The following is a 57,671-nucleotide window of genomic DNA, read 5'->3' on the forward strand; positions in this document are numbered from 1 at the left end:
AGAAGGCCAACAATCTGGCTATGCAGCAGGATTTAATCAAGGACGAATTGAAGGGCAATTAAAGGGTAAAGAAGCGATTGATGAGCAACTTAATAACTTAATTACGCCATTGTCAGCAATGAAATCTTTGCTCGAAGAGGGTCATACTCAGCAGGTGATGCAACAACAGGAGCTGATTTTAGATTTGGTTCGTCGAGTATCAATTCAAGTTATCCGATGTGAACTGACCTTACAGCCTCAACAAATTCTTGCCTTAGTTGAAGAAACACTAGCCGCGATTCCTGATGCTCCCACTGACGTGAAAATTCATCTTGAGCCATCAGCTGTCACGCAATTAAAAGACATCGCAGCTGATAAAGTGCAAGACTGGACTTTAGTCCCTGACAACACTATCAGTGCGGGCGGTTGTCGTATTGTGGGCGATAAATCCGATGCCGATGCCTCAATGGAAACCCGTCTCAATGCCTGTTTAGATCAAGTAGAGAATCACTTAAAGCGCACAGATATCGAGCAACAACTGTCATCAGATACAAGTGTCAATCAGGCAACAACAGATACTACAGACGAAACTCGAGGCGCCAGTGAGCACTAGTTCGGCTCAAACAAGCGCCGAGATCATTGACTGGCCGTCTGTGCCAGTGGCACAAGTGTATGGCAAGCTCACTCGAGTCAATGGCTTACTGCTTGAGGCTGTCGGCTGCCAACTAGGTACAGGCGATCGCTGTCATATTGAGTGTCGCAATGGTGGAGTCGTCGAAGCTGAGGTTGTCGGGTTTTACAAAGACACCGTCTGTTTAATGCCAATTGAACACACCACAGGACTGATGCCTGGCGCAAGAGTAATCCCTATCGCAGAGCGCTGCCAAATACCTGTTGGTAAAGGCTTACTTGGCCGTGTACTTAATGGCTTAGGTAAGCCACTTGATGACCTTGGCCCTCTTAGCCAGATACAAACCATTCCTATGGTGCAAATGAGCACGAACCCGCTACAGCGTAAGCCAATTACCGAACCTTTAGATGTCGGGATCCGAGCTATCAATGCTTTATTGCCCGTAGGCCGTGGTCAACGCTTAGGGTTATTTGCTGGCTCTGGTGTCGGTAAAAGTGTGCTGTTAGGCATGATGACCCGCTTTACTGAGGCTGACATTGTCATCGTTGGGCTAATTGGTGAACGTGGCCGTGAAGTGCGTGAATTTATCGAGCAATCATTGGGCGAAGAAGGCCGACAACGTTCAGTTGTCATCGCCGCTCCAGCAGATACTACCCCATTGATGCGTATGCGTGCCATGCGACTGTGCCATCACATTGCTTGCGCTTACCGAGATCAAGGAAAGCGAGTTCTGCTATTAGTTGACTCTTTAACCCGCTATGCACAAGCGCAGCGAGAAATTGCCTTAAGCTTAGGTGAACCACCTGCAACCAAAGGTTATCCGCCATCAGCGTTTGCCCAGCTTCCTAGCTTGGTCGAAATGGCAGGAAACGGCCAACACCCTACAGGCACCTTAACTGCATTTTATACCGTATTAACGGAAGGTGATGATCAACAAGATCCTATTGCCGATGCAGCTCGAGCCATCCTTGATGGCCACATAGTGCTAGATAGAAAACTGGCTGAACAAGGCCATTACCCTGCCATTGATATTGGCGCTTCGGTAAGCCGACTTGCAGCTCAAGTTGCCAGCGCTGACAGCTTGTCTCACGGACAAGTTTTTAGGCATTTAAATAGTAAATATCAGCAGGTGAAAGAATTATTGCCTTTAGGTGGTTATCAGCCAGGGCAAGATAAAGAGCTGGATATTGCAGTACAAGCGTACCCACAAATGGCCGCTTTTTTACAGCAAGCGACCCATAGTCAAGCAGACCATCAACATAGCATCAGCCAATTACAGCAGTTAGTTGAAGGTCTGGGTTACCAAGCACCTCCTTCGACTGAATAAGGCAGATGCAGCAGTACGTCATCAACCAAAGCGCATTGTAGAGAACGTAAAATGAAACAGCTTTTACAGTTATGCCAACAAGAAGAAAAGAAACTGCATCAGCTCAGCCAGCAAAAGAATGCCAGCCAACAGCGTTTGCTTGAAATCGCCCAGCAGCAGCAACAACTATCAAGCATGGTCAGCCAATATCACGCTTACCCAAAACAATGCGCCAACCCGCTATTAATGCAAAATAGCGTACAAATGATTAACGCAATTCAGCCCCTACAAAAGAAGCTCACACGTCAAAAAATATTATTAGAACAAGAACATCAAAGAGTGGATAAAATCTGGCGTAGCCAGTTAGGGCGCCAACAAGGCATTAATTGGTTCTATCAAGATCGTCTCAAACAACGACAAGCTCATATTAATAAACAAGAACAAAAACAAATGGATGATTTGGCCTGTCGGTATCAGCTTAAGTAAACATACTTAAATGATGTTTTTTATTGCCAAACTTCGTTTAGGTTTCCCCTCCCCCTTACTTTATTAGTGCACAGAGGTTAATTTGAAAATAAATAAGAGTGTCATTTTGGGCAACCTTCATAAATGGTCGGCAATCACCTGCATAGGAACAACTTTGTTATATCTTTTCCTTGTGATGAACTTAACTTACGTTGGAGTAAAGGTAACGTACTACTCAATCCCCATTATAGTGATGAGCTTTGCGCTAGCTTACTTATCAAGAAAGCACAGAACTTATTTTAGAAGCAAAAATTGCTAACTTTCAAGGTGAAAGATTCTTTGTATTTCCAAACTTCGTTTGGATTAGATCAAAGCCCTGGTGCTTCGCCCACACCCAATTCTAACATTCGTGATTTCTCCCATATTTCCAAACTCCGTTTGGATTAACGTCGTGGCGCTTCGCCCACACCCGACCAAAAGGGTATCAACAGCAATACCCTCTTGGAACACCCCGCTGCCCCTACGAAATTTTCTGAGAAGCGAAAGATTTCAATGGGGATTTTCATATCGTTTAACTTTATCTGTAGCCTGCTTCGGTAAGCTGTGAAAATCACTAACGCTTACGATGGGGCGTCCCTTCCCCTCGAAAGCTAGCCAGACATCCATGTCTGGACTCACGCTATTTTCTTACTTACCTCAATTCAAATGGAACATTCAAAGGAGGTCAAAAAGCATCTTTTATGCAAACTGAATTAATTAAGTTAAAACTAGCAATATCTTTAAAGCTCAATATTATTTCGCTTTTAGAGGGCTTAGCATTGATATTAACTAAGATAGAAAAAGAATCTAACCCATTGAAATTTAATTATGAGCTATTTGAGCTATATGTATGTTGGCTTAAAATCGTCCGAGATAAGCAGTTACTAATTAGATCTAACCGGAAACTGCTTGCCCAAGGAGTATTTAGCGCTGCTTTCAGCAACTTTATATCTGGATTATAGCCGAAAGTTTACCTAGCATACCCATAGTCGTTTTGACTTTCTGGTTGCTTGTTCAATAACGAGTTAATCACTTCTTGTTGGCTGACCAACAACTTGCCATTTTCTTCGTTAAACTGTTGGCTTTCTTTTACTAAATCAACCAAGTTGCGCCACAATATCAGTACTTGTTTTTGGCTGGCTTGAGGCAGTCTGGCGATGAGATCTTCCATGCCTTTACTGTTGCCAGTAAAACCTAAAGCAACTAAGGTTCTTGAACGGTTTTTAGCGCGCTCCATTAGCTTTTCACATAATTGTGTTTGCGCTTCATTATGCAACGCTAAACCAGCATTATCACGGCGTTTCATTAATTCACGTTGGCGGATTAATAAGCCATGAAGCTGTTTGTAGCCATCAATATCCACTCTTATTCCACGCAATAACCCTTGCACTTGCTCCCGCTTAGATACTGGTGCAGCCGAACCTTGATGTGATTGTTCCACTTGATTACCCATGATTTTGCTTCATCGCCTCTGCTATTTTTTTCACATCTAAACTGAATGTGCCGTTTTGCAATGCTTGACGTAATTCAGCCACTTTTGCGGCGTCAAAGTCGTCCATATCGGCTAGGTTAGGCTGGTTTTTTTCAATCAGTTTCCAATCATCACTCACGGTACTTTGCACAGGCATTTTCCGTGTTTTAAGCTCGGCAACTTCATGCTGTTGCGAGGTATTGGATTTGCTTTTCGTTGTGCCCATGTCAGCGGTGACTGCGCTAGAAATTTTGTTGATATCCATAATGGTTCACCATATATGTCGTCGATATCTATTAAAGGCGGCTAATAAACAAGAAAACTAAAATGTCATCATCATAAAATCAGCCTGATAACTTAAGCGGAATGATGCACAATTTAGCCTATGGACGTTGACAAGCTTTGAGCTGTAATACTGAACTTGAAATTTGATAGCTTAGACTGAAAAGTTCGCCGGTCAGTGAGTCTATTTGACCTGCTTAAAATAAGGTCTTCACTCTGCCTTTCGCAGTGGGGTAAACATGAATAATTTTACCAGAACTTAAATTGCGGACTCGAATAGTCGCTCCTTCTCCGCCAGACTCTAATGCTTCTCCTGGCATATTGGCATAAAAGCCATTCATTTTAGCTTCTATAATCACCCGGTCACCAATATTAATCCATTGAGGATTAGTCACTTGGCTGGTTTTTATCGCTCTGAACCGACGCAGTTTGTGGCTGACTTGATGACCGATTAATTGCGATTTTTGAGTAATAAGATCTCGGTCTGCTGGAGTCAATTTAAGCCATTGCAGCTCAATATCACTGGCAGAAATATGCTCGCCTCTTGCCAACGGTCTATTTGCCACAGGGACATTGGCAGTGACATCAACACGAGCACGAATAAATAAACTCCACCCTAATGATTCACATGTCACTCGACGTTGAACATTGCCAAAAGGCAATCTAGCACCGCTGCTAATCACCAGCGCGTTTGGGCATTGCTGCAAGTTAGCGGCCCCTGAAGGTAAATGCACATCAATCGTGTGTTTGATGGCATCAAGCCCTGCTTGTCGCTGCCAGTTGGCTAGTTCCTTTTCTACCATTTGCGTAAAAGACTGCTTTAGTTGCCCTGTGGCATTGCTGTGATCTTGCGCATGTATTGTCAGCGGAAGCAAACAGGATGCCGCCAGTGCCACACAGGAAACAAGCGTTCCGATCTTATCTTTAAAATAGTCACAAACCATTGATAAAACTCGCTTTAAACTTTTGGCACACTAATTGGATAGACAAGGCAAATATTGAAATCGTCCATACCATACTAGGAGTTTTAATGGCTATCAACCTCGACACCGCCTTAGGCATTCACGCACAAACATTAGATTTTCGAGTCGAGCGAAGCAAGATGTTGGCGGGTAACTTAGCCAATGCTGAAACTCCTGGTTATAAAGCGAAGGATTTAGATTTCAAAGCTGTCATGACGCAAATCAATGCGGGAATGGATGTCGGTCGAGACTACCAAACAGCCTACCGTGTGCCTTACCAAAGCTCTGCGGATCACAATACCGTTGAGCTGGGTAAAGAACAGGCGAGGTATTCGCAAAATGCCATGGATTATCAAACGAGTCTCACCTTCTTGAACATGAAAATTTCCGGCTTACGCTCGGCTATCGAAGGACAATAGGAACTGATATGTCATTTGGAGAAATATACCAAATTGCGGGTGCAGGTATGCACGCACAAACCATTCGTTTAAACACCGTGGCCAGTAACTTGGCTAATTCAGGTGCTGCGGCAGAAAATCCTGATGATGCATATCGTGCATTGAAGCCGGTTTTCTCAACGATCTACAACCAAACCCAAGAAGGCAAAGCCGCTGGTGCACAAGTTGAAATCGCCGCCATTGTCGAAACCGATGCTCCGTTAGATATGCGATACGAGCCTGATCATCCCTTTGCTGACGAACTCGGTTATGTCGCCTATTCAAACGTCAACACAGTTGAAGAAATGGCTGACATGATGGCAGCAAGTCGTTCATTTGAAACCAATGTGGAAGTGATGAACCGTGCTCGTTCTATGCAACAAGGGCTATTGCAGCTAGGAAACAAATAATGAATGTTACCCCAAGTACAACCAGTAATGACCCTGCTGCAACTGCCACAGAAGTTATGAATTCACCAGGCAATGATGCTTCATCTATCCGCAATGAATTTCTAACCCTGATGATTGCGCAAATTCAAAATCAAGATCCTACCAACCCTATTGATGGCACTGAGTACGTCACTCAACTGGCACAGTTCTCACAAGTAGAAAGTCTTGAGCACATGCGCGCAAATCAAGCCACCAGCATGGTGATGATGGAAAATTTAGCCATTGTGCAATCAGCGCAACTTGTGGGCAAAACGGCCATGGTGCCTGCATCAGAGCTTGAAATAGACGGCTTACCTGTTGATGGCAAAGTCTATCTAGGTAATGCGGTTGAAGAACTCAGTATCGATATCATCGACGAAAATGGTGATGTGGTACATACCTTAGAGTTAGGTTCTCAAGAGCCTGGTGATGTGGCCTTTACCATTGATCCAGAAGCCCTAGATTTGCCTGCTGGCGAATACAGTATCGAAGCCAATATCACTGCTGATGATGTGACAGAAACCGCAGATACCTTCATCGCTGCAACCATTGAAAAAGTGCACTTTGTCAGTGCCTCCGGCGTCATGATGGCCGAATTAGGTAACGGGCTTGGCACCGTTTCTGTTCTCGAAATCTCTGAAGTCTCATAACAAAAATTAATAGGATTACACCATGTCGTTCAATATCGCATTAAGTGGTTTACAAGCAACAACACAAGACTTAAACACCATCAGTAACAACATTGCTAACGGTTCTACTGTTGGTTTCCGTAGTGGCCGTAGCGAATTTGCAGCCGTTTACAATGGTGGCCAACCTGGCGGTGTAAATACCATGTCGACTAGCCAAAACTTCTCGATGGCAGGCAGCCTTGCTTACACAGGTCGTCAACTTGATATGGGAATTCAAGGTGATGGATTCTTTGTTCTTAGCGGTCAAGATGGCAGCACCATGTACTCACGTGCAGGTATGTTCAATCAAGATGCCAATGGCTATGTAACCGATCCAGCGGGTAACCGTTTACAAGGTTACAGTGTCGGGCCTGGCGGGCAATTACAAAACGGTAATGTGACTGACTTACAAATACAAGCTGGCTCGCTTCCCGCGTCTGCAACTGACACCATTAACCTAGTGTCAAACCTTGATTCTCGCGTTGACGCTATCGACCAAACTGACACACCGTTTGATAAAGATGATGCATCGACGTATCACTCTTCAAGTACTGTGACGACCTATGACTCACAAGGTAATGAGCACGCACTGACGCAATATTTTGTAAAAACAGCTGACAATGAATGGTCGGTACATTATGTGATGGGCGATGAAGATATTACGCCAGCTGCGGGTCATCAACTGTCATTTGATGAAAACGGTTTGCTGACTGCTGGCGCTGATTTTGAATTAGACATCCCACGAGATATTACTGGCGGTGCAGCCGCAATGGTATTAGCACTCAGCTTTGATAAAAGCACCCAATACGCTTCTGACTATAACAACTCAAGCCTAAGCCAAAACGGTTACACATCAGGTGAGCTTAACGGTATTCGCCTTGACGATGGCGGTAACTTGTACGGCACTTACACCAATGGTGAAGAGCAACTTCAAGGGCAAGTGGTGTTAGCCGATTTCAACAACCCAAATGGTTTAAGCCCTGTAGGTCAAAATGCGTGGATTGCCACTAACTCAGCGGGTCAACCAATGATTGGCACGCCAACAACTGGCACCTTAGGGTCAATTAATGCAGGTTACCTAGAAAGCTCAAATGTCGATAACACCGCTGAAATGGTTAACTTAATGACAGCCCAGCGAAACTACCAGTCAAATGCCAAAGTGTTAGATGCCAACTCGACTATGCAGCAAGCATTACTAAACGTTATTTAAGGCTGAACCATGGATAAGATGCTGTATACCGCTGCAACAGGCGCGACCAGAGTCATGGAAGCCCAAGCTATCAGAGCCAACAACCTAGCAAATGCTGATACCACTGGCTTTAAGGCAGATCTTGAGCGTGTGAATGCCAAAGTGGTCACCCCCACAGGTAATAGCTTACACACTCGAGTCTTAGCGCAAACTGAAAGTAGCGGCTTTAGCCAACAGGCAGGTGTGCTCAACCCAACAGGCAGAACATTGGATTTAGCCATCAATGATGGCGGTCTATTTAGCGTGATGACACCTGATGGAGAAGCTTATACCCGCTCTGGTGTCGTCGTGCCTGATGCTGCGGGGCAATTAACCATAGATGGTCGCCCTGTCGCAGGCCTTGATGGTCCAATCGTGCTACCCGAATACCGAGAGCTATTCATTGGTGATGATGGTCGCATCAGTATCGTTGCCGACACAGGCAACATTACCGAAGAAGTCGGTCAGCTCAAACTGGTTAACCCAGACTTACAGCAAATTCAAAAAGGCCAAGATGGACTGTTTTACAGTAACGATGGAATGCCATTAGCCGCAGACGATGAAGTGCTAGTGCGTAGCGGCTTTCTTGAGGCCAGTAATGTTAAAGCGGTAAGCGAACTCATCGCATCAATGGACTTAAGCCGCCAATTTGAAGTGCAAGTGAAACTGATGCAAAGCGCCGAGAAACTGGCTGAATCAGGCAATCGTTTAATGCGTGATGCATAACAAAACACGCACGACAGAATAAAATAAAAGGAATCACATCATGCAATCTGCATTATGGGTAAGTAAAACGGGCCTTAGTGCTCAAGACACTAAAATGACCACCATTGCCAACAACTTGGCTAACGTTAACACCACAGGTTTTAAGCGTGACCGTGTGGCATTTAACGATTTGTTTTATCAAGTACAACGCCAGCCTGGCGGCCAAGTTGATGAGCAAAATGAATTACCTTCTGGATTACAGCTAGGTACAGGTACCCGTGTCGCTGGTACCCAAAAAGTATTTACCACAGGCGATATTCTCACTACAGGCCAGCAGCTAGACATGGCGATTCAAGGCCAAGGTTTCTTCCAAATTGAAGAAGCCAATGGTGACTTAGGTTATACCCGTGATGGCCAGTTTTTCCGTAGTAGCGACGGCTTAATGGTGACATCACAAGGCCTACCATTAGTACCCAATATCGAAATTCCGGAAGATGCGTTAACCGTAACGATTGCATCAGACGGCCAAGTGTCTGCACAAATGGCGGGCCAAGCCGAAGCACAAGAATTAGGCCAAATCACCTTAGTTAACTTCACCAACCCTGCTGGTTTAGAGGCGCGCGGAGACAACTTATACCGTGAAACAGGCGCATCAGGTGCTGCGATTGAAGGGGTTGCAGGCGATCAAGCTATTGGCCAAATTCGCCAAGGTTCTCTTGAAGGTGCCAACGTTAATGTTGTTGAAGAGATGGTTGAAATGATCTCGACTCAACGTGCTTATGAAATGAATGCCAAAGTCGTGTCCTCATCAGATGACATGCTTAAATTCTTAAACCAAGCACTGTAAACACTCACGACAGGTATTGAGCAAAGCATAACCTTGCTCAATACCCGTGTAATACTTTGACTCATGGTCAGGTTAACTTCGTCTCGACAAGGAATATTATGCGACATAGCTGGATTGCGATAGTACTACTGCTATCGGGTTGTGCATCTCACCTTCCTGAGCCAGAAACGGCACCGGGTAAGCCAGAGTGGGCTCCCCCAGAAATTGATTACAGCTTGCCAGAAGCCAGTAATGGTAGTGTTTATCGACAAGGTTATATGTTGACACTTTTTAAAGATAAACGGGCATTTCGTGAAGGCGATATCCTCACTGTGTCACTGGATGAAAAAACTTATTCGAGCAAAAAAGCTGATACCAAAACCAATAAAGAAAGCTCGATGTCTATTGGCGCACAAGGCTCGTCAGGCAACAGCAGTTTTGCTGGCAGCGGTGGCGCAGATACGGGGCGTTCATTTAACGGCACAGGTTCAAGCACTCAACAAAACCAATTAACCGGTTCCATTACTGTCACGGTCGCCAAAGTGTTACCTAACGGCGCCTTGCTCATTCGAGGCGAGAAATGGCTCAGGCTGAACCAAGGTGATGAGTACCTTAGATTACTCGGACTGATCCGCACCGATGACATAGGCAACGACAATACTATTTCATCTCAACGTATTGCTGATGCCAGAATTATCTATGGCGGTCAGGGTGCAATTTCAGACAGTAACCAAATGGGTTGGGCGTCTCGATACTTTAATAGCCCTTGGTTTCCGCTGTAATGACACGACTTGCACAGCGTCATCTCATCCCGTTTACTTTTGTTAGTGCCTGCCAATTCGTGCAGGCATGGAGCGTTAAATGAAACAAGCTATCGCATTTTTTGCGAGCGTGTTAATGACTATTTTGTCATTTCAAACCACTGCTGCACCGCAAACAGAACAAGCCATTCAAAATCGTTATTTGATGGATATTGTTGATGTGCAAGGTATCCGTGATAATCAACTCGTAGGATACGGTTTAGTTGTGGGGCTCGATGGCACCGGTGACCGTAACCAAGTGCGCTTTACCAGCCAATCTATCGTTAATATGCTCAAGCAGTTTGGCGTGCAAATTGATGATAGAACCGACCCTAAATTGAAAAATGTCGCAGCAGTCGCTGTACATGCCACTATTCCACCACTGGCAAGTGCGGGCCAAACCATTGATGTGACCGTATCATCTTTGGGTGATGCAAAAAGTTTACGTGGCGGCAGCTTACTGATGACCCCGCTACGTGCTGTCGATGGCGAAGTCTATGCCGTGGCACAAGGTAACTTGGTCGTTGGCGGCATTTCAGCTCAAGGTCGTAACGGTACGTCTTTGACGATTAATACTCCGACCGTAGGGGCAATTCCTAACGGTGCGCTGCTAGAGGCAGAGATCCACAGTAACTTTAACGAAAGCGAGCACATTGTCCTTAACTTGCGCGATCCCAGTTTTAAAACTGCCCGCAATATTGAGCGAGCTGTGAATGAGTTATTTGGCCCTGATGTCGCAGAAGCCGATAGCAGCGCTAAGGTTTTAGTTCGTGCGCCTGAATCAAATCGTGAGCGTGTGACCTTTATGTCTATCCTTGAAGAGCTGCAAATTGAACAAGGGCGAAAATCCCCCCGCGTAGTGTTTAACAGCCGTACAGGCACAGTAGTGATGGGTGGCAATGTCGTTGTTAGAAAAGCAGCAGTCAGCCACGGTAACTTAGTCGTCTCCATCGTTGAACAAGAATTTGTCAGCCAGCCCAATGCGCCGTTTATAGGCCAAGGGCAAGGACAAACTGTGGTTGGTAGTGACAGTGAAATCGATATTGATACGGGCGATGGGCATATGTTTGTGTGGCCAGAAGGCATTGCACTCAATGATGTTGTAAGAGCAGTCAATAGCTTAGGCGCCTCACCAATGGACTTAATGGCAATCCTGCAAGCGCTTAATGAAGCTGGCGCATTAGAAGCTGAATTAGTGGTGATTTAATGAAATTAGATAATAACCACGGTTATCTGAATAACCTCAATGCAAAAGACTTAATCGAAGCTAATGGTGAGCATGGTGCTTTAGAGCTGGTGAGCCAGCAATTTGAAGCCCAATTTTTACAGACAGTGCTCAAACAAATGCGCTCAGCATCGGATGTCATGGCCGATAAAGACAGTCCATTATCATCTCAAAACGATGGCATGTACCGAGACTGGCACGATGCAGAACTTGCAGGCAGATTAAGTCAGCTACAAAGCACTGGCCTTGCTAGCGTAATGACAAAACAATTGTCCGCTGGGCTTAAGTCGGCTCCTGATAGTGTCGCTTCTAATAACCATACTGAACACGTCACTCAAGTTGAGAATACCAGCGCGCAAATACCTGCAAAAACTGAACAAAGTTCAGTGATGACTGTGAACACAACAGCGATGCAGCCAGCGTTAAATATTCCACTAATGGCCAAACCGAACAAATAACAGCGGCGAACAATTCGCAATACCGACTGGATTCGACGCTGTGACATGAGGATTAGATATGAGCATGCTCAATATTGGGATGTCAGGCATTAATGCCAGTATGGCAGCACTCAATGCCACATCAAATAACATTGCCAATGCAATGGTACCAGGCTATTCACGCCAATCTGTATTGATGAGTTCTGTAGGCAGCAGTGCTTACGGTAGCGGTATGGGGGTCATGGTTGACGGTGTTCGTCGTATTTCAGATCAGTATGAAGTGGCGCAACTGTGGAAAACCACCAGTGATGTCGGCTTTACCAGTGTTCAAGCCAGTTATTACACTCAAGCCGAGCAAATATTTGGTTCTGAGGGCAATAACATTTCCGCGGGTTTAGATTTATTGTTCGCTTCGCTCAACTCAGCGATGGAGCAACCCAATGAAATTGCCCATCGTCAGAGTGTATTAAATGAATCTCGTGCCTTGACCCAAAGATTCAATTCTATCAGTGACGGTATCGACTCACAGCTTAAGCAGGTCGAAGGACAAATTAACGCCTCAACTAAAGAAATCAATGCTTTGCTTGAGACAATTGCCAGCTTTAATGCAGAAATCCAATCATCAGGAAGTAATCCACCGCTGTCGTTACTTGATGCGCGCGATGCTGCGATTGATGACTTAGCCGTGATTGTTGATATCCGCGTCGTTGAAGATTCTCAAGGGATGAAGAACATCTCATTGGCTCAAGGACAGCCGTTGGTTTCTGGCACCCAGTCTTCAACGCTATCAACTCAGCCAGATCCTGATAACCCACAATTATCTAAGGTCAGTATCCAGTTTGGTAACTCCAGCTTTCCGATTGATGAAACCGCCGGAGGTAGCTTTGGAGCATTACTCGATTACCGTGATACCAGCTTAGCTGAGTCAATGGCGTTTATTAACGAGCTAGCACAAACCGTCGCTGACGAGTTTAATGCAGTATTGCGCGAAGGTACGGACCTTAACGGCGAAAAGCCGACCCTGGATTTATTCACTTACGACCCGAGTAACCCTGCGGGCACCATCAAAATCAGTGACGGCTTTACCGCTGAAATGCTGGCATTTGGTAAGGATGGTACACCCGGTGATAACGACAACTTAAAAGACATATTAGAACTCGCCAATACCGAGTTTACGTTCGAGTCTATGGGTGTCACGACCACTATGGGTGATGTTTATGCCAGTAAAGTCGGTCAACTCGGCTCAGCCTCTCGCCAAGCACAAATGGCCCAGGACACGGCATTAAAACTGCAAATGGAAGCGCAATCACAATGGGCGAGTACCAGTGGCGTCAGCATGGATGAAGAAGGGGTGAATCTGATTATTTATCAACAATCTTATCAAGCCAATGCCAAGGTCATCTCTACCGCTGATCAATTGTTCCAAACGCTTTTAATGTCTATCTAACTGAAGGAATTCTGTAATGCGCGTTAGCATGATGAATATGTACAGCCAAAACCTACAAAGCATGCAAAACCTCACCAGTGATGTGGCTAGAGTGAATCAGCAAATGGCCACAGGTAAGTCCATTTTGCGTCCTTCAGATGATCCTATTGGCATGGCTAAGGTCATCACAACACAGCGAGATTTAGCTTCTACATCGCAATACTTACAAAACACTGAATCACTTAGTACCAGTTTAGATCGCTCTGAAACCTACCTTTCAAGCATGACTAACCTGCAAATGCGGATGCGCGAAATCACCATCGGTGCCAATAACGGTGCACTCTCACCAGAAGATAGAGCAGCGTATGCGGCGGAGTTAAGTGAGTTACTCGAGTCATTTGTGGATGTGGTTAATGCAAAAGATGACGGCGGAAACTACCTGTTTTCAGGTAACGAGACAGGGACAGCTCCTATCGGTATTGATGCTGATGGTAACTACTTTTATCAGGGCGATGATGGCCACCGAGAAGTACAGATATCCGGCTCAGCTTGGATGACGGGTAACGTGACTGCTCAAGAGTTTTTATTCTCATCAGGCGGCACAGATATCCTGAATCAAACCAAGCAATTCATCGACGTACTGAATGACCCAGATTTAAGTCCTGGCGATGATATTTTTACCCAAGCAGCTGAAGATATGTTAGCGACATTAGATGATTCTTTAGCAAGCATTAGCGGCGCTATTACTGATATTGGTGGTAAACAAAATGCCCTTAGTTTGATGCAAACAACTCATACAGAGCGCATTTTATTCAGCGAAGAAGTCATCGGTGAAACCGAAGGCTTAGATTATGCTCAAGCCACAGCTGAGTTTAATTTGAAGTTGACCACATTACAGGTGACGCAACAGTCTTTTGTGCAGGTAAGTCAGTTATCATTGTTCAACCACATGTAAGTTAGTTAACTAAATCCATGCTTAAAGGTATTTCCGAGAGTCTCAATGTATTGCAGCGCAACCAAACGGTTGCGCCCGCACCTACCGCAGTGCCAAGCTCACAGCCAGCGACAGCCAAACCAGCGCCTTCGATTCCAACCCACAGATTAGCAAGCTACCAAAAGTGGGCGAAAGTCACTCAAGGCCAGCATGCTATTTCAGCTAATCAAGTGGCTGAACAAGGCTTACTAAAGGTGTCGCAATTACTCAAAAAACTGCAAGTTCCTCTCAGTAATGCCTCTTTGCAGCATGGCCTGTCAGAACAACAATCTGATACCGCAAAGCAACTCCAACAACAACTAGCAGCGCTCGATATCAGTTATCAACAGCAACCGTTAGTTGATCACCAACTGAACTTAATCAATAGCCAACGCCCAGCAGCTAAGCATTTCTTTCAACTCAAGTCGGTTGATTTAATTGGGGTAAAAACCCGTGATGAACGCATTACTGTGCAATATGGGAATCAAGCTGCAAGTGCGTTATTACCCGCGCATCAAAATAGCCAGTACTTAGCCAAGCAACTGACTCATGCTTTAAAAGACATTGGGATAACGGTACAAGCACCTGCACGAGATTCAGCTATGCTCAGCAGTGAACATAGTGAATGGCAACAGATACAAGCGGGTTTACTGATGTCAGGCCAAGGACAACGCCTGCCAGCTGGCGAAGCTCGCACAGTAAAAGTGGTAGAGATATTATCGTGGCAAGATCCAAAAGAGTGGCGTTTCGATAAGCCCGAAGACATTAAACAAACACAGGCTAAAATTGCTAAAACTCAGCAAAAAGTGAATCAACAGTTGATGGAGTTACGCAGCAGCAAACAAAAAGTGCAGCAGCAATTAAAGCGAACTAACTACCAAGAACAACTTCATGGCAACCTTGATAACAACATGGCTAAACTCAAAGAACTGATGCAGCCTACACCTTTTTCTGCCCAGGTGACGTCCTTAATGGCGCAAGCTAATGTCAGCCGTGACCATGTGTCATCGCTATTAAAAAGTAAGCCATAAATATATTGTTTCTCACGATAATGAGGTTTTATTCGTGAAAAGTCCCTTGTTGTAATTCATTTCGCCCCTCACCACACATCCCTCATGCCCTATATTTGATGGGCTTTGGGGTTTATACCAAGCTACAAGATTCTGTTTTACTCCCTCATTTGAACAAAATTTTAGTATTTTTTTTATCACTCCGATTCAGTTTCGTTTTCCTGTGTCGTTTTAATTAATTGTGAGACCAAAACTTTAAACTATAGGAAAACATTATGTTATCTGTTCATACTAATACTGCTTCGAACATTGCTCAAAACTCAGTGACTAAAAGTAACGATCTAATGACCAACGCTATGGAGCGTTTATCAACAGGTCTTCGTATCAACAGCTCTGCTGATGATGCTGCTGGTCTACAAATTGCGACTCGCTTAAATGCAAACGTAACAGGCATGGAGCAAGCTAGCCGTAACGTGAATGATGCGACATCTATGCTACAAACTGCTGATGGTGCACTTGAAGAGCTAACAACTATCGCAATGCGTCAAAAAGAGCTTGCTACACAAGCAGCTAACGGCGTGAACTCAGCTGAAGACTTAACTGCTCTAAACGACGAATTTGCTGAATTAAGTGCTGAAGTTGACCGTATTATCGGTGACACTGAATACTCAGGTAACAACCTATTCACTGCTTTAGACGATATTGATTTCCAAATCGGTGCTGGTTCAAACGAAGTATTAAACGTAACTTTAGGTGCATCTGCATTAGCTGGTCTAACTGATGATCTAGAAACTGCAGCTAACGCAGCAATCGATAACGTTGATGACTTCATCGATGCTATTGGTGTTGAGCGTTCAACACTTGGTGCTAACATCAACCGTTTAGGCCACACAGCGTCTAACCTAACTAACGTTACTGAAAACACTAAAGCTGCAGCTGGCCGCATCATGGATGCAGATTTCGCCGTTGAATCAGCTAACATGACTAAAAACCAGTTATTAGTTCAAGCAGGTACTACTGTACTTTCTAACGCTAACCAAAACACTGGCTTAGTTATGGGTCTATTACGCTAATATCGCGTTAATAACCTTGATAAAAAGGGCCGCTTGGCCCTTTTTCTGTTTTTATTCAGTACGTCTTTCATTGTTATCAACTCAAGCCTGAATAGTCACTGCAAGCATCTAATTTTATTGATAATAAATGTTTATTGCACTTCAGCCACTCATTATCCCTGTCGCCTTTAATCACTGTTACAAACCCTTTTTCGACACTCGGTAGATCAAACGGAAGCTCAGCTTCCATTGTGCTGCACAAAACGGAAGTTGCTTAACCGACAAAAAAATCGAAAAACCAATAAATAACTATTAAACAATAACTTAACCATTGGCATAAAGATTGCCATTCAAGTCAGTTAGCCAATAGGAGTTGCCATGATTTCAGGTATGAGTGCCGCCTCATTTGCCGAGCAATTAGTTGCTGCAGAACGAATGAGTAAAGATGCTTTATTTAAAAACAACTTAGATAACAGCAAAGCACAAATTGATGCTTATAAAATTTTAGAACGCACCTTAAACAAGATGACCAGTAATCTGGACAACTTAAACGGTGATGCCTTCGAAGGTAAAACGTCTGAAATTAGCGATGACAGTGCCACCATCACAGTAGACAGTGATGCACCTGCTGGCGTTTACGATTTATATGTTAAGCAGCTGGCTCAAGCGCATCAAATCACTAAATCCTTCACAAGTGAAGATGAAATTCTACCAACCACTGGTGTGGTCAGCATCGATGTCGGTGGCAATAGCATCGACATTGATATGGCTGAGCTTAACGCTTCAGGTAACGCAACGGTAAGTGACTTACGTGATGCAATCAACAAGCATCCTGACAACCCTGGTGTCACAGCTTCTTTAGTCAGAACAGGTGGTCAAGTTGAATTGATGCTGACATCTGATGAGACCGGAAAAGACAGCACAGTCACCATGGAGATGAATGGCACAGACTGGGGCACTCAAGAAAGAATTAAAGCCCAAGATGCCGAGTTTACCCTTAATGGCATTGATATCACCAGTAGCAGCAATTACCTCGATAACGTCATTGATGGCGTCAATATCGAGCTGAAAAAAGCCCATAACGTCGGTGAAAGCGCCACGATTACCATTGGTAACGATACCGAAGGCACCGAAAAAGCCGTTAATGATTTTGTTGATTCTTTCAATGAATTAATGACGCAACTAAACCAACTCACCCGCTCAATGGGGAGCTCGGTTTTAGATGATATTAATGGCGACAAAGACAAAGATGATGACGATGAAGACGATGATGATGATGAAAACTCATCAGTCGGCGAAGATCAGATTGGTATTTTAAAAGGCGATTCAAGCCTGCGTATGCTGCAAAACAGTGTTCGTAATGCCATTTTCGATGAAGCCCCCAATGGCATGCGCCTCTCTGATATCGGCATTGAAATGGGTCGTGATGGCAAGCTGTCTGTCGACGATGAAAAGCTCTCTCAAGCCATTAGCAGTGACTCAGAGGCGATCAAGGAAATGTTTACCGCTGACGGTGGTTACATTGATCGTATCGATTCAATCATCGACCCATTCACTAAAAACAATGGCTACATCGATTTAAAGCAGAAAAACCTTGATTCTCAAGTGGAACAAATCGAAGACAACATGTCTCGTCATGACAACCACATGAGTCAACGCTACCAAATTTTACTCACTCAGTTTACTGCAATGGAAAACACCATTAACAAGTTAAATACGGCTAGTGGCCTATTTTAATTAGGAAAAATGAACAATGTTGAACGAATACGATCCTTTTAATGCTTACAAGCAAACCACACTAGACGCCAGAGTCGCCTCAGCTAATCCCCATGAAATGGTGCGTATGTTGTTGGACGGTTTACTGGAAGAAATTGAGCGTACCAGTGGATACATGGAGCGACAAAGCTATGAAGATAAAGGGAAAAGTGTCAACAAGTGTCTCAATATTGTTCATGGTTTGGATTCGATGTTGGATTTAGAAAATGGTGGTGAAGTCGCCATCACACTAAACCGCCTCTACGACTACTGCAGTCGTCAATTAGTGACCGCGAGTGTTGAAAACAGCGTCACTGAGCTTACCCCCGTCATTAAGGTAATTACAGATGTCAGAGCCGGCTGGGCCAACCTCAACTAATCAGTGGCAGCAATTTGAAGCTGCACTGATTAAATATGCCAAAGCAAAAGACTGGAAGAAGGTAGAAAAAGTTAATGAGCTAATGATGATGGCGCTTACCGTTCAGGGTAAGCCCAAAACTCAGCAGCAATTATTGGCTCGCCAATCCCTTTCGAAAACCCATCAATTGGTGATTGCTCAGGCTACAGCAGAAAAAGACTTGCTGAATAAAGAGATGAAGCAGTTCCAAGCAACAAAAGACGGTATCTCAGCTTATAAGCTAACCAGTCTTTGCGGTGAAATTTATGATAACTAATGTGTCCAATTTATCTGCGATGGCGAGTCATTCATCATCGCAACCTTTTAGCATTGCAAGTGAGACACAATCAGATTTTGAGCATGAATCTCAAGGCGATATGGGATTTATTATGCCCTTGCCATCATCCCTTGTCTCACCAGATAAAAACGTCGTCACATTGCCTCAAGAAAATGTGACTGTACAAAATAGTGCGATAAGCCACATCCCTGCCCACCTTATCAGTGAGATAAAGCAAAACCCCTATCTTGCAGGGGCGTTATCGGCATTAACAAATGAGTTTGATAGTAAAAATCCAGCGGCATTATCTCTGGCTTCAGAGCAAGTTAAGTCAGTTTTAAGCGAACTTTCGTTAATGCAAAATAGCGCGAATTCTCCATCATCAATTAGCCCTGAATTACGTGACTTTTTAGCTTTACTAAACCAGCAAGTTAGCCAGTCGTCAGCGCCATCACAAGCCCAGGTTAATCAATTTACCTCTGGTTTGCCCAATGGTCAGCAGCCGACATCGGTAACAACCTCCTTGGCACCACAAAGCATGCAGCCTGCGATGGAAATGCACCTCAATATGGCTCCAGCAGCGGCAATAACGCCGCCAACGACTGATGGGGTAAGCACAGAGTTAGATAATATTAACCAAGTCATTAACCAACTCAGTCAAACCGCAGCTAAAACGCAAGCAACGAGCCAGTGGGGCCCTGTTTCAGTGTCTCAATCTGCGCCCATGTTACAGCAGTCAAACGAGCTGCTTTCTCCGCTTCGAGATCAGCTCAGGTTTCAAATTGATCAGCAAATTAAATCTGCTGAATTACGTTTAGACCCACCAGAACTTGGCAAAGTAGAGCTCAATATTCGCCTTGATGGTGATCGCCTACATATTCAAATGCACGCAGCCAACAATAGCGTACGTGATGCCCTACAAATGGGGTTAGAGAGACTGCGTCATGATTTAGAAATGGAACATGGTGGTCAAATTGATTTTGAAATGTCGGACACCTCATCAGAGCAGCAACACACATCGCGTGACGCAATAGCGCAGCAATTCATTTCAGAAGAAGCGAATCAACAACATGAGCAACAAGACATTAGCTCACTCACTCAATCAGACTCATTAAAGCCTGAACAAGTTGATTTACTCGCTTAACAAAGGAAAAACACAATGGCTATAGGTAGCAAAAAAATCGGGAAATTAAGCGGATTAACTATGGTATTTCTTGCCTGGTCTGCAGGGATATTCTGGGTAGGTTGGAAGTCACCAGAGTTGTTCGGCGAGCCTTTCACCGCCTTTGAACCCGCGCCTAAGGTGGCGCAATTTTACCCGCTCGAAAAATTCATATTCTCGGTGCCGGGTAAAGACACCTCGCACTATTTGTTATTAGAGATGGCATTAAAAAGCCGATCTGATGATGCTGCCAACATCATTCGAGATGCTGATCCACTGATCAAAAATGCATTGATGAAAATGTTTTCCCAAAAAGAATATGAAGAACTTCATGCCAGCCACCAACTGGAATTACTGCAAACCGAAGCGCAAGTGTTATTGGCAACGGTGTTAAATGAAAACAATTTTTCCATTGAATTAGACGACGTTTTATTTACCAGAATGGTTATTCAATAAAAGGGGCTGTCATATGCAATCCGGTCAACTCGCTTATCAAGAAGCTTTTGAAGAGAAGCATGTCCACCGCTTATCTGAAGCGCAGGTTATGCAGCAATACTTGCCGTTAGTTAAGAAGTCAGTGTCTCACCTTAGAACCCATTGCGGTGCAGCTTTGGCCATAGAGGACATGGAACAAATAGGCATGATGGCTTTACTTGAGTCAGCAAGACGTTATCCGGGCGAATATGACAATGGGTTTATTTCTTTTGCTGGGCAACGGATCCGCGGCGCTATTTTAGATGAATTGCGCCGCCAAGACTGGCGCCCTCGTCCAGTAAGACAACAAGCACATGAACTCAATGACACGGTCAGAAAGCTCATCAGAGAACTTGGCCGTGAACCAACTGATGTCGAAGTGGCTAAGTCCTTAGGGCTCAATAAAGAACAGTACCGTGATCGCTTATTTGCGACTCAATCAGAGTCAATGAAGAGTCTTGATGAGTTATTAACCGAAGGGGTTAACTTTAAGGATAAGAGTTGCTTTATTGAGCAAATAACCAATAAAGACACATTATTTAAAGCAATTTCGAAATTAAACAAAAGAGAGCAAGTAATCCTGTCGCTTTACTATCAACATGAACTTAATTTAAAAGAAATCGCTGCGACTCTTGGTTTAACTGAAACACGAATATGCCAACTACATAAACAGGCTATTGTGAATCTTCAGCAAATATATCAACAGTGGGAGCGATAATACCAGGCAGGAAATATGAGCAAGTTAATTGGGATATCGATCATTATTTTTTCAGTATTTGGTGGATATGTATGGGCAGGGGGCAGCCTAACCTCATTATGGCAACCTGCTGAAATCCTGATTATCTTTGGCGCTGGTTTAGGCGCATTAGTTATCGCCTCTCCCCGCGCCGTTCTCGATGAAATGGTTGAGCAAGTCAAATCTGTTTTCTCAACCGAAAAAGAAGATCCAGAGCTATACCCGCAGTTGTTTGGTTTAATGGGTATGCTAATGAGCCAAATCCAATCTCAAGGGCTAAAAGTTCTTGATGAACATATCGATAAGCCCAACGAAAGTTCCCTTTTCTTAATGTACCCAGCAGTGCTAGAACACCCTCAAGTACTGCAATTCCTCATCGACAACTTGCGCTTACAGTCGATTGGTAAGCTGTCACCTCACGATCTAGAACATATGCTAGCTGAAGAGATTGAACGGATTGAAGACGACAGTCTTAGGCCTTCTCATGCTTTAGCCAAAATAGCTGAAGCCATGCCAGGGTTTGGTATCTTAGCCGCGGTAATGGGCATTATCATTACCATGTCTAATATTGACGGTCCAATTACCATGATTGGCGTCAAAGTCGCTGCCGCGCTAGTCGGTACCTTTATTGGTATTTTCGCCTGTTATTGCTTTTTTGACCCATTATCGAAATCTCTTGAACATTTAGTCGATCGTAAAAGTGCACAACTGCGTTGTGTTGCGGCGGCGCTCACCGCCTTTGCTAAAGGCAAACCTCCGATGCTCGCACTTGATGCCGGTCGCAAACAGATTCAATCAGAAAACCGTCCTTCATTTATTGAGCTTGAACGCTGGATTGAGGAGCAACGTGGCTAATGGCAATTCAACCCGAACCGGTGATCATTAGCCGGAAAAAGCGTAAGAAAAAACATGCCGCTCATGGCGGCGCTTGGAAGGTGGCCTTTGCCGACTTTACCTTGGCCATGATGGCATTGTTTATGGTGTTGTGGATCATGCAAGTGGCCGATCAACGAGAACGCACCTTAATCGTGCAATACCTCAAAGGCGACATGTTCTCATCGGGCCCAATAAACCCGTTTGATTTAAGCAACTCATCGTCCATTATCGATTTAGAAGGCGGCATGAGTATCGAAACCTCTATCGTGCCGTCAGCAGGACAAGGTAAGAATGATATCGCTATCGATAAGCGTCACGCTCTAGGTGAACAAAGCTCTCCGTCAGGCAAAGGTAATGAGTTGAACTCAATCTTACCTGGTGAGTTTGAAACCCAAGCACAATTAGAGTTGTTGGCGCGCGAAATAGACAAGATTATTGCCAATGTCGATATGAGCGCCAATGTGAACTTACAAATAGTGCCTCAAGGGATTCGAATTCTTGTTCATGACAATGTTGAGCAATTCATGTTTACCCGTGGTAGTGCCACTATCCAACCTTACTTTGAAGATTTACTACTGGCTTTGGGTGAACTGCTAGGGCAAATCAATAACGGTTTGAGTATTTCTGGCCATACCGACTCATTGCCATTTGCCGGTAGTACATTCACCAATTGGGAACTGTCGAGCCAACGTGCATTACTTGCTAGACGCATTCTTGAGGCCGGTGGTGTTGACTATAAGCAAGTCGTACAAGTTACAGGTATGGCAGATCAGTCGCCTTATGTTCCAGACGAGCCTGCAGCGGCGGCAAACAGGCGGATTGAGCTACTGGTATTAACCCAAGAGGCCGAAGACAGCCTGAGGATGATGACTGGGCTACAAAGCCGCCACAGTAAAGATAATCAAGATATTAATCTTAAAGTTGATTCAGCAATCAAAGCTGCCGAACAAAACATGCCAAGAACACGGTATCCAAACTAATGAATACAGATCAAGAGCAGGTGACGGAATTTATTGAGCGAGAGCAACGCGATGAGACCACAGCACCTGTTGTCACAGATAACCGAGATCATATTAGACACAGTCTAAGAGAGTCCAATGAAGAGCTCGCACAAGCTTGCGATGGGATCAGCGTAAAGTTACATCAAAAAATCTGGTTTATCACTCAAGAGTTAGGGATTGCCAATATCAAGGATATTAGCTTAGGCGGAATAGGATTAATCACTCCTCTTCAGCTTGAGCTAAATCAATCGATTTGGCTCGAAGTGGAGCAATCCTTATTTGAATTTACCATTATGCGACAGTATCCAATTAACCAAAGATTAAACTTTATTGGCGGCAAGTGGAAATCAAAGCCAGACGACATCAACAAACTCTTGGTGTATATCAATAACGCCAAAGCGTAACGACCGTAAACCACTGAATCATTTATGTTTCTGTCGTAAACGATAGGGAGAGAATTATGCGCGCCAGAGATAGAAGAAAAGGACCTGATGGCTTACAAAAGCTCTTTCTTTATCTAATATTGTTGGAATGGTTTTTACTGATTTATACGACCTCAACAATCAGTAAAATGACTTTTCGCCAAGGGCTGTTAACCTTAGCATTGCTTTTGGGTTTTAATTTAATTCTCGGTAAGCTTTGTACCAAAAGAGCTAAACGCACCACGGACGGTTATATTATTTATCCGGTGATTTGTGGCGGCTTACTGTCATTTTTATTGTTGTTATTCTTTATTTTTTAAATCGTTCGTTATTGATTACAAGGTCGAGAGTCTGCTTTACAGGCTGATAAATTAACCTTAATACCTGTGGCAGTATCTTGCTGTAAAACCTGTAAACTCAATTGCGCTGCTTTTTGTTTCATCGCAATAAAGTCTGCATCATCGACAGAGCGAAAGGACCACAAGTCACCATCATCTAATGGCTCAGCCTGCGTGGCATCTAGGTGGTTAGCATGCCTATCATTTAAATAGGTAAACTCAACATTAAGTATATTATCAACACCTAAGCGGGTAACCTCAGCAGCGGTAATTGCAGCTTCATCACCCCCTGTCGCATTTATCGCCTGTGTATCAATAATCGCATCAAACCGAGATTGATCAGCAAAATGAAACACCAAATTGGGTGACAGATGCTTAAAGGTAAACCCCATTTGATTCGTCATGAATTTACCGGCCTGCCAGCGCTGATAAAGTGACGTAAATGAGGCATCTTGCTGCCACATTTTAACGACCTGTGCTTGGTTTTTATCTTGTAACAAGGTCCAAGCTGAAGCGACTAAGTTTGGATCAACCTGAATATTAAACGGGCTAAAGAAATCGTGTTGTAGTAGATATTCCGTCAATACAATGTATTGCTCACGCACAATGTGTGGCAATGTCAGGCGCTTTATCGTGGAGTAATCGGAGAGCTCACAATACCCCTTTGTTGCCGAGCGGCGGTAATCACTACATACTTCCACTTCAAGCTTTTTGACATCAAAACGTCGCACCTCAAAGTGACTAAAGTTGACAACATCAATCTGTTTTTGCTCTCTATCTTGTAAAGCATTAAGCGCCGCATGATGAAAATCGGCATCTGTACCACAATGATTACATTGGATACTAATTTGAGAATTAAATACATTAGCCTGAATAGATCCACTCATAAGCAATAATGCGATTAAAATAAGCCAAGCAAAGTTAACGCTTTTCATTCAAAGTCCATTTCCAACAACGTCTATCATTTGCAACCACCTAGTAAATGATATTGAGTGTTCACTAAAAAACCAGAGGCAATATTGCACCTAGCCTATCGTATAAACTAACAGTATTACATCAACTTAAGACTGCAATCTCTTAATTTCACCCTATGTTTTACAGCCTTTTCAAAAGTTAGATGGGTAACACAGTACGACTGAAGTTTTGTTTAAGCACCACAGTCGATTCAATCCCAGCAACACAATCAATGCTCCCTAAAGCTGACTTCACAAATTGCTCATAACTCAATAAATCGGCTGCCACAATTTTTAATAGGTAATCATGTGCTCCTGTCACCACAGAACACGCCATAACTTGTGGCAATTGAGCAACAGTAGACTCAAACAAGCGCGCCGAATTATCAGAATTTTCTTTTAATCGAATAAAAGCGTATACCACGACATTTAAATCCAACTTTTTAGGTTCTAAGTGGGCACCATACCCAATAATGACGCCCTGCTGTTCGAGTTTTTTCACTCGCCGTAAACAGGGAGTGTCTGACATATTTAGTTGGTTAGCTAACTCAGATATCGCAATACGACCTTGATGCTGTAGCACATTGAGTAATTGTCGATCCTTTTTGTCCATCGTGAGTAACCCAGCTTAAAAATGAGTGAATTTCACTCAAATTATCACATTTTTGAGTTAATTCCTGCGCAAAGATGAATTTTTAGCCACTAAATTTGGTGAATTTCCCCCACGGCATAATGCTAGCCTAGATCCCATTGCATTAAACCTATACCAGCATAAGAGTGTCATCGATGAAAACACCGACCCGCCATACCCAAGCTTTTGATGAATGGATCCGTCATCGATTTGTGGCGTTAAATGATCAGCTTGAGCAGGCCTATTTTGAGCAAGCTGATAAAAACAATGTCGAAGGTATTGGCGATGACATAAAACAAGTGTTACTCACTCAAGGTAATGACTTAATCAGTCATTTATTGGAGGAAGGCAATACCGATCAAGGATTTGACAGTGCCTTCGATTTGCTCGGTAATGTGGGATTATTTATGGCAGCGTGTCGTCGCCATGAAATTACAGAGCCTGCCAGAGAAACCCACTCGCCTCTGAAACAAGCATCGGCATTAGCGATGCATATTGGCGCCTCTATTGGTGTCACGCCCAGATTCGCAACCGCACATTTAACCACCCACAACCGCGCACTTAATGGCACATATAAACGCTTTACCAGCCTCGAAGACGAGCAGATATTTGTCGACTACAACACCAAAGGGATTTTGGCATATAAACGGGCAGCTGATGCCCTACTAAAAATCCAACCTTTAGGTATTTCCCACCCGATTTGCTTCGACCTATTAACCGTCGCAGAACAGGCATTATCTGAAGTTATAGATTCAAATAGCCGCTTATTCAATAAATTAGATGCAGACCGATTTTTCTATTGTGTTAGACCTTATTACAAACCCTATCGAGTAGGTTCACAGGTTTATCGTGGCGCCAATGCGGGTGACTTTGCGGGTATCAATGTGATTGATTTACAGCTAGGGCTATGTGCTGCCAACGACCAATCTTACTCTCAACTTTTAGTCGATAAATTTTTATACATGATGCCTGAGGATCAGCGGATTTTACGTGACTGTATGCGCCGTCAAAGCATCATGGATGACTTTTTACTTCAACGTTCAGCAAGTCAACAAGCTTGGTATCAAAAAAATCTGCAACAATTTCTTGTGGTGTGCCAACGCCATGGTCAAGGCGCCATTCAGCATCACGACCAACTTGTAAATAAGTATATTAGCCAGCCATCTACCGACATGGCACAACAACATATGGCAAAAGTCACCGCCAGTGGTCCGCCATTGCCAGTATTGATTGCAGCGCTAGAGAAGCTTCGAGACCGCCGTGCAGCAAACAAACGTGATGATATTCACACTCGTTTTGACGATATAAAAACATTACAGGCCAGCTTAAAATGAATCAATCACAAAGCATGAGCGACACGTTGAAACAGGACTTTTGTTTAGCCGATGGCACATATTTGCTCAGCCATTCAGTGGGCAGGCCGCTTATTAGTGCCCAACAAGCCTTCGGGGAAGCGTTCTGGGTGCCGTGGCAACAAAGCAATATTGAGCCTTGGCAGCAATGGCTTGCAATAATAACCGATTTTCAACACGCCCTAGCTAGACTATTTCATCACCAAGCCGATGCGTTTTGCCCCCAGGTAAACTTGTCAAGTGGACTCACTAAGTTAGTGATGTCCATTCCTCGATTGCAACGTCGTAATAGCGTCATTTTAATGAGTGAAATTGACTTTCCGAGTATGGGATTTGCAATAAAAAAAGCATTACCAGACTGTGAAATTCGTTTTATTCCTAAACAGCTAGATATCACCAATGAAGCCGTGTGGCAGTCGCATATCAACGAGGATGTAGACTTAGTTTTTATTAGCCATGTTTATTCCAATACCGGTCAACAGGCACCAATTCGCCATATAATTAACCACGCAAAGCTGCAAGGTTGCCTGAGTTTAATTGACGTCGCTCAGTCAGCTGGGATTATTCCCATTAACCTAAGCGAACTGAACCCAGATTTTATGATTGGCTCTAGTGTTAAGTGGTTATGCTCAGGCCCGGGCGCTGCTTACTTATGGATTAACCCGTGGCAATTAGAAAATTGTCGCCCGCAAGATGTCGGCTGGTTTTCCCATGAAAACCCTTTCGAGTTTGATATCCATCACTTTAGCTATCACCCGAGTGCACTGAGGTTTTGGGGAGGAACGCCTTCGATTGCGCCATACGCTATTGCGACAAATAGTCTGCAATATTTCCACCGTATCGGCATTGAGCATTTGCGCCAGCACAATCAACAAATGATCCAAAAACTCACTAAGGCCCTTGCTGACTTTACGGTATCGCCGCGAGATGCTTCACGCCAAAGCGCAACAGTCATTTTAGATTTTGGAGCGCGACAACAACATATTATGACAATGCTTAAAAACCATAATATCAGTGTTGATGCACGTAATATGGGAATACGAGTGTCACCACATATTTATACTGATGCTGATGACATCCACACTTTTATTGATCGAATCCAAGCAGAGTACTAAACAAAACCAGCAAACTAACAGCCAGCAAGATCCCTCTCAATTAGTGGGGTTTCGATGGCAGTTTGAGGCTCTGAGTAACGAATTTCACAGTCATTCACAGAGTAATCTGCAGCAGGCCTGATACGTAAGCCACTTCGGCCACCAATATTGTAACGGGTCAGTTCAAAGTCATCTCCATCAACAATATTTATTGCTCGCGCTATACCCGCTTCAGTATTTCTTGGATAACCATAAGCTAAACTTATTCGTTCACCTTCAACAACAATAGTATTGCTTCCGCTTGCTGGCGCAGTTGAGTCACAATCTCGACTGATAACACACGCTGAGTGAACGAGCTCTTTAGCACTACCAATGGCACCTGACACGCCTTGCATTTGACCTGCGTAAGCATCTTGTTTTAAGTCAATGAATTTCGGCGCTGCAATGACAGATAAAATGCCCAAAACAATAATCACGACGACAAGCTCAATTAAACTAAACCCTTGCTCACGTTTAGAAAAACAAGCCATCTGCTGAGGCTTATAAGGTATATAGAGACTACGCATATCCCCTCCAAAAATAACAACAAAGCATCATCAACTTGCCACCACAACTTGGTTTTTACCTTGATGTTTTGCACGATACATTGCGGTATCTGCACGATGAATTAAGCTATCCGTGTCTTTATCTTTCCCTATTGATAGCGCAAGCCCAATACAGGCGCTAATTGCTATCACTTTATCCTCAATAATCAATGGTTCACTGAATAATTGTAGTAGTTTTTCAGCGGCACATTCAGCTGCCACGATAGAATCCATATTTGGCATCAGTACAATAAACTCATCGCCACCGTATCGAGCTAATACATCATCAATGAACAAATGTTTATTGACCTTGTCAGCCAAGGTTTTCAATAAGATGTCACCGACTTTGTGGCCGTATTGATCATTGACGGCTTTGAAACCGTCGAGATCTATAAACAATAAAGAAAAGTGTTTACTCTCGTGCAATAACGACGCTATTTGCTCCCTGATTGCCACACGGTTGGCAAGCCCAGTCACTGTGTCATGGTTAGCTAAATGAAGCGCTTTAGCCTGCGCTTGAGCCAAATCAGCGGTTCTGCGTGCGACTCTAATTTCTAGCTCTTCTCGACCATTACGAATTTCTAATGACATTTGTCTAAAACTATCGAATAACTTGGCAAATTCAGCAGTATGAAAACCACGATAACGTCGAGAAACAGTATCGTTAGCCTCTTCAGTAATAAGGCGTGTTTTAGCCGTTAAAATATCAATTGGGCGAGTGATTAAACCAACAATCCACCAGCTAATAGCACAGCACACCAGTAACGAAACAAACGCAATCAATAAGGTCACTTTAATCACATCAAATGCACGTTGATCTAACTCAGTCAATGGCTGCGGTATCATCACGCCCCAACCTGTTGCTGGCACAACATCAAATCCCGCGATCATATCTGCTTTCACTGCAGGAGAATAAAACTGGCTTACGCCAGACTCTCCCGCCATCATTTGCTGAACGATACTGATCTTGCTGATGTTTTTAGCTTCAGACTGCCATTGCTTATTCGGGTGCGCCAATACATTTCCTAACTGATCGACAATAGCAGCATGCCCTTTCTCACCAAAAATGACCGCATTTTGCACTTGTTCAATATAAGTCGCTTTTAAGGTAGCTAACCAAATATTCCCATCAGCGGTTTGACGGATCATGTACAAAGTGGGCACATCGACACCTTGTTTATGTACAGGAGTAAATCGTGCTTGCGCTAGCCCTGTTAATTCAAAAGGATTGAGCTCGCTGGTTAAGTCTTCAGGTTGAGCTTGCTCTGAGCCCAAAAGCACCCTTTTACGCTGACCATTTGGCTGATACATGGCAATAGATGCGACATCAATAGAGTTCAATAGCAGCTGCATATCATTGTCTAATTCAGCTTTGTTGGCGCTGGTATTGGTCACCGCAGTAAATATGGCTAAGGCATCCACAGCATATCGATTTAATGCCGTGGTGATGTTATTGGCAAGCAATAAGTGCTTGTCATAGACCATCTTATATTCGTTTTCGAGGGCAGAATTTGCAGACCAAAATGAAATTGCTGTAATGGGGATTATTGACATAAAAGTCATCACCAGAAACAGTAAATGACGAAAAGGTAATTTCATTGAGATTCCATGCTCAGGTTACTTCGCTAATTTACAATAATAAAACCGTGTATAGAAACGCGGCTCAGTCATATCATCACTCATTAGCATCTGTTATACGCCTTAAAATGACGTTTATTTTTCTCATACTTAGTCAATTAATCTACATAATGTTGCATGAGCTAAGTGTAAAATAATGTTACAAAATTTGATGCGCATTGTTACATATGCTCAAAGACTGTTCAACCATTAGCGTCGAAAACTGAATAGTTACTCTAGTTGCAATGAATGGCCTATAGCAATAAGCAGTAAAAGCCATTCTCACAATCATCAAACCTCGTTATTTAGATAATAAAACACGCTGATTGATAAACGATTTAACCGACTGATTCGGCCTGATATTGTTTACCATTAATTCGCTCAATAATCTGCGTTGCGGTTAAATCATGCACTACGTTAATCACGGTTGATGCCGCATCTGTAATTGCTCCCAGAATCACCAAGATAGGGATCACCTCAAGGGGCAGTCCCAAGGTGGTGACAATAAAGATTTCTCCAAGAAAAGCGCCTCCCGGCACTCCACCTATCACAAACGCAGACAATACCGAAATTAAAATGGTGAGCATGAATACCTCAGAGGTAAACTCCATCCCCAGTAACGAGTATATAAACACAATTTTAAGGGCCGTGATCATTGCTGCACCGCCTTTATTTAAGTTCACCAATAACGGCAAACTTATCTCAGCAATCTGCTCATTCAAGCCCATTTTGCTGGCACTGCGAATATTGACCGGTAAGGTCGCAAGTGATGAACTGGTGCCCAATGCTGTTACTGCTGGTGCCAGCATATGTTGCCAAAAGCGCTTTACGCCCTGAATACCGCCACCAAGCCATGCGTATACTGTTGACCCTAAGGTGAGGTAGACCAGAGTCGCCACCAAGAATAATCCCACGGCACGGGCAAAGGTGCCCATTAACTCTGCATCTTGGCTGGCCATAGTGGCAGCAAAATAGGCGCCCAAGCCAATGGGCGCAAGATACATTAATATGGCAATGATTTTCATGATGACAGTATTTAAGCTATCCAGTAACGCAGAAACTTTACGCCCATCTTCGCCTGATTGACCAATGGCAATGCCACTAATCACTGACATAATAATTAATGCCAAAATATTCGATTTAGACAATAACCCCACAAAATCATTCGCTGTCAATAAACTTACAAAATCCATACTCCCTGCGGTTTCCACAGTCTCTTTTAGCTCAAGCGTCACCCCTTGAGCAGGATCATATGCCAGTGCTAACAACACAATGCCCATTGCGGGGATCATAGCCATCATCACCGATACCGCCATGATCGAGGCGAGAATCGCTCCTAATGCTTTTAAGTCAGTCATTTTGGCAATCGATGACATAACGCTAACTGCAACTAATGGCACGATAATCATGAACAATAAATTTAGAAAAATTTGCCCGATAGGTTTAAGTTTTATTGCCATTTCTGGCAGTAAAAAACCAAATATCCCACCCAGCATTAACGCCACAAGTAGAATTATCGATGAGCGATAAGCTTTAAGTGTGTTCCACATAAATCCATTCCATTATTAACATCTGATTTCAATCTTTATTTCAATGATGCAGAAGTGAATAAAGCCTGTAAAAACAGGCTTTATTCATCTGAACTAGCGACGTCCCCTAGCATGACCTTCTCTTGCCATACCGGATTGACGAGCTTGTCGTGAACGATTCAAACTTTGATGATCAAAGCCGCCAGTAGGACGGCTACGGTTAATTGAATTATTCATATTTGAAGGCCGTGTTGTCGGCCTACTTGACGGCATAGTAGAAGGCCTAGACGTGGGCTGAGTCGATGGACGACTAGACGGCAAAGTTGAAGGCTTGCTTACACTGCTAGGTTTACTCAAATCACGAGTAGACGGAGCAGTATTCCATTTACCATCACTGCGATTTTCCCACTTACCTTGATTATCACGAGCCACGTTGCCGTGCTTATCGGCAAACACATCATTTGTACGATTCTTGTTGTGCGTCGCTTTTTTAAGGTTTTGATTAGCAATTGCAGGGCTGGCTAACCGATCTCGGGTCGCAGGGCGTTGATATAAGTTATCTCGACCGACTCGATTACCATTAATATTAGCTTTATTCATTCTATTGGAAATTTTAGTACGATTACCGACATTGATACTGTTCCCAATGTTGATGTCACCAGTATTGATCACTACAGGACGGCGATACCCGCCACCATAGTAACCACCACAACAACGATAAGGTCGATGATAACCATAACCTCCGCCCCACACGACGCCTGCACGGAAAAAACCATTACTCCATGTCACACCCACATTCCAGCCTGTCCAAGGGTTATAGCCAACATGCAAGCCCCAGGTGGGTGGACGAGGATAATAATAGCGGCCCCAATAAGGTGGGTAATACCAGCCCGTACCGTAAATTGGTACGCCATAGTATGGATACGACCACATATAACCTGGGGTATATCCAACATACACCACCTCTGGGGTTGAATCATAAACTTGCACATAGGTCGTGTTATAAACAGGTGAGCTAGCCGGTATTTGCGCGATTTCTTCATTCGGGATCTCATCAGCAACAATCCACGGACCTTTAGCCGTTTTTGATGTAAACCACACACCATTATCAACGGCGTAATACACCTTATTAATCAACAAGACTTGGGTAGAGGTATTCACAGCATAAGAAACGGCTGTGCCAGTTACAGCTTCAAACTTAGGTTCGCCGTCATATTCGACTTCTAGCTTGGCTTCATCACGTTTAATGGCTGCAGTTTGTGGAATTTGCGCATCGAGCATCGCTTGATTAGCTTCATCAGTGCCAGCAACTGATACTCTCAAGCCACCAATATCAGACTCAGGTGGAATATCATTAAAGCTTTCAGGTAACTTATCACCTCTCACAAAGGCCCAAGGACCAGCTTGTTTTTTCGACTTAAACCAGCGTCCAGAAAGCAAAACATACATGTCGCCTGAACTGGTTTCTCTAATCCACGGTGTTTCGGTATTACTAACGTACAATAACTTACCATCAATCAGACTCAGCCATTTAGGGGCACCATCTGTCGAAACTAACTCAGTTGGTTCATCAGAAGTAATAATGTGCGGCGCATTAGCCGTACTTTTAGCTGGCTCGTCATCTTCGGTATTAACCATACTGACCAAGTCTTCAGGTGGATAAAGAGTGACTTGCCAAGGCCCCATTAGATCGTCCGCAACGTACCAATAAGTCCCACTGCTCAAGTACAGTTTTTTAGACTTTTTATCTCTAGCCACTGCGAATGGCGTATTCAGTATTCGCTCGTAATCACTATTGTCGATATCACGGAATTGAGGTTCGCCATCATAAGACAGCAACACACTCAGCCTTGAGCTGAAAATAATTTCTGGCGCGTCATTTTTAATATTATCTAAACTGCGTTTAACTTGGTCTGCAGTTTCTAAACTGGCAGAAAGGCGTGCCATTGAGATTTCAAAGCTGGTGCTCGCTAATGCTTCAGATACCGTATCGGTAAAGGTTTGCTGATCTTCTTCAGTTGATGACGGCCAGCGGACTTCAGTCACCTGAATATTACGCACAGTGGTGACATCGTCATTAGTATCGATTCTGGCACTAAACCAAAAAGCGCCAAATACTGGGTCTGCTTGATCTTTCACTTCAAACGACATAGCAGCACGACTTTGCAATACATTGCCATTAAGAGACTCTGGTTGTGGCTGATATACCACTAACGTACCTAGCTTAGTTTCGACTTCTTGAGGCCATTCGAGAGCCATTGCAGAAAAGGATGAAAGACAACACACTAAAATACACATTAATTTGATAAACACTCTTGGTAGTTTTTCTTTCATAACAATTCCTTGGCGATGCTTCTATACCTTTAACGCTAGCATAATTGAAGAAATTTTAAACAATCTTTATCTTTTTTTTACGTTAGAGATTGAAATAATAAAGCTGTAACAAAAAAGCCCTTGATGATTATCATCAAGGGCTTCGAATTTAGCCGATGGCCAATTTACATGAGCGTTAAGCTAAGGCTTATAAGCTGTAGTAAAGTTGGAATTCCATTGGGTGAGTAGTACGAGATACTTGCTCACATTCTTCAGACTTAAGTGCAATGTAAGACTCGATAAAGTCTTTACTGAATACATCACCTTTAGTTAAGAATTCGTGGTCAGCTGCTAAGTTTTCAAGAGCATTCTCTAGAGACGTTGCAACTTGTGGGATCTCAGCCGCTTCTTCAGCAGGTAGGTCATATAGATCTTTATCCATTGCTTCACCTGGGTGAATCTTGTTTTGGATACCGTCAAGACCAGCCATTAGCAATGCAGAGAATGCTAAGTATGGGTTAGCGGTTGGATCTGGGAAACGTGTTTCAATACGACGAGCTTTCGGGCTTGGTACCACTGGGATACGGATTGAAGCACTACGGTTACGAGCAGAATATGCAAGCATTACAGGCGCTTCGAAATGTGGAACAAGACGCTTGTATGAGTTAGTACTTGGGTTAGTGAATGCATTCAATGCACGAGCGTGCTTGATGATACCACCAATGTAGTAAAGTGCAGTTTCACTTAAACCTGCATATTTATCGCCAGAGAATAAGTTAACGCCATCTTTAGCTAAAGATTGGTGAACGTGCATACCACTACCGTTATCACCAACAATTGGCTTAGGCATGAATGTCGCAGTTTTACCGTATGCATGAGCAGTGTTATGAACAACATACTTCATAATTTGGATTTCATCAGCTTTGTTTGAAAGCGTGTTGAAACGTGTCGCAATTTCGTTTTGACCCGCTGTAGCAACTTCGTGGTGATGCGCTTCAACTACTTGACCTAATTCTTCAAGAATTAGACACATTGCACTACGAATGTCTTGTGATGAATCAACTGGTGCAACTGGGAAGTAACCACCTTTAACGAATGGACGGTGACCCGTGTTACCATCTTCGTAGCTAGTACCTGAGTTCCATGCCGCTTCTTTCGCGTCAACTTTTACGAAAGTACCTGACATGTCAGTACCAAACTTAACGTCGTCAAATAAGAAGAACTCTGGCTCTGGACCAATTAAAACTGTGTCAGCAATACCGGTAGATTTTAAGTACTCTTCTGCTTTCTTAGCGATTGAACGTGGGTCACGCTCATAACCTGTCATAGTAGAAGGTTCTAAAATGTCACAACGAATAAGACCAGTCACTTCTTCAGTAAACGGATCAAGTAAGAAAGAAGAAGGATCTGGCATCAATACCATGTCAGATTCGTTAATACCTTTCCAACCGTTGATAGATGAACCATCGAACATTTTGCCATCTTCAAAGAAATCTTCGTTTACTTGATGAGAAGGAATAGAGACGTGCTGCTCTTTACCTTTAGTGTCTGTAAAACGTAAATCTACGAACTTAACTTCTAGTTCTTCAATTTGTTTTAATATTGATTCAACTGACATTCTTAAGCCTCCGGTAGGGTAAAGGGTTGTCCCTTAATATAATCTTGTTATTCGTCAGACAAACTATCTGCTTTGCGAATTTGTTCAATTAAAAGCTATTTCCATGCCAGAAAGGTAAGTGATTGATTTAAAGCTTAATAAAAAAATCACTAACCATAGAAAAAGCCATATTGCACAAATACGGTGCACCACTATGATCACAATTGGTGCAAAAGTCCATTTCGGTGCAGGGTTTTTAGCGCATGAATTGATCTAGTTCATTAAAGCGTCATTTTATTGCGGCAGTATGATCCTTTTTCGTTTTTATCTTCTATCTTTAGTGTTTAATTTTTTATTAAAAACGACCTGTTCAAAAATAATCCTATCTACTCGGCGCTCGGTGGAGTAGAATGGCACGCTTTTTTATAGTGGCTATACTTATCAGCCCTATAAACTCCTATTTTTTATTTGATGGTATAGAGGTTTTATCCGTGTTAGAGAATTTACGTAACATCGCCATTATTGCTCACGTTGACCATGGCAAAACGACCTTGGTAGACAAGCTATTGGCTCAGTCAGGCACCCTTGAAAGTCGAGGCGAAGCCGCAGAACGTGTAATGGATTCTAACGATCTTGAAAAAGAACGTGGTATCACCATTCTGGCAAAAAACACTGCCATCAAATGGAACGACTACCGTATTAACATCGTAGACACTCCTGGTCACGCCGATTTCGGTGGTGAAGTAGAACGTGTTCTATCTATGGTAGATTCAGTTTTATTATTAGTAGACGCAGTTGACGGCCCAATGCCTCAAACTCGCTTTGTTACTAAAAAGGCATTCGCACAAGGCCTTAAGCCAATCGTTGTTATCAACAAGATTGACCGCCCAGGTGCACGTCCTGATTGGGTTATCGACCAAGTATTCGACTTATTCGACAACTTAGGTGCAACTGACGAACAGTTAGATTTCCCTATCGTTTATGCTTCTGCATTAAACGGTTTCGCGACGCTTGATCCTGAAGAAACAAGCGAAGACATGACACCGCTTTTCCAAGCGATTGTTGAGAAGGTTTCTTCTCCTGATGCGGATGCTGAAGGTGAGTTCCAAATGCAAATCTCTCAACTTGATTACAACTCATACGTAGGTGTTATCGGTGTTGGTCGTATTAAGCGTGGTAGTGTTAAAACTAACCAGCAAGTCACAATCGTTGATGCTGAAGGTAAAACTCGTAACGGTAAAATGGGCCAAGTATTAGGTTACATGGGTCTAGACCGTCACGAAGTTGCTGAAGCCAACGCCGGCGATATCGTTGCGATTACCGGTTTAGGTAACTTACAGATTTCTGACACTGTTTGTGGTGTTAACCAAGTTGAAGCATTACCTGCATTATCAGTTGATGAGCCAACGTTAACAATGACTTTCCAAGTGAACACTTCTCCGTTCGCAGGTAAAGAAGGTAAGTACGTTACTTCACGTAATATCCTTGAGCGTCTAGAACAAGAACTCGTCCACAACGTTGCACTACGTGTTGAAGAAACTGATTCTCCAGATCGTTTCCGTGTTTCTGGTCGTGGTGAGCTTCACCTTTCGATCTTAATTGAAAACATGCGTCGTGAAGGTTACGAATTAGCAGTATCTCGTCCAGAAGTTATCACCAAAGAAATCGACGGTGAGATGTGCGAGCCATTCGAAACATTAACTGTTGACGTTGAAGAAGAGCACCAAGGCACCGTAATTGAAAAATTAGGTATGCGTAAAGGTGACATGAAAGATCTACAACTAGATGGTAAAGGTCGTGTACGTATCGACTTCATCATTCCTAGCCGTGGCTTAATCGGTTTCCAAACTGAGTTCATGACTGCAACTTCTGGTACAGGTCTTATCTACCATTCATTCGACCATTACGGTCCAGTGAAAGGCGGTGATATCGGTCAACGTGCTAACGGTGTATTGATTTCTAATGCAACAGGTAAAGCCCTAACATTCGCATTATTCGGTTTACAAGACCGTGGTCGTCTATTAATCGGTCACGCTGCAGAAGTTTACGAAGGTCAAGTAATTGGTATTCATTCACGTTCTAACGACTTAACTGTTAACTGTCTGAAAGGTAAGCAGCTAACCAACATGCGTGCATCAGGTACAGATGAAGCACAAGTGTTAACTCCGCACATCCAAATGACACTTGAGCAAGCACTTGAGTTCATCGATGATGATGAGTTAGTTGAAGTAACACCAGAAAATATTCGTGTTCGTAAGCGTCATTTAACAGAAAATGACCGTAAGCGTGCTAGCCGCTCTGGTAGCTAAATTTAGCTAACGTAATTTGAATATGAAAACCCGCTCAGGCGGGTTTTTTATTGCCTGTTATTCTAATAAGTACCAGTACAGCAAATAAAAAACTGATTTCATCTAACCTATAACCTAACAGTCTTTATATTCACTTTAAACGAATATATATTCACCTCTACTTATTATCTCTTAGGTTGGAATATCGCAAAATGTCTGTGATTCAGAATGTTAACGTGGCTAATCAAGCCAATATTTACTTTGATGGTAAAGTCATCAGCCGCACAATTCATTTTACTGATGGTAGTCATCAAACCCTTGGGGTTGTGCTACCTGGTGAATATAACTTTGATACCAGCCAAGCTGAAATCATGAACATCACTTCTGGTAAATTTGAGGTGTTATTACCTCATGCCACAGATTGGACAACCGTCAAAGCAGGCGAATTATTTGAATTAGATGCCAATGTTAACTTTAAAATTCGCACTAACGAAATCAGTGAATATCGCTGCCAGTACAAGTAATTAGCGTCAGCAGTTCATCAGTAATTGCTGATTTTATGTTAAAAAGAAGCTAGTATTAATGTGTTGAACGCCAAAGGTGAAGGAATCCCACATGCGCTTAGTCTTAATCATTAGTCTCATTTTAACCAGTATTGTCCTCTCAAGCAGCCATGCAACGGTTTATCGCTGGGTAGATGAGAATGGTAAAGTCCACTACAGCGACGAGCCAAGGGAAAATGCCGAAACAGTAGAGCTCAATCAAAATACGCAAAATAGCATTTCTGTTCGTGTTCCTGCCGAAGTGGATTCCAATACAAAACCAGCTGAAGCGGTTACCTACAGGGTGAGAATCGTTAATCCCACTCAAGAAGAAACCATCAGAAGTAACCAAGGAAACTTCACTGTTGTCGCCAGTGCGGCGCCAGAACTACCCAATGGTTATTTACTTGCACTGTATATTGACGACATTCTTTATGGTCAGCCTCAATCCAGTGCAATCTTCAATGTCACTGAAGTAAATCGCGGTGAACATAATCTTGTCGTTAAGATTTTGACCCAAAACGGCAAAGTCCTTGCATCAAGTTCTGCTAGAAAGATATTTCTACATCAGGCTTCCATTCTTAATAAACCTAGACCAACACCTAGGACTGAATAAAAATATTGTTTTTCATATAGATAGAGAAACAATATTAAAAGATTATTAAATTGATTGTCGATGTAGAATAAGTTGCTTAGTGCACCATACTGGTGCAACATGGTGGTGCAACTTCAATATGCAGGACAATTGATGGATACAAATAATCTGCTGAATCATTTAGTTACCGCTGTTCTTGTTATCGATAGCAAGCTGATGCCTCATTATGCCAATGCGGCAGCTGAGCAGCTGTTAGGGATCAGTGTAAATAAATTGCGAGAACAGCGTTTGCCTGAACTCTATCAGTTTATGGGAGTAGAGTCTGAACTCTTAATTGATTCGGTAAAAGCCAGCCAAGGGATTACAGTTAATACTGCTGCGTTAATAACCCTTGACGGTGTGCACCACATTATTGATATCACCTTGATCCCCATGGAGCATGAAGATGATTTAAGTCTGCTCGAGCTAAGACAAGTCGATCAGCAACATCGCATCCACCAGCAACTGAACTTAGATGCCCAACAACAAGCTGCGCAATTCTTAGTGCGCAACCTTGCCCATGAAATTAAAAACCCATTAGGCGGCCTCAGAGGTGCAGCCCAGTTACTCTCACGTGAGTTAGCTGAGCCGCAATTAAAAGAGTTCACCGATCTAATTATTGAGCAAGCCGATAGGCTAAGAAACTTGGTTGATAAGTTATTAGGACCACAACGTCCTACCCAGCATACCGAACACAATATCCACCAAGTAGTGCAAAAAGTCTTAAAACTGATTGAGTTAACCCTACCGGATAATGTCACGTTAGCGCGAGATTACGATCCATCCATTCCCGATATGAATATGGATCCTGATCAACTGCAACAAGCCGTGCTTAACATAGTACAAAATGCCACTCAGGCGCTTGAGAAAACCGGTGGCGAAATACTCATTAGAAGCAGAACCCAGCACCAAGTCACTATTGGCACTCAAAGGTTCAAATTAGTATTGGCGCTATCGATTATTGATAACGGACCAGGGATCCCGGCAGAACTACTGGATACATTGTTTTATCCAATGGTAACAGGCAGAGAGGACGGCTCAGGTTTAGGCTTATCGATTGCGCATAATATTGCACGATTACATGGAGGTCGCATTGATTGCGTATCGGCACCAGGGCACACAGAATTCACCATTATCCTGCCATTACAATAACATGCCATTGATGGCTATTGAGGAAGTAACATGAGTATAAGCGAACAAGTTTGGATCCTCGACGATGATAGTTCTATTCGCTGGGTATTAGAAAGAGCCCTACTGGGTGCCAAGATTTCTACTGCCAGCTTCGCTGCGGCCGAATCATTATGGCAAGCATTAGAAATCTCACAGCCTATTGTGATTGTGTCAGATATCCGCATGCCTGGAACTGATGGCTTAACCTTGCTTGATCGCTTACAAATGCACTACCCGCATATTCCAGTCATTATCATGACGGCGCACTCTGATTTAGACAGTGCCGTCAGCGCTTACCAAGCGGGTGCCTTTGAGTATTTACCAAAGCCATTTGATATTGATGAAGCCATTGCGTTAGTGGAACGCGCACTGACCCATGCAACAGAACAAGTCCCTCCGCCAGCTGAAGAACCCGAAGTGGTGAAAACCCCTGAGATTATTGGTGAAGCACCTTCAATGCAGGAGGTATTCCGTGCGATTGGTCGCCTATCTCGTTCATCCATTAGTGTATTAATTAATGGTCAATCTGGTACTGGTAAAGAACTGGTTGCTGGCGCACTGCATAAACACAGCCCTCGTAAAGATAGCCCTTTTATCGCATTGAACATGGCTGCTATTCCAAAAGACCTAATAGAGTCTGAACTATTTGGTCATGAAAAAGGCGCCTTTACTGGTGCAGCCAATGTCCGCCAAGGTCGCTTTGAACAAGCCAATGGCGGAACTCTGTTTTTAGATGAAATTGGCGACATGCCACTTGATGTGCAAACCCGCCTTTTACGTGTTCTTGCCGATGGGCAGTTCTATCGCGTCGGCGGCCATGTGGCAGTACAAGTCGATGTGCGGATTATTGCCGCAACACACCAAGACTTAGAATTATTGGTGCAAAAAGGCGATTTTCGTGAAGATTTATTTCACCGCTTAAACGTGATTCGAGTTCACCTACCACCACTGTCGCAGCGTCGTGAAGATATTGCTCAATTGGCCACCCATTTTTTGATTTCTGCAGCAAAAGAAATCGGTGTAGAGCCAAAAGTACTGACAAAAGAAACAGCAACCAAATTAGAGCAATTACCTTGGCCCGGTAATGTTAGACAACTTGAAAATACTTGTCGCTGGTTAACGGTGATGGCCTCAGGCCAAGAGATTTTGCCTCAGGATTTACCCGCTGAGTTACTTAAAGACCCAGTCGCTTCAGGTGAAAGAACTGACGGCGTTTCAGATTGGCAAGTGGCATTAACCCAATGGATTGATGAAAAGCTAACAGCGGGTGAAAGTGATTTGCTCACAGAAGTGCAACCAGCCTTTGAGCGGATATTATTAAAAACAGCGCTCAAGCATACTCAAGGTCATAAGCAAGAAGCGGCAAAACGTTTAGGCTGGGGGCGAAACACCCTCACGCGTAAACTCAAAGAATTAGAAATGGATTAATTTACGACAAGAGTTAAAACAAAAAGGATAGCGAAAGCTATCCTTCTTTATTTACACTCGCTTTATCTTTTTATACTAAAGACCACTCAGTTTAAAACTGGTAATGCAGCCCTAATGCTAACTGCGAAGTATCTGCATCAATATCTAGCATTTCAGAACGATCGGCATCTAAGTCACCGGTGGCATACTCATAACTTAAACGTAAGCGCAGTGATTCGGAAACAGCAGCTGTTATGCCAACACCGTAAAGCACATTAACACCACTCCAATCGGCAGTATCAAAGCCTTCGTCATAATCGTAATCTGGGTCAACTTCGAGTGCACGAATCGCTAAGCCCACTTTACCAAAAACAGAAAAGGTATCATTGATAGCCCAAGTAAATTTCGGCGCAGCCGAAAAAACAGCTAAACCAAGATCAACACGACCATCTTGAAGATCATTGGTCAGCATCCATTTTCCTTCAATGCCAAACCAATGATTGAAGTTATAACCACCATAAGCACCGAAACCTGCACCAGAATCGTCAAAACTGCCGACTTCCAGTTGTACATTACTCAGTTCACCACCCACATACCAACCCGTATCGCGGGCTTTATGTTCTTCGGCTGTGACATTAAAAGATAAACCGACCATTAATATTGCACTTGCTACTACAGATAAGCGTTTCATTATCATTCCTTAATAATTCTATCAGCGCAGGCAGCATAGCAGAAAGCACTCACTCATCAATCATTTCAAATGTAGGTATTTGTTCGAAAATGTGTCAATAACGATAAGCTAATAAAAAGGAGCATTGCTGCTCCTTCTTATCATTAACTAATAGGTTAATACTGGCTTAACTTATTAAAAACCTGAATTCAGGCTAAATAATCATGCTCAATACGCCCACAATAATAAAGGCGATAGTTCCGAGTAATGTTTCCATCACAGTCCAGGTCTTTAAAGTGGTTTTCTCATCCATTTCCATTAAACGACCCACAAGCCAGAAACCTGAATCGTTAAAGTGAGACAAGACGGTCGAACCACCTGCAATGGCAATGACAATAAAGCAAAGATCAAACTGTGTCAGACCCGAAGTCACAGCGACCATAGGGGCTATTAACGCTGCAGTTGTGGTTAATGCAACCGTTGCAGAGCCTTGAGCAACCCGTAAACAAGTTGCGATAACAAAAGCAGCCACAATGATTGGCATACCAGTATCGTTCAATACACCTGCTAAGGCCTCCCCGATACCACTGGCACGTAATACACCACCAAACATACCACCAGCACCTGTCACTAAAATTGCACCACAAATGGGGGCGAGAGAATCACCACACAATTTCTCAAGCTGCTTCATACCGTAATCTTTAGCAAACACAGCAAGACAAACGAGTAAGGTTATTAATAATGCAATAGGAGTTTTACCTAGCATTCGCAGGCTCTCAACCCAAGTGGCACTGCCATCTATCACACCTGCTACACTCAAGGTGTTCAAGCCTGTATCTAGAAAAATTAGCAATACTGGTAGCAGTAAGATCATTAATACAGTAATGAATCTAGGCTGTTTAGCAGGGTCAATCACGGTCTCAGAACTTAAGAAAACCTTAGATAAAGGAATATCAAACTTCTTGCCTGCATATAAGCCAAACAAATAAGCCCCTATATACCAAGTTGGGATCGCCACTAAAATACCAATCATTAGTAGCATACCTATGTTTGCCCCAAGTAAATCAGCTGCGGCAACCGGGCCTGGGTGCGGTGGCACAAAAGCATGCATTACCGCAAAGGCACCCGCAGATGGCAGTGCGTATTTTAATGGTGAGCCGCCAAAGCGTTTAGCCACACTGAATATAATCGGCATCATCACGATTAAGCCCGCATCAAAGAAGATAGGGAAACCAAACAAGAGTGAGGCAACACCTAATGCAAAAGGCGCTTTATCTGCGCCAAAGCGGCCAATAAGGCTGTCGGCTAATACCTGCGCCCCACCAGTGACTTCTAAGATTTTGCCAATCATGGCACCTAAACCCACTAAAAGCGCAACCGCAGCTAGCGTTCCGCCAAAGCCTGACATCATTGTTGGAACAACTTGTTCAGTAGAGATCCCTGTCGCAAGGGCTGTCGATAAACTCACTAATGTTAACGCCACAAAGGCGTGCATTTTGAGTTTTATGATCAATAAGAGTAAAGCAGTAATAGCCGCTGCAGCGACCATTAGTAGGTAGGTAGGATCAGCAGATTGAGCTAAAGTGTCCATGGTATGTTCCATCGTTCTTTTAGGTATTCTTTATCAAGTTGATTAAATCTAATCTAGTCAAAAAAAATCAACTCAACGCGGTACTATCACTCAGCTTCGAGATATACTTTCGAAACGGCTAAAGTATATAGATCAACCCTGATTTGAGGTACGTAAATGACCGGTAAAACCATTATTGTGATGGGTGTGTGTGCTTGTGGTAAAAGCACCGTTGGCGAAAAGTTAGCAAATAGCTTGAATGCGAAATTTATTGATGGTGACGACCTACACCCACGAGCTAATATTCAAAAAATGGCCCGTGGCGAGCCATTAAACGATGATGATCGCGCACCGTGGTTAGAGCGCGTTCGTGATGCCGCATACAGTATCGAATCAAAAAATGAAACCGCCATCATTGTTTGCTCTGCACTAAAACAACAATACCGAGACACCATACGAGAAGGTAACCAACAAGTCGCTTTTCTATATCTACAAGGCAGTTACGATCTTATCTTGGCAAGAATGCAGGCTCGAAGTGGCCACTTTATGAAACAAAACATGGTCGACAGCCAGTTTGCTACCCTTGAAGATCCTAGCCAAGAAAATTTAGTCGTCACTGTTAATGTCGATAACAGTATCGACAATATTGTTTCACTCGCTGTTAAGCAATTTAAACAGCTAGGTTATTAGCCTATCTTGCTCAAACAGACATAAAAAAGCCGCTAACAATTAAACTTGTTGGCGGCTTTTAGTCTTTATATGAATCTAGTAGCAATCTAAATAACCTGAACTCGAAATAAGAGTTCAATAAGTTATGTTTAAATAGCCATATTCACTCATTTAAAATAAATCAGTTAAATTCAAACTTGAGCTTTGCGCTGATAATAAGGCGAATTTACGCGTCAATAGCGGGTCTATTGCAAGTAAATTCAACACAGTTAGCGGTGCAAAGAGCTGTTTGAAATGCATTTAATCTATGGGGTCTTGGTGAATTATCACTTCCGCACTATCAAACGCTTCACATAAACGTTTCTCAGTGTTGTCGGTTATTTCATGGGCTTCACGTAATAGTAATGAGCCTTTTAACTCGATATGAAACTGGATAAACGTGGTCTTACCCGCTTGTCGAGTACGTAAGTCATGTAAGCCATTCACTCTAGGGTCTTGCTTAACAATTGCGATGATGTCTTCACGGGTTGCTTCATCTAGCTCACGATCAAGCAAGGACTGAATAGAGCGATAACCTAAATCTATTGCTTGATGACCTATGTATAAAGCAATTAATACCGCAAATAAACCATCAGCCCACCACCAGCCATATTGTGCCAGTACTAAAGCTAATAACACGGCGCCGTTTAAGAACAAGTCAGACTTATAATGCAGTGAGTCAGCTTCAACCACAGTGCTGTTGGTTTTAGCTAAGGCCTTCTTTTGAAGAAGTACTAACGCAAAGGTCATGATAAGGGCAATTATCGAAACGACTACGCCTAAACCAGCATGAGTAACTTCAACAGGGTTAAAGAGTCGCTCACCGCCATAAAACATCAGCAAGAAAGCAGAACCAAGAATAAAGGCAGATTGAGCAAGCGAGGCTAATGGTTCAGCTTTTCCATGACCATAACGATGATCACTGTCAGCAGGCAAAATAGCATAACGGATGGCAATAAAATTAACGATTGAGGCAAGTGCATCGGCAAACGAATCGGTTAACGATGCAAGCATGCTCGCAGACCCAGAATAGAGCCATGCGAGCAATTTGATCACAATAAGGATTAACGCTGTGGCTACAGCTGCGCGACTAGCTAACTTAACCCAAAAATCGTAGTCTGAATCTGTTGTCATAATAGAGGTCATCACGCCTAAATAAATGCAGTGGTAACCTCCAGTATAACGGAGTCAGTTAACAATTAACCACGACCTTTACCTTTGGTTTTGGTAAAACGTGAGTCAAACTTCGCTTTTTGCTCTTCAGTCAGTAGTTGGTAGATTTCATTTTGCATTTTCATGAAGTTTTTCATGCCTTCTTTTTGCTTCAACTGTTTCGCTTCAATGATTGAATCAGCCTTGGCATCGTCAAAGTTTGCATTACTGATAAGCGCTAGCATTTCAGTTTTATGTGCCGCACGTTCTTCTGCTGATGGACGCTCGCCTTTCTCTTCTTTGTACTTCTCAATAATCGCTTTTACATCTGTGCGTTGAGTGTCAGTTAAATCAAGTGAACGTAGCATTTTACGCATACTTTTATGCATGCTCTTGCCATGGTGCTTACCACCATGTGCTCGCTCACCCTTTTCTTGAGTCTGTTCAGTTTGAGTATTGGTGTCTGTGCTTGTTGCGTACACTTGACCAGCTAATAATGCTGAAGTAGCAACAAAGGCTAATAAACTATTTTTTACTGTTAAACGTGATTTCATAATGTCACCTATCTATGTGCTTTACTCAATTAAAACAATGGGCTAACAGCGCTTAATCCCTTTTTTAAGTAACACTGCTAACAGAATGTCGTCTTCAATATCCCAAAACGAATTTATGTGTATTTAATGCGTTTTTGATATGAAGCTAGTTTAGCAATTGCAATGTCAGTAAGGGTTTAGCCTCGGTAAAGCTATGTAAAGATCTCATTTCTGGAACAAAAATAATCTCATACACCATAATGGGAGCCAGTTCACGTATATAAAAAGGGATCATTTTCATACTGAACCTACATAGGACATATGTATCTGAGATAACACTAATTGAACGTTTTAATAAGGTGTATAAGTTGAGGTTATGGATGAGTAAGATTTTCAGCCGATTAATTTTGTTATGTGGTTTATTGCTCTCTTTTGCCAGTATGGCGCAGGCAAACGATGATGCTTTATGGATAGATAATAGCGCCGCTGAACCCTCGGTAAATTTACATTTTTTCTGGTCAGAAACCTGTCCACACTGCCGTAAAGCACACCCATTCATTGATGCACTTGCTGAGCGATATAGCTGGATAAATCAACATGATTACCTTATATCAGAACCAGGCAATGTTGATAAACTGATGGCCATAGGCGAGAAAACCGGCGTCGAGCCTAAATCTGTGCCTTACTTTGCCGTCTGTGGCGAAGCCATTACAGGCTATAATAGCCATGATGTGACAGGTCGCTATATTCTAGAACGCCTAGAAGCATGTTATCAGCGAAACGGCGGCACCATGCCAGCTGAAGATTTAATGGGTGATTTTTATGAAGATAAAACCACCGCTGATGCACCGTTATTTGAAACTTGCTCGGATAATTCAGATCCAAACAACCCTAGTACCTGTGATATGGATTTTGGTTCAAATGCAGCAAGCCAAGCTAAGCTAGATGATACCCCTCACGTACAGCCTGTTGATATTCCACTGATCGGTGCTGTTCAGCCTGAAAAAATGTCGCTACCTGTATTGACCTTAGTGCTAGCTGGCGTCGATGCCTTTAACCCTTGCGCCTTCTTCGTATTGCTCTTTTTATTAAGCATCATGGTGAATGCGGGCAGTCGTGGACGCATGCTATTAGTGGGCGGAATTTTCGTTTTCTTCTCTGGCTTTATTTACTTCATCTTCATGAGCGCATGGCTCAACCTGTTCCAATTACTAGGTGGTGGAGACGGAGGCTGGATTATCACAGGTGCGGGATTAATTGCACTGGTGGCCGCCTTGGTCAACATAAAGGACTTCTTCTTTGGTAAGGGCGATGTCAGCTTATCTATGTCGGTTGAAAACCGTGGCAGCTTAATAAAGCGGATGGGGAAATTGTCTAAAACCAGCTCTTTACCAACCTTAATATTCGGTTCTGCGTTATTGGCGATTATGGCCAACGCTTATGAGTTGCTTTGTACTGCTGGTTTCCCGATGATTTACACGTCTGTGTTATCAATTTCGGGGTTAGATACCATTGAGCGCTATATGTATCTCATCGCTTATAACGTCATTTACGTTATTCCATTAGCAACCATTGTGATTGTATTCGCAGCCACTCTTGGCAAGCGTAAGCTAACGGAAAAAGAAGGCGAAGTACTTAAACTGATGTCAGGTATTATGATGTTAGGTTTAGGCAGCATGCTTGTTATCGACCCGATGGCGCTGCAAAACGTGGTGTTCTCTGTAGGCTTGATTGTAGGTTCTATCTTGCTGACTTATGTCATCGTTAAGATTAAACGCTTGAAGCAAAAGTCTTAATCTCGCTATAAAAGCTCAGCAACCAGTAAAGCGAGTCTTATACCTAAGACTCGCTTTTGTTATTTAGTTTTCCAATAAACTTTATTGGTAAGCTCCAGCCGAGTAAGTTAACTCATAGCTATGGCTATAGATTTCTAAAATATTGCCGAAAGGGTCTTCCATGTAAATCATCCGATATGGCTTCTCACCAGGATAATAGTAACGAGGCGCTTTCATGCGTTTTTTACCCCCAGCGGCAACAATTTTTTCAGCCAAACCTTCAACATCAGGATCTTGAACACAGAAATGGAAGATACCTGTTTTCCAATATTCAAAATTATCGTCAGGGTTTTGCTGGTTTTTAAATTCAAACAACTCCACTCCAACTCGGTCGCCAGTAGATAAATGGGCTATCTTAAATCGCTCCCACCCTGGACCAAAAACGTCGGTACACATCTCACCAATGGCTGAATCATCTTCAACAATTTCTGTCGGCTCCATGATTAAGTACCAACCTAAGACTTCAGTGTAAAACTTAACTGCAGCCTCTAAATCTGGCACCGAGATACCGATATGAGAAAAGGTTCTAGGGTACGGTGTAAGTGAATCTGGCATTGCTGCGGCCTCAGCAGTAGCCTCTTGTTGCGAGGTGGCAGACGCACAACCCGTTAATGCCATAGGCAAAGCGGCGGCCCCTAAACTGACACCCAGTAACTTCATGAATTCTCTTCGACTGGGATGATTGATAAACATAGTGTGTTCCTATAACGGCGATACAATAGAGGATGTCTAACAGATTGAAAACGGGGATGACGAAAAACCTAATAGCCTCCATAACCCCTGTGAATGTTATTTATATGCACCACTGGCATAATGTAATTCATAGCTGTGGCTGTAGATTTCTAGGATATTTCCAAATGGATCTTCCATGTAAATCATGCGGTACGGTTTTTCACCTGGGTAATAATAACGCGGTGCTTTCATTCGTTTTTTGCCACCTGCAGCAACAATTTTCTCTGCTAGTCCTTCAACATCAGGGTCTTGAACACAAAAGTGGAACACGCCAGTTTTCCAATATTCAAAGTTATCTTCTGGATTCTTTTGATTCTTGAATTGAAACAGTTCGACGCCGATACGGTCACCGGTAGAGAGGTGGGCAATGTTAAAACGCTCCCAACCTGCACCAAATACATCCGTACACATTTCGCCAATGGCAGAATCATCTTCAGTAATTTCTGTTGGTTCCATAATTAAGTACCAACCTAGTACTTCGGTGTAGAACTTCACTGCCGCTTCTAAATCAGGTACTGAAATACCAATATGAGAAAACGTTCTTGGGTAAGGCATAGGTGCAGACATATTTATCTCTCCAGTTGTTGTTCATAAAGTCGGGCTAATTTCGATGAGAAAAGTATAGGAGAACTACAACCAAAAAGTTAAATTATCAATATTTATGTTTTTAATAATATTTTGTAATAATTGAAATTATGAAGTGCTGGATTATGCCGATTTGTTTGATACTGTTTCTCACCAAGTGGCCTTTTTGTATTTCCTTCAGTAACTATAATTAACTGATACTTTGAGATTAATTTTAAAAATCTTATTTTAATCACGATATTCAGCACCGACAGAGATCGCAAACATGAATCTATTACACACAGTATTACCGGCTATTTTACTCAGCACTTTACCTGCCACCGCTGTCTTTGCAGAAACCTCCCCTCAGTCAGAAGTCATCACGACAGCTGATATTGACTGGGGATATTTAAACCCACTTCGTGGCGATAAAAGCCCTGGGGCGGCCAACCTTTGGGGCGATCGCACCCAAAATGTGCCAACGGGTATGTTAGTGAAATTCAATAAAGGGTTTTCCTCACCTCCCCACATTCATAACATTACTTATCGTGGTGTGGTTATTGAGGGGAAAATGCATAATGACGATCCCGATGCTGCAACCATGTGGATGCCAACAGGTTCTTTTTGGACACAACCTGCTGGCGAGAACCACATCACTGCAGCCAATGGAGAAGACAACCTCATCTTCCTTGAAATTGATAGTGGCCCTTATTTGGTTAAACCATCTAATGAGCAATTTGACAATGGCGAACGACCAATAAATCTTCATCAATCAAATCTTGTTTGGCTAGACCAAACCGACATGAAGTCTATCAATGGAAATAATGCTGAAATAACCGCATTATGGGGCAGTAACAAAGTCGGGGAACTCGGCGGTGCAATGATAAAATTGCCAGCCAACTTTAGTGGAACACTGACAAGCGATGCTGAAGAGTTTAGAGCCATTGTTATCAAAGGTAGCCTTAGCTATCAATCTGTTGAAACACCAAACAGTAAAGGATTAACCGCGGGCAGTTATTTTGGCTCTAACGGTAAATTCAGCCATAACGTGACAACGTCAGCGCAAGGGGCAATGGTATATATTCGCACTGATGGAAAATATCACGTCGCAGAAAAATAGTGCGGCTAGGTGGTAACGCGTAGCAAAATTTATGTCGCACTTACTCATCTTTATGTAAAAGAGTGCAATGTTGCTAAACTTGGATCCTCATTCGTTATATAGTGCAATTAATAAAAGAGTGAGGATCGCAATGAGTCGTATTTTATTAGTTGATGATGACGCAGGTTTATCAGAATTATTAGCCCAGCTTTTGGTACTTGAAGGGTTTGAATTGACCCAAGCATTTGACGGCCAACAAGGCCTTGATTATGCACAGAACCAAGATTTTGATTTAATTTTACTTGATGTAATGCTGCCAAAACTTAATGGCTTTGAAGTCTTACGTGCCCTCAGAACTCAAAAGCAAACGCCAGTACTCATGTTAACTGCTCGTGGTGATGAAATTGACCGCGTGGTTGGCCTTGAAATTGGCGCTGATGACTACCTACCAAAACCGTTTAACGACCGTGAGTTAATTGCACGTATGCGCGCGATTTTACGCCGCTCGGTATTAACTCAAGCTGACAAAAATGAGCAAGTTAGATTAGATTTTGGTGACCTCAGTTTAGACCAAGCAAGACAAGAGCTTTATTGTAACGAACAACTTATTATCTTAACGGGTACTGAGTTTTCCTTACTGCATAGCTTGATCACCCAAGCGGGCGATTTGGTCACAAAAGAACAACTTAGCGAAACCGTACTCAGTAAAAAATTAATGCCATTTGATCGCAGCTTAGACATGCATTTATCTAACTTGCGCAAAAAATTACCTGAACGCAGCGATGGCCGACCAAGAGTAAAAACCATCCGTGGTAAAGGCTATATTTGGATCCCGTAATGACTTTCCTCTCTTCTATAAATCGCTTATTTGTTAAGTTATTACTGGGTTTTTGGTTATGCAGCTCGCTCATCATCGCCTTTGTGGCGATTTTGCCTTTTTTACAACAAAGCCATGATCAACTCCCTTTGTCGGACAAACAAACACAACTGCTCAAACGTGCGGCAAAGCACTTTATAGAAGAGCCGTCGCTACTTGAAGATGAACAAGCGTTAAGACGTTTAAATCGTCACCGAAATCGTGATGGAAAAAGCTTTAAGTTTTATATTCTTGACGAGCAAAGCAGGGTGTTAAATACGAACAAAGTACCACGTACTTTTCGTGAGTTTTTACTTATCAGCGAAGACAATGGTGCCCCTATTAGTCACCAATTCCGCACTGAGTTAATTTTCGGTCCTTACGAATTTATAGCAGGTGAGAAGCCTTACCGCGTCTATGCACGTATTTCAGATAATCACCCACGCCCTTGGTTTTTCTTTTTCAGTGATAACAAGCTGCTGACAGCCATTATCGCCATGTTAATGTCTGGTCTACTGTGCGGCCTTTTAGCTTGGAACTTAGGTAAGCCATTACGTTCACTCAAGCAAAGCTCTAATGCGCTAGCGCGAGGAGACTTATCAAGTCGAGTCGAAACCAGCGTGGTAAAACGTGGGGATGAAATTGGCGAGCTGGCCCAAGCATTTAATACCATGGCAGAGTCCATCGAAACCATGATGAATAATCAACAACGCTTAATGGGTGATATCTCTCATGAACTACGTACGCCGTTAACCCGACTGCAATTGTCATTGGCATTAGCCCGTAAGAAAGATCAAAGTAGCCCTGATATAGAACGTATTGGCTATGAAGCTGAGCAGTTAGAAGCCCTCATATCTGAGCTATTAACCCTATCTCGTGTCACCATCAGCAACACTGAAAATAAAGTCCATCTTGAACTGGCTGAATCGCTTAGCCATATTCTTGATGATGCAGAGTTTGAAGCCGAGCAGCAGCAAAAACGCTTAGATATTGAGATCCCTGAAACAATCAGTCTCGACCATTACCCAAAATCCTTATCTCGCGCGATAGAAAACGTGCTGAGAAATGCGATTCGCTATGCCGAATCTGTGATTTCTATTACGGCAGAACAGGTACAAGATCGAGTGGTGATCAGCATTGATGATGATGGACAAGGGATTGATGAAGCCGACTTAGAAGAAATCTTTAAGCCGTTTTACCGACCTGATGATGCTCGCGATCGTGAGTCAGGTGGCTGGGGATTAGGTCTGGCCATTACCCAAGCAGCCATTAAGCTCAACCAAGGTAACATTGAGGCAAAAAATATCTCTCCCCATGGCCTAAGTGTTGTCATTAGCCTGCCTAAAACCATGCAGTAACCTAAGGCTACCTTTCTAACTCTCAGATAAGCGTTAGCAGGAGCCATATGCAGAATGTCAGGCAAAACATCATCATCTTGATGATTTCTTTCCCTGGCTATGATGTTTTGAGTATAATTCTCGATTCATTCAATCAAGGTATTTAACATGTTCCATATTGCGCTTTATGAACCAGAAATTGCTCCAAACACGGGTAATATAATTCGTCTGTGTGCCAACAATGGGGCAAAACTTCACTTGATTGAGCCATTAGGCTTTGATTTAGAAGAGAAAAAGCTTCGTAGAGCTGGCTTAGATTATGCTGATTTAACCAATATCACTCGCCACAAGAATTTTGAAGCCTTCCTTGAGGCAATGCAAGGCAAGCGCATCATGGCGTGCACGACTAAAGGCAGCCGCCCACATAGTGAGCTTGAATTTGCCGCTGATGACGTATTGTTATTTGGTCCTGAGACCCGTGGATTACCGATGGATATCATTGAATCTATTCCCACCAGCCAACGCTTACGCATTCCGATGGCTGCGAGTAATCGCAGTTTAAATCTATCCAACTCTGTGGCGATTATTAGTTATGAAGCTTGGCGTCAGCTTGATTACGCTGGAGCCGAATAGCTAATTTAACTTGTAGCGCTGGCTAATTGGGCTGAACAGCTGTCAGCTCAATCGCGCGGATCAATTGATATTGCTGGCTATCATCATCAAGATAATGCGCACTTTGACGCCACAACCAACTGTCATTTTCCATTGCGCTTTGGGCATTATCAATTGGAGCGCTAGTCGTCGATGATAAGGGCTCAAAGCTTAAACGAATCAATGCAGGCCGCTGATTAAGTTGCCCTTTTCCTAAAAAAGTAAAACTATCCCCACGCTGATATAAACTAAAAACTTGCTCTCTATCTGCACCAACACCGTCAGTGTATGTCAGGAGTACATCACCACTATGTGCACGAAACCACCAAACTTCACTATTGGGGTTACTGTCGCCACGGCTCACCGTCAGCATTAGATTCCGTTTATCAGATGAGCAAATTGCAGCAGTTGTCACTTGTTTTGGTCTGGAGCCCGACTTAGCCGCCGAGCCAACCCAGTCACCATCAAGTCGTGGACAAAACTGGCTCAAATCCACTTTCGCCGCGCTCACGCTGGCAGCCGGCAGCATCCCTATAAATCCTAACAAGAGGGCTAAGCTACAGCTTATTTTTGAGATTCCAATATTATAAGACATGGACAAAAAGGCCTTGAAGTAAGCTTAATCAGTGATTAGCTAGCACATTATTTTATTCCATCACGATTTTCAAATAACTAAACTATTTTTGCAAATAACGTCAGTTATTGAACCGACAAATTTGACCTATAAAAAATGCCTTTCTCAAATAAGAAAGGCATTTACAATCAAAAGTAGACAAGATGATTGTTATTGACCGAAGCCCACGTCCGTCATATTAATCTGCGTGACTTCACCATATTCTTTAGCAATATCAGCAACCTTAGCAGCATTACCAATCAACACAAACTGCAAATTGTCTTGAGGGAAATAGGTGCTTATTAAACGCTGAGTATCTTCAAGGGTTAAGCCGTCGACTTTGGCTTGAAACTCATTGATGAAAGAATCATCAAATTTATAGATATACATATCTGCCATTAGCTCAGCTAGCTGACCACCTGTTTCAAATTTAGGCGGGTATTGGCCTTTTACGTAGGCTTTAGCTGAATCTAAGGTTTGCTGATCTATCCCTTGTTCCCATAAACGCGCATAGGTTTTTAACGCTAAGTCCATGGCCTCTTTAGTCGTACTGGTTTTGGTAAAGGTGCTGACTTGGAAAACCCCAGAATCAGAAAAAGGATTAAAGCCAGAACGAGCGCCATAAGTTAATCCAGCGTTGACCCTTAACTCATCGTTTAACCATGAAGTAAAACGGCCACCTAAAATGGTGTTGACTACCGTTAGCCCTACATAATCAGGGTTATCACGGCGAATACCTAAACCACCAAAAACAAATGTTGTTTCAATCGCATCAGGTTTATCAACTAACAATACTCGGCTAGCATTAAGTGACGGTAATCCCTGTGATAAATCAGGTTGGACGGCTTTTTCAGTTCCCTGCCAGCGACCAAAAGCTTGAGTTAGCTTTGCCTTCATTTGGGCTGGGTCAAAGTCACCGACAACATTAATGGCCATGTTACTTGGCTGATAATAGCTTTTATGGAAAGCACGTAATTGTGCAATATTAATCTCAGCTAACGAAACGCTGTTACCCGTTGTTGGGTTAGCATAAGGGTGCAGTCCAAATACCATTTTAGTGTAGTAACGACCAATAACCGCGCGGGGGCTTTCTTTTGCTTGCGATAATCCCACTATTTCACGCTGTCTTAATTTTTCAAATTCAGCGCTATCAAAGTCTGGTGATATCAACACATCTTGCATTATCGCAAGTACGGTATCGAGATCCTTACTCATAAAGTCAGCATCAATTTGCGAGCTTTCACGCCCTGAAGCTGTCTTTAAACTTGCACCAAGAAAATCAATGGTTTGCTCAATTTCCGCCTTCGATTTGCCACCAGCACCTAATAATAAACTCTTAGCAGTCATATACGACACGCCCGAGGTAGTGTCATTAACAGCACCAGCTCTGACAACCGCATTGATGTTAATAATCGGCACTTCAGACTGCACCATAAAGTTCACTTTTAGGCCATTATCTAAGGTCATTGATTCGTATTGCGGCATGCTAAAGCTGCCAGTATCAACCGTTTTACTGGTGCCTGTAGTACTTGCACACCCTGTTAAGGCTAATGAGCATGCCAGCGCCATGGCTGTAAGCGTACGTTTTGAGGTAAATCCTGCTAATGACATCATAGGTCAGCTCCTTCTGTTGCAGCTAACACGCCCACGGTGCGATTGGCCTTACGTAAATAGGTTTGCGCCACACGTTGAATGTCTTCTATTGTGACTTTGTTATATGCCTCTGGGGCACTGAATAGTTTGTCATAACTGCCAAAATACAGCTCGTAACGGCCTAAGGTATTGGCACGACCATTAATGGTTTGCATCGTACGATAGAAATTCATCAGTTTGATATTTTTAACTTTTTCAAGCTCTTGTTGAGTCACCCCTTCAGTGCTAATACGGTTAATTTCCGCAATCATGTTGGCTTCAAGTTGCTCCGCATCGACTCCCGCATTTGCCACACCAAGAAAATAAAACAGGTTAGGATCAAATGATAATGGCAGATAAGACACCACGTTTGATGCAACTTGCTTGTCAACTAGCCCTTGATATAAACGAGAGCTATTACCTTCACTAAAAATGGTATTTAGCAAATCAAGTGCATAATAATCTTCATGTTTTGTTGAGGGTACATGATACGCCAACATCACGTTTGGCGTACTCACTGACGCTTTTTCCACAAACACGCGACGCTCGCCTTTTTGAAGTGGCTCTACAGTGCGCACAGCTTGAGGTGGCGTTTGCGCAGGAATGACGCCAAAGTATTGTTTGGCCAGCTTTTTGACTTCAGCAACATTCACATCCCCAGCAATCACCACGACGGCATTATTGGGTGCATAATAAGTTTTATGGTATTGCTGTAAATCTTCTAAACTCCAAGCTGCGATATCTGACTCATGACCAATCACTGACCAGCTATAAGGATGCGCTCTAAATGCCACACCTTTAACTTCCTCTTGAATGGTGCGCCAGTTAGAGTTCTCTAGGCCAGTGGTTCGCTCAGATTGCACTACGCCACGTTCACTTTCGACCATTTCAGGGTCTATATCTAAGTTGGCGATACGATCGGCTTCTAAGTCGAAAATGGTCTCTAATGCATTGGCAGGAAACCAATCGGTATACACGGTTATGTCTTCAGTGGTGTAGGCATTGTTAGCACCACCAGCAGCTTCCATCGTTCGGTCAAACATTTTCGGACCATACTTTTTTGAACCGTTAAACATCATGTGCTCAAAGAAGTGTGAAATACCGGTAATCCCTGGCACTTCATTACGTGAACCGACTTTCCAAAATAGATACATATTGGCATTGGGTATGCTGCTGTCTTCTAGCACCATAATTTTCATGCCATTATCTAACGTAAAAGTATTTACATCTTCTTGAGTGGTAGCTTGCGCTACGCTAACCCAAGCGCTGAGTAATACCAATAACGCGGTCATTCTGCGTTTCATGTTGGTTTCCTTTTAATCATCCGTCACAGCGACGATATCTTTCATGGTCTTGTTAACTGACACAAGATTGTTACTTGTCAGGTAATTCGTTTTTTACTTAGCGCTTAAGGCCGTTAACGCCAATTGTGTCATGGTTTGCACACCAACTTTTAATGCAGACTCATCCACATAAAACGCCGGTGAATGGTTGCTGGCCACTGTTGCAAGATCTTTGCCTGCTGGGGTGACCCCCAGAAAATAAAACAAACCTGGGGTTTCTAATGCGTAATAAGAAAAGTCTTCAGCGCCAGTAATCAGCCCTGGCTCAATTAAGTTATCCTCGCCTACAACACTGCGAATGACAGGGCGCATTTTAGCGACTAATTCAGGATTGTTTACTGTCACAGGATAACCTGCATCAATTTCTGTTGTGGCAGTTGCCCCAAGGGTTTTAGCTGATAATTCTGCAATTTCGGCAAGCTTAACTTTAATATCTGCTCGCATATCTTGATCGAACGTACGTATCGTGCCGATAAGCTCTACCTCATCAGGAATAATGTTTGAACGAATACCGCCATTAATGGCGCCAAAACTCACCACAGCAGGTGCTTTAGTCACATCGACTTGGCGGCTAATTATGGTCTGTACGCTGTTAATAATTTGCGCCGATGCCACAATAGGATCCACTCCGCCCCAAGGACGAGAACCGTGAGTTTGACGGCCTTTAACGGTAATAGTGAATGAATCTTCTGATGCCATCGCAGGGCCTGAACGAAGGCCAATAACCCCCGTAGGTAAACTTGAAGTCACATGCATGCCAAACACTTGCTCAGGTTTACGCTTGGCAAATAAGCCTTCTTTAAGCATTAACTCTGCACCACCTTCTTCACCTGCTGGTGCGCCCTCTTCTGCCGGTTGAAAGATAAACATCACGTCA

General features: G+C 43.1%; 60 protein-coding genes (2 of these 60 running past the window's edge). 40 read left to right on the plus strand and 20 right to left on the minus strand.

Features of this window, described 5'->3' with window-relative positions; translation table 11 throughout:
* The 4 genes from fliH to J8L86_RS09770 all read left to right on the plus strand — a co-directional run.
* Positions 1–592, plus strand: partial view of a flagellar assembly protein FliH gene (fliH, locus tag J8L86_RS09755; protein WP_065110319.1) — the 3' portion only. 203 nt of this gene lie to the left of the window's left edge; only the last 592 of its 795 coding nucleotides appear in the window; its start codon lies off the left edge, out of view; its stop codon occupies positions 590–592.
* The gene (locus J8L86_RS09760) at positions 582–1,937 is read left to right on the plus strand and encodes a FliI/YscN family ATPase (protein WP_197495560.1); all 1,356 of its coding nucleotides are present in this window, start codon (positions 582–584) and stop codon (positions 1,935–1,937) included. The genes fliH and J8L86_RS09760 overlap by 11 nt, the downstream gene beginning before the upstream one ends.
* Before the next feature lie 51 nt (positions 1,938–1,988).
* The gene (locus J8L86_RS09765; RefSeq protein WP_065110136.1) at positions 1,989–2,402 is read left to right on the plus strand and encodes a flagellar FliJ family protein; all 414 of its coding nucleotides are present in this window, start codon (positions 1,989–1,991) and stop codon (positions 2,400–2,402) included.
* A 719-nt stretch (positions 2,403–3,121) separates the two neighbouring features.
* Positions 3,122–3,382: a hypothetical protein gene (locus J8L86_RS09770; RefSeq protein WP_211030070.1), complete on the plus strand. Its 261-nt coding sequence runs from the start codon at positions 3,122–3,124 to the stop codon at positions 3,380–3,382.
* A gap of 8 nt (positions 3,383–3,390) precedes the next feature.
* Here the strand turns inward: J8L86_RS09770 and J8L86_RS09775 are convergent, their stop codons facing one another.
* The 3 genes from J8L86_RS09775 to flgA all read right to left on the minus strand — a co-directional run bounded on the left by J8L86_RS09775 (position 3,391) and on the right by flgA (position 5,048).
* A complete protein-coding gene (locus tag J8L86_RS09775; protein ID WP_065110138.1) occupies positions 3,391–3,873 on the minus strand; it encodes a flagellar protein FlgN in 483 nt (160 codons plus the stop codon).
* Positions 3,866–4,156 (minus strand): flagellar biosynthesis anti-sigma factor FlgM, encoded by a 291-nt coding sequence (gene flgM, locus J8L86_RS09780; protein ID WP_065110139.1) that lies wholly within the window; start codon positions 4,154–4,156, stop codon positions 3,866–3,868. Before flgM ends, J8L86_RS09775 begins: the two co-directional genes overlap by 8 nt.
* A gap of 214 nt (positions 4,157–4,370) precedes the next feature.
* Positions 4,371–5,048, minus strand: coding sequence for a flagellar basal body P-ring formation chaperone FlgA (gene flgA, locus J8L86_RS09785; protein ID WP_231919201.1), 678 nt, complete (start codon positions 5,046–5,048; stop codon positions 4,371–4,373).
* Between the two features lie 155 nt (positions 5,049–5,203).
* Between flgA and J8L86_RS09790 the strand changes: the two genes are divergently transcribed.
* The 23 genes from J8L86_RS09790 (at position 5,204) to J8L86_RS09900 (ending at position 23,770) form a co-directional block, all read left to right on the plus strand.
* Complete coding sequence (locus J8L86_RS09790) at positions 5,204–5,554, plus strand: flagellar basal body rod protein FlgB (protein WP_055025309.1); 351 nt, start codon at positions 5,204–5,206, stop codon at positions 5,552–5,554.
* An 8-nt stretch (positions 5,555–5,562) separates the two neighbouring features.
* Positions 5,563–5,982 (plus strand): flagellar basal body rod protein FlgC, encoded by a 420-nt coding sequence (gene flgC, locus J8L86_RS09795; RefSeq protein WP_055025310.1) that lies wholly within the window; start codon positions 5,563–5,565, stop codon positions 5,980–5,982.
* Complete coding sequence (locus tag J8L86_RS09800) at positions 5,982–6,650, plus strand: flagellar hook capping FlgD N-terminal domain-containing protein (RefSeq protein ID WP_055025311.1); 669 nt, start codon at positions 5,982–5,984, stop codon at positions 6,648–6,650. The genes flgC and J8L86_RS09800 overlap by 1 nt, the downstream gene beginning before the upstream one ends.
* A gap of 22 nt (positions 6,651–6,672) precedes the next feature.
* On the plus strand, positions 6,673–7,878 hold the full coding sequence (gene flgE / locus J8L86_RS09805) for a flagellar hook protein FlgE (RefSeq protein ID WP_065110141.1): 1,206 nt from the start codon (positions 6,673–6,675) through the stop codon (positions 7,876–7,878).
* Between the two features lie 9 nt (positions 7,879–7,887).
* Positions 7,888–8,622: a flagellar basal body rod protein FlgF gene (locus tag J8L86_RS09810; protein WP_211030072.1), complete on the plus strand. Its 735-nt coding sequence runs from the start codon at positions 7,888–7,890 to the stop codon at positions 8,620–8,622.
* A gap of 40 nt (positions 8,623–8,662) precedes the next feature.
* Positions 8,663–9,448, plus strand: coding sequence for a flagellar basal-body rod protein FlgG (flgG, locus tag J8L86_RS09815; protein WP_055025314.1), 786 nt, complete (start codon positions 8,663–8,665; stop codon positions 9,446–9,448).
* A 98-nt stretch (positions 9,449–9,546) separates the two neighbouring features.
* Positions 9,547–10,209 carry a flagellar basal body L-ring protein FlgH gene (gene flgH / locus J8L86_RS09820; RefSeq protein WP_055025315.1) on the plus strand — a complete coding sequence of 221 codons (663 nt, stop codon included), beginning with the start codon at positions 9,547–9,549 and terminating at the stop codon, positions 10,207–10,209.
* Between the two features lie 79 nt (positions 10,210–10,288).
* The gene (locus J8L86_RS09825; protein ID WP_211030074.1) at positions 10,289–11,434 is read left to right on the plus strand and encodes a flagellar basal body P-ring protein FlgI; all 1,146 of its coding nucleotides are present in this window, start codon (positions 10,289–10,291) and stop codon (positions 11,432–11,434) included.
* A complete protein-coding gene (locus tag J8L86_RS09830) occupies positions 11,434–11,910 on the plus strand; it encodes a rod-binding protein (RefSeq protein ID WP_065110144.1) in 477 nt (158 codons plus the stop codon). Before J8L86_RS09825 ends, J8L86_RS09830 begins: the two co-directional genes overlap by 1 nt.
* A 58-nt stretch (positions 11,911–11,968) precedes the next feature.
* A complete protein-coding gene (gene flgK, locus J8L86_RS09835) occupies positions 11,969–13,336 on the plus strand; it encodes a flagellar hook-associated protein FlgK (RefSeq protein WP_055025318.1) in 1,368 nt (455 codons plus the stop codon).
* A 16-nt stretch (positions 13,337–13,352) separates the two neighbouring features.
* The gene (gene flgL / locus J8L86_RS09840; protein ID WP_211030076.1) at positions 13,353–14,270 is read left to right on the plus strand and encodes a flagellar hook-associated protein FlgL; all 918 of its coding nucleotides are present in this window, start codon (positions 13,353–13,355) and stop codon (positions 14,268–14,270) included.
* Positions 14,271–14,287: 17 nt separating this feature from the next.
* On the plus strand, positions 14,288–15,319 hold the full coding sequence (locus J8L86_RS09845) for a hypothetical protein (RefSeq protein ID WP_192021915.1): 1,032 nt from the start codon (positions 14,288–14,290) through the stop codon (positions 15,317–15,319).
* A gap of 254 nt (positions 15,320–15,573) precedes the next feature.
* Positions 15,574–16,371, plus strand: coding sequence for a flagellin (locus J8L86_RS09850; RefSeq protein ID WP_065110147.1), 798 nt, complete (start codon positions 15,574–15,576; stop codon positions 16,369–16,371).
* A gap of 357 nt (positions 16,372–16,728) precedes the next feature.
* Positions 16,729–18,087: a flagellar filament capping protein FliD gene (gene fliD, locus J8L86_RS09855; protein ID WP_211030078.1), complete on the plus strand. Its 1,359-nt coding sequence runs from the start codon at positions 16,729–16,731 to the stop codon at positions 18,085–18,087.
* A 16-nt stretch (positions 18,088–18,103) separates the two neighbouring features.
* Positions 18,104–18,484, plus strand: a complete 381-nt coding sequence (gene fliS, locus J8L86_RS09860) for a flagellar export chaperone FliS (RefSeq protein WP_055025332.1) — start codon at positions 18,104–18,106, stop codon at positions 18,482–18,484.
* Positions 18,453–18,779: a hypothetical protein gene (locus J8L86_RS09865; RefSeq protein ID WP_065110149.1), complete on the plus strand. Its 327-nt coding sequence runs from the start codon at positions 18,453–18,455 to the stop codon at positions 18,777–18,779. Before fliS ends, J8L86_RS09865 begins: the two co-directional genes overlap by 32 nt.
* The gene (locus J8L86_RS09870; RefSeq protein ID WP_211030080.1) at positions 18,769–19,923 is read left to right on the plus strand and encodes a flagellar hook-length control protein FliK; all 1,155 of its coding nucleotides are present in this window, start codon (positions 18,769–18,771) and stop codon (positions 19,921–19,923) included. Before J8L86_RS09865 ends, J8L86_RS09870 begins: the two co-directional genes overlap by 11 nt.
* Before the next feature lie 15 nt (positions 19,924–19,938).
* Positions 19,939–20,397 (plus strand): flagellar basal body-associated FliL family protein, encoded by a 459-nt coding sequence (locus J8L86_RS09875; RefSeq protein WP_211030082.1) that lies wholly within the window; start codon positions 19,939–19,941, stop codon positions 20,395–20,397.
* 13 nt (positions 20,398–20,410) lie between these two features.
* On the plus strand, positions 20,411–21,133 hold the full coding sequence (locus tag J8L86_RS09880) for an RNA polymerase sigma factor FliA (RefSeq protein WP_065110152.1): 723 nt from the start codon (positions 20,411–20,413) through the stop codon (positions 21,131–21,133).
* Between the two features lie 15 nt (positions 21,134–21,148).
* Positions 21,149–22,006: a flagellar motor stator protein MotA gene (gene motA / locus J8L86_RS09885; RefSeq protein WP_065110153.1), complete on the plus strand. Its 858-nt coding sequence runs from the start codon at positions 21,149–21,151 to the stop codon at positions 22,004–22,006.
* Positions 22,006–23,007, plus strand: coding sequence for a flagellar motor protein MotB (locus J8L86_RS09890; protein WP_055025338.1), 1,002 nt, complete (start codon positions 22,006–22,008; stop codon positions 23,005–23,007). Before motA ends, J8L86_RS09890 begins: the two co-directional genes overlap by 1 nt.
* A complete protein-coding gene (locus tag J8L86_RS09895; RefSeq protein WP_119968157.1) occupies positions 23,007–23,432 on the plus strand; it encodes a hypothetical protein in 426 nt (141 codons plus the stop codon). The genes J8L86_RS09890 and J8L86_RS09895 overlap by 1 nt, the downstream gene beginning before the upstream one ends.
* Positions 23,433–23,488: 56 nt before the next feature.
* Complete coding sequence (locus J8L86_RS09900; RefSeq protein WP_055025340.1) at positions 23,489–23,770, plus strand: hypothetical protein; 282 nt, start codon at positions 23,489–23,491, stop codon at positions 23,768–23,770.
* A gap of 8 nt (positions 23,771–23,778) precedes the next feature.
* On the opposite strand, the gene J8L86_RS09905 is transcribed toward J8L86_RS09900, so the two are convergent.
* Positions 23,779–24,723, minus strand: coding sequence for a hypothetical protein (locus J8L86_RS09905; RefSeq protein WP_211030084.1), 945 nt, complete (start codon positions 24,721–24,723; stop codon positions 23,779–23,781).
* Between the two features lie 178 nt (positions 24,724–24,901).
* The gene (locus J8L86_RS09910) at positions 24,902–25,354 is read right to left on the minus strand and encodes an Lrp/AsnC family transcriptional regulator (protein ID WP_055025342.1); all 453 of its coding nucleotides are present in this window, start codon (positions 25,352–25,354) and stop codon (positions 24,902–24,904) included.
* 173 nt (positions 25,355–25,527) lie between these two features.
* Between J8L86_RS09910 and J8L86_RS09915 the strand changes: the two genes are divergently transcribed.
* Together J8L86_RS09915 and J8L86_RS09920 are read left to right on the plus strand one after the other, a co-directional pair.
* Entirely contained in the window at positions 25,528–26,706 is a 1,179-nt protein-coding gene (locus tag J8L86_RS09915) for a monodechloroaminopyrrolnitrin synthase PrnB family protein (RefSeq protein WP_211030086.1), read from the plus strand.
* A gap of 14 nt (positions 26,707–26,720) precedes the next feature.
* Positions 26,721–27,839: an aminotransferase class V-fold PLP-dependent enzyme gene (locus J8L86_RS09920; RefSeq protein ID WP_211030278.1), complete on the plus strand. Its 1,119-nt coding sequence runs from the start codon at positions 26,721–26,723 to the stop codon at positions 27,837–27,839.
* 14 nt (positions 27,840–27,853) lie between these two features.
* Here the strand turns inward: J8L86_RS09920 and J8L86_RS21270 are convergent, their stop codons facing one another.
* The 5 genes from J8L86_RS21270 to glnA form a co-directional block, all read right to left on the minus strand.
* Positions 27,854–28,384: a prepilin-type N-terminal cleavage/methylation domain-containing protein gene (locus J8L86_RS21270; RefSeq protein WP_065110157.1), complete on the minus strand. Its 531-nt coding sequence runs from the start codon at positions 28,382–28,384 to the stop codon at positions 27,854–27,856.
* 30 nt (positions 28,385–28,414) lie between these two features.
* The gene (locus tag J8L86_RS09930; RefSeq protein WP_211030088.1) at positions 28,415–30,001 is read right to left on the minus strand and encodes a sensor domain-containing diguanylate cyclase; all 1,587 of its coding nucleotides are present in this window, start codon (positions 29,999–30,001) and stop codon (positions 28,415–28,417) included.
* A gap of 356 nt (positions 30,002–30,357) precedes the next feature.
* Positions 30,358–31,569: a dicarboxylate/amino acid:cation symporter gene (locus J8L86_RS09935; protein ID WP_211030090.1), complete on the minus strand. Its 1,212-nt coding sequence runs from the start codon at positions 31,567–31,569 to the stop codon at positions 30,358–30,360.
* Positions 31,570–31,662: 93 nt separating this feature from the next.
* Positions 31,663–33,882 carry a carbohydrate-binding family V/XII gene (locus J8L86_RS09940; RefSeq protein WP_211030092.1) on the minus strand — a complete coding sequence of 740 codons (2,220 nt, stop codon included), beginning with the start codon at positions 33,880–33,882 and terminating at the stop codon, positions 31,663–31,665.
* A gap of 187 nt (positions 33,883–34,069) precedes the next feature.
* The gene (gene glnA, locus J8L86_RS09945; RefSeq protein WP_055025348.1) at positions 34,070–35,479 is read right to left on the minus strand and encodes a glutamate--ammonia ligase; all 1,410 of its coding nucleotides are present in this window, start codon (positions 35,477–35,479) and stop codon (positions 34,070–34,072) included.
* 470 nt (positions 35,480–35,949) lie between these two features.
* Between glnA and typA the strand changes: the two genes are divergently transcribed.
* The 5 genes from typA to glnG all read left to right on the plus strand — a co-directional run bounded on the left by typA (position 35,950) and on the right by glnG (position 41,520).
* On the plus strand, positions 35,950–37,767 hold the full coding sequence (gene typA / locus J8L86_RS09950) for a translational GTPase TypA (RefSeq protein ID WP_055025409.1): 1,818 nt from the start codon (positions 35,950–35,952) through the stop codon (positions 37,765–37,767).
* Positions 37,768–37,958: 191 nt separating this feature from the next.
* Entirely contained in the window at positions 37,959–38,270 is a 312-nt protein-coding gene (locus J8L86_RS09955) for a pyrimidine/purine nucleoside phosphorylase (RefSeq protein ID WP_055025349.1), read from the plus strand.
* Positions 38,271–38,361: 91 nt separating this feature from the next.
* Positions 38,362–38,904, plus strand: coding sequence for a DUF4124 domain-containing protein (locus tag J8L86_RS09960; protein ID WP_055025350.1), 543 nt, complete (start codon positions 38,362–38,364; stop codon positions 38,902–38,904).
* A gap of 132 nt (positions 38,905–39,036) precedes the next feature.
* Entirely contained in the window at positions 39,037–40,074 is a 1,038-nt protein-coding gene (glnL, locus tag J8L86_RS09965) for a nitrogen regulation protein NR(II) (RefSeq protein ID WP_055025410.1), read from the plus strand.
* A 30-nt stretch (positions 40,075–40,104) separates the two neighbouring features.
* The gene (gene glnG / locus J8L86_RS09970) at positions 40,105–41,520 is read left to right on the plus strand and encodes a nitrogen regulation protein NR(I) (RefSeq protein WP_211030095.1); all 1,416 of its coding nucleotides are present in this window, start codon (positions 40,105–40,107) and stop codon (positions 41,518–41,520) included.
* Positions 41,521–41,611: 91 nt separating this feature from the next.
* Here the strand turns inward: glnG and J8L86_RS09975 are convergent, their stop codons facing one another.
* Together J8L86_RS09975 and J8L86_RS09980 are read right to left on the minus strand one after the other, a co-directional pair.
* On the minus strand, positions 41,612–42,190 hold the full coding sequence (locus tag J8L86_RS09975; RefSeq protein ID WP_055025352.1) for an outer membrane beta-barrel protein: 579 nt from the start codon (positions 42,188–42,190) through the stop codon (positions 41,612–41,614).
* 193 nt (positions 42,191–42,383) lie between these two features.
* On the minus strand, positions 42,384–43,760 hold the full coding sequence (locus J8L86_RS09980; RefSeq protein WP_211030097.1) for a GntP family permease: 1,377 nt from the start codon (positions 43,758–43,760) through the stop codon (positions 42,384–42,386).
* A gap of 156 nt (positions 43,761–43,916) precedes the next feature.
* Between J8L86_RS09980 and J8L86_RS09985 the strand changes: the two genes are divergently transcribed.
* On the plus strand, positions 43,917–44,429 hold the full coding sequence (locus J8L86_RS09985; RefSeq protein WP_055025354.1) for a gluconokinase: 513 nt from the start codon (positions 43,917–43,919) through the stop codon (positions 44,427–44,429).
* 279 nt (positions 44,430–44,708) lie between these two features.
* On the opposite strand, the gene J8L86_RS09990 is transcribed toward J8L86_RS09985, so the two are convergent.
* The gene (locus tag J8L86_RS09990) at positions 44,709–45,581 is read right to left on the minus strand and encodes a cation diffusion facilitator family transporter (protein ID WP_211030098.1); all 873 of its coding nucleotides are present in this window, start codon (positions 45,579–45,581) and stop codon (positions 44,709–44,711) included.
* 65 nt (positions 45,582–45,646) lie between these two features.
* Positions 45,647–46,153 (minus strand): Spy/CpxP family protein refolding chaperone, encoded by a 507-nt coding sequence (locus J8L86_RS09995; RefSeq protein ID WP_211030100.1) that lies wholly within the window; start codon positions 46,151–46,153, stop codon positions 45,647–45,649.
* A gap of 359 nt (positions 46,154–46,512) precedes the next feature.
* On the opposite strand from J8L86_RS09995, the gene J8L86_RS10000 reads away from it, so the two are divergent.
* Positions 46,513–47,928, plus strand: coding sequence for a cytochrome C biosynthesis protein (locus J8L86_RS10000; protein ID WP_119968148.1), 1,416 nt, complete (start codon positions 46,513–46,515; stop codon positions 47,926–47,928).
* 81 nt (positions 47,929–48,009) lie between these two features.
* Here J8L86_RS10000 and J8L86_RS10005 read toward each other — a convergent pair whose 3' ends face one another.
* Positions 48,010–48,522: a lactoylglutathione lyase family protein gene (locus J8L86_RS10005; protein WP_211030280.1), complete on the minus strand. Its 513-nt coding sequence runs from the start codon at positions 48,520–48,522 to the stop codon at positions 48,010–48,012.
* A 234-nt stretch (positions 48,523–48,756) separates the two neighbouring features.
* The gene (locus J8L86_RS10010) at positions 48,757–49,266 is read right to left on the minus strand and encodes a lactoylglutathione lyase family protein (protein ID WP_174567600.1); all 510 of its coding nucleotides are present in this window, start codon (positions 49,264–49,266) and stop codon (positions 48,757–48,759) included.
* 283 nt (positions 49,267–49,549) lie between these two features.
* Between J8L86_RS10010 and J8L86_RS10015 the strand changes: the two genes are divergently transcribed.
* The 4 genes from J8L86_RS10015 (at position 49,550) to trmL (ending at position 53,188) form a co-directional block, all read left to right on the plus strand.
* Entirely contained in the window at positions 49,550–50,383 is an 834-nt protein-coding gene (locus J8L86_RS10015; protein WP_211030102.1) for a DUF4437 domain-containing protein, read from the plus strand.
* A gap of 130 nt (positions 50,384–50,513) precedes the next feature.
* Positions 50,514–51,200 carry a response regulator gene (locus J8L86_RS10020; RefSeq protein WP_211030103.1) on the plus strand — a complete coding sequence of 229 codons (687 nt, stop codon included), beginning with the start codon at positions 50,514–50,516 and terminating at the stop codon, positions 51,198–51,200.
* Positions 51,200–52,576, plus strand: a complete 1,377-nt coding sequence (locus J8L86_RS10025) for an ATP-binding protein (RefSeq protein ID WP_211030105.1) — start codon at positions 51,200–51,202, stop codon at positions 52,574–52,576. Before J8L86_RS10020 ends, J8L86_RS10025 begins: the two co-directional genes overlap by 1 nt.
* 147 nt (positions 52,577–52,723) lie before the next feature.
* Positions 52,724–53,188, plus strand: coding sequence for a tRNA (uridine(34)/cytosine(34)/5-carboxymethylaminomethyluridine(34)-2'-O)-methyltransferase TrmL (gene trmL, locus J8L86_RS10030; protein WP_055025361.1), 465 nt, complete (start codon positions 52,724–52,726; stop codon positions 53,186–53,188).
* Between the two features lie 22 nt (positions 53,189–53,210).
* Here the strand turns inward: trmL and J8L86_RS10035 are convergent, their stop codons facing one another.
* From J8L86_RS10035 to J8L86_RS10050, 4 genes are all read right to left on the minus strand, one after another.
* Entirely contained in the window at positions 53,211–53,735 is a 525-nt protein-coding gene (locus J8L86_RS10035) for a hypothetical protein (RefSeq protein WP_247663319.1), read from the minus strand.
* Between the two features lie 255 nt (positions 53,736–53,990).
* Positions 53,991–55,433, minus strand: coding sequence for a pitrilysin family protein (locus tag J8L86_RS10040; protein ID WP_211030109.1), 1,443 nt, complete (start codon positions 55,431–55,433; stop codon positions 53,991–53,993).
* On the minus strand, positions 55,430–56,755 hold the full coding sequence (locus J8L86_RS10045) for a pitrilysin family protein (RefSeq protein ID WP_211030111.1): 1,326 nt from the start codon (positions 56,753–56,755) through the stop codon (positions 55,430–55,432). Before J8L86_RS10045 ends, J8L86_RS10040 begins: the two co-directional genes overlap by 4 nt.
* Before the next feature lie 93 nt (positions 56,756–56,848).
* On the minus strand, positions 56,849–57,671 hold the 3' portion of the coding sequence (locus J8L86_RS10050) for an amidohydrolase (RefSeq protein ID WP_211030113.1). Its footprint extends 476 nt past the window's final position; only the last 823 of its 1,299 coding nucleotides appear in the window; its start codon lies off the right edge, out of view — the gene reads right to left on this strand; the stop codon is at positions 56,849–56,851.

This window comes from Shewanella sp. MMG014 (assembly GCF_018100775.1).
GTDB classification, from domain to species: Bacteria; Pseudomonadota; Gammaproteobacteria; order Enterobacterales; family Shewanellaceae; genus Shewanella; species Shewanella japonica.

Bases quoted from the DNA above. Each gene is read 5' to 3' on its own strand.
- J8L86_RS09765 (WP_065110136.1), top strand. From the start codon at position 1,989: ATGAAACAGCTTTTACAGTTATGCCAACAAGAAGAAAAGAAACTGCAT.
- J8L86_RS09770 (WP_211030070.1), top strand. From the start codon at position 3,122: ATGCAAACTGAATTAATTAAGTTAAAACTAGCAATATCTTTAAAGCTC.
- J8L86_RS09775 (WP_065110138.1), bottom strand. From the start codon at position 3,873: ATGGGTAATCAAGTGGAACAATCACATCAAGGTTCGGCTGCACCAGTA.
- flgM (WP_065110139.1), bottom strand. From the start codon at position 4,156: ATGGATATCAACAAAATTTCTAGCGCAGTCACCGCTGACATGGGCACA.
- J8L86_RS09790 (WP_055025309.1), top strand. From the start codon at position 5,204: ATGGCTATCAACCTCGACACCGCCTTAGGCATTCACGCACAAACATTA.
- flgC (WP_055025310.1), top strand. From the start codon at position 5,563: ATGTCATTTGGAGAAATATACCAAATTGCGGGTGCAGGTATGCACGCA.
- J8L86_RS09800 (WP_055025311.1), top strand. From the start codon at position 5,982: ATGAATGTTACCCCAAGTACAACCAGTAATGACCCTGCTGCAACTGCC.
- flgE (WP_065110141.1), top strand. From the start codon at position 6,673: ATGTCGTTCAATATCGCATTAAGTGGTTTACAAGCAACAACACAAGAC.
- J8L86_RS09810 (WP_211030072.1), top strand. From the start codon at position 7,888: ATGGATAAGATGCTGTATACCGCTGCAACAGGCGCGACCAGAGTCATG.
- flgG (WP_055025314.1), top strand. From the start codon at position 8,663: ATGCAATCTGCATTATGGGTAAGTAAAACGGGCCTTAGTGCTCAAGAC.
- flgH (WP_055025315.1), top strand. From the start codon at position 9,547: ATGCGACATAGCTGGATTGCGATAGTACTACTGCTATCGGGTTGTGCA.
- J8L86_RS09825 (WP_211030074.1), top strand. From the start codon at position 10,289: ATGAAACAAGCTATCGCATTTTTTGCGAGCGTGTTAATGACTATTTTG.
- J8L86_RS09830 (WP_065110144.1), top strand. From the start codon at position 11,434: ATGAAATTAGATAATAACCACGGTTATCTGAATAACCTCAATGCAAAA.
- flgK (WP_055025318.1), top strand. From the start codon at position 11,969: ATGAGCATGCTCAATATTGGGATGTCAGGCATTAATGCCAGTATGGCA.
- flgL (WP_211030076.1), top strand. From the start codon at position 13,353: ATGCGCGTTAGCATGATGAATATGTACAGCCAAAACCTACAAAGCATG.
- J8L86_RS09845 (WP_192021915.1), top strand. From the start codon at position 14,288: ATGCTTAAAGGTATTTCCGAGAGTCTCAATGTATTGCAGCGCAACCAA.
- J8L86_RS09850 (WP_065110147.1), top strand. From the start codon at position 15,574: ATGTTATCTGTTCATACTAATACTGCTTCGAACATTGCTCAAAACTCA.
- fliD (WP_211030078.1), top strand. From the start codon at position 16,729: ATGATTTCAGGTATGAGTGCCGCCTCATTTGCCGAGCAATTAGTTGCT.
- fliS (WP_055025332.1), top strand. From the start codon at position 18,104: ATGTTGAACGAATACGATCCTTTTAATGCTTACAAGCAAACCACACTA.
- J8L86_RS09865 (WP_065110149.1), top strand. From the start codon at position 18,453: ATGTCAGAGCCGGCTGGGCCAACCTCAACTAATCAGTGGCAGCAATTT.
- J8L86_RS09870 (WP_211030080.1), top strand. From the start codon at position 18,769: ATGATAACTAATGTGTCCAATTTATCTGCGATGGCGAGTCATTCATCA.
- J8L86_RS09875 (WP_211030082.1), top strand. From the start codon at position 19,939: ATGGCTATAGGTAGCAAAAAAATCGGGAAATTAAGCGGATTAACTATG.
- J8L86_RS09880 (WP_065110152.1), top strand. From the start codon at position 20,411: ATGCAATCCGGTCAACTCGCTTATCAAGAAGCTTTTGAAGAGAAGCAT.
- motA (WP_065110153.1), top strand. From the start codon at position 21,149: ATGAGCAAGTTAATTGGGATATCGATCATTATTTTTTCAGTATTTGGT.
- J8L86_RS09890 (WP_055025338.1), top strand. From the start codon at position 22,006: ATGGCAATTCAACCCGAACCGGTGATCATTAGCCGGAAAAAGCGTAAG.
- J8L86_RS09895 (WP_119968157.1), top strand. From the start codon at position 23,007: ATGAATACAGATCAAGAGCAGGTGACGGAATTTATTGAGCGAGAGCAA.
- J8L86_RS09900 (WP_055025340.1), top strand. From the start codon at position 23,489: ATGCGCGCCAGAGATAGAAGAAAAGGACCTGATGGCTTACAAAAGCTC.
- J8L86_RS09905 (WP_211030084.1), bottom strand. From the start codon at position 24,723: ATGAAAAGCGTTAACTTTGCTTGGCTTATTTTAATCGCATTATTGCTT.
- J8L86_RS09910 (WP_055025342.1), bottom strand. From the start codon at position 25,354: ATGGACAAAAAGGATCGACAATTACTCAATGTGCTACAGCATCAAGGT.
- J8L86_RS09915 (WP_211030086.1), top strand. From the start codon at position 25,528: ATGAAAACACCGACCCGCCATACCCAAGCTTTTGATGAATGGATCCGT.
- J8L86_RS09920 (WP_211030278.1), top strand. From the start codon at position 26,721: ATGAGCGACACGTTGAAACAGGACTTTTGTTTAGCCGATGGCACATAT.
- J8L86_RS21270 (WP_065110157.1), bottom strand. From the start codon at position 28,384: ATGCGTAGTCTCTATATACCTTATAAGCCTCAGCAGATGGCTTGTTTT.
- J8L86_RS09930 (WP_211030088.1), bottom strand. From the start codon at position 30,001: ATGAAATTACCTTTTCGTCATTTACTGTTTCTGGTGATGACTTTTATG.
- J8L86_RS09935 (WP_211030090.1), bottom strand. From the start codon at position 31,569: ATGTGGAACACACTTAAAGCTTATCGCTCATCGATAATTCTACTTGTG.
- J8L86_RS09940 (WP_211030092.1), bottom strand. From the start codon at position 33,882: ATGAAAGAAAAACTACCAAGAGTGTTTATCAAATTAATGTGTATTTTA.
- glnA (WP_055025348.1), bottom strand. From the start codon at position 35,479: ATGTCAGTTGAATCAATATTAAAACAAATTGAAGAACTAGAAGTTAAG.
- J8L86_RS09955 (WP_055025349.1), top strand. From the start codon at position 37,959: ATGTCTGTGATTCAGAATGTTAACGTGGCTAATCAAGCCAATATTTAC.
- J8L86_RS09960 (WP_055025350.1), top strand. From the start codon at position 38,362: ATGCGCTTAGTCTTAATCATTAGTCTCATTTTAACCAGTATTGTCCTC.
- glnL (WP_055025410.1), top strand. From the start codon at position 39,037: ATGGATACAAATAATCTGCTGAATCATTTAGTTACCGCTGTTCTTGTT.
- glnG (WP_211030095.1), top strand. From the start codon at position 40,105: ATGAGTATAAGCGAACAAGTTTGGATCCTCGACGATGATAGTTCTATT.
- J8L86_RS09975 (WP_055025352.1), bottom strand. From the start codon at position 42,190: ATGAAACGCTTATCTGTAGTAGCAAGTGCAATATTAATGGTCGGTTTA.
- J8L86_RS09980 (WP_211030097.1), bottom strand. From the start codon at position 43,760: ATGGACACTTTAGCTCAATCTGCTGATCCTACCTACCTACTAATGGTC.
- J8L86_RS09985 (WP_055025354.1), top strand. From the start codon at position 43,917: ATGACCGGTAAAACCATTATTGTGATGGGTGTGTGTGCTTGTGGTAAA.
- J8L86_RS09990 (WP_211030098.1), bottom strand. From the start codon at position 45,581: ATGACAACAGATTCAGACTACGATTTTTGGGTTAAGTTAGCTAGTCGC.
- J8L86_RS09995 (WP_211030100.1), bottom strand. From the start codon at position 46,153: ATGAAATCACGTTTAACAGTAAAAAATAGTTTATTAGCCTTTGTTGCT.
- J8L86_RS10000 (WP_119968148.1), top strand. From the start codon at position 46,513: ATGAGTAAGATTTTCAGCCGATTAATTTTGTTATGTGGTTTATTGCTC.
- J8L86_RS10005 (WP_211030280.1), bottom strand. From the start codon at position 48,522: ATGCCAGATTCACTTACACCGTACCCTAGAACCTTTTCTCATATCGGT.
- J8L86_RS10010 (WP_174567600.1), bottom strand. From the start codon at position 49,266: ATGTCTGCACCTATGCCTTACCCAAGAACGTTTTCTCATATTGGTATT.
- J8L86_RS10015 (WP_211030102.1), top strand. From the start codon at position 49,550: ATGAATCTATTACACACAGTATTACCGGCTATTTTACTCAGCACTTTA.
- J8L86_RS10020 (WP_211030103.1), top strand. From the start codon at position 50,514: ATGAGTCGTATTTTATTAGTTGATGATGACGCAGGTTTATCAGAATTA.
- J8L86_RS10025 (WP_211030105.1), top strand. From the start codon at position 51,200: ATGACTTTCCTCTCTTCTATAAATCGCTTATTTGTTAAGTTATTACTG.
- trmL (WP_055025361.1), top strand. From the start codon at position 52,724: ATGTTCCATATTGCGCTTTATGAACCAGAAATTGCTCCAAACACGGGT.
- J8L86_RS10035 (WP_247663319.1), bottom strand. From the start codon at position 53,735: ATGCTGCCGGCTGCCAGCGTGAGCGCGGCGAAAGTGGATTTGAGCCAG.
- J8L86_RS10040 (WP_211030109.1), bottom strand. From the start codon at position 55,433: ATGATGTCATTAGCAGGATTTACCTCAAAACGTACGCTTACAGCCATG.
- J8L86_RS10045 (WP_211030111.1), bottom strand. From the start codon at position 56,755: ATGAAACGCAGAATGACCGCGTTATTGGTATTACTCAGCGCTTGGGTT.